At 55.5% G+C, this 57671-nt stretch carries 51 protein-coding genes and 1 riboswitch (1 of these 52 running past the window's edge); of the genes, 26 read left to right on the top strand and 25 right to left on the bottom strand.

What is annotated here, in order from left to right:
• A protein-coding gene (rhaS, locus tag ACMWJS_RS19760) for an HTH-type transcriptional activator RhaS (RefSeq protein WP_262781258.1) crosses the window boundary here: on the top strand, nucleotides 1–368 show its final stretch. It extends 469 nt beyond the left edge of the window; 368 of the gene's 837 nt are visible here — the last part of the coding sequence; its start codon lies off the left edge, out of view; its stop codon occupies nucleotides 366–368.
• Nucleotides 369–441: 73 nt separating this feature from the next.
• Complete coding sequence (gene rhaR, locus ACMWJS_RS19755; protein ID WP_414747450.1) at nucleotides 442–1290, top strand: HTH-type transcriptional activator RhaR; 849 nt, start codon at nucleotides 442–444, stop codon at nucleotides 1288–1290.
• On the opposite strand, the gene rhaT is transcribed toward rhaR, so the two are convergent.
• Nucleotides 1291–2325 (bottom strand): L-rhamnose/proton symporter RhaT, encoded by a 1035-nt coding sequence (gene rhaT, locus ACMWJS_RS19750; RefSeq protein ID WP_414747449.1) that lies wholly within the window; start codon nucleotides 2323–2325, stop codon nucleotides 1291–1293.
• 288 nt (nucleotides 2326–2613) lie between these two features.
• Here rhaT and sodA point away from each other — a divergent pair, with 288 nt between their 5' ends.
• Nucleotides 2614–3234 (top strand): superoxide dismutase [Mn], encoded by a 621-nt coding sequence (sodA, locus tag ACMWJS_RS19745; RefSeq protein ID WP_003861999.1) that lies wholly within the window; start codon nucleotides 2614–2616, stop codon nucleotides 3232–3234.
• Between the two features lie 71 nt (nucleotides 3235–3305).
• Nucleotides 3306–3980: a 6-hydroxyaminopurine reductase gene (yiiM, locus tag ACMWJS_RS19740; protein WP_196347436.1), complete on the top strand. Its 675-nt coding sequence runs from the start codon at nucleotides 3306–3308 to the stop codon at nucleotides 3978–3980.
• Between the two features lie 53 nt (nucleotides 3981–4033).
• Here yiiM and cpxA read toward each other — a convergent pair whose 3' ends face one another.
• Both cpxA and cpxR read right to left on the bottom strand, forming a co-directional pair.
• Nucleotides 4034–5407 (bottom strand): envelope stress sensor histidine kinase CpxA, encoded by a 1374-nt coding sequence (cpxA, locus tag ACMWJS_RS19735; protein WP_014885717.1) that lies wholly within the window; start codon nucleotides 5405–5407, stop codon nucleotides 4034–4036.
• Nucleotides 5404–6102 carry an envelope stress response regulator transcription factor CpxR gene (cpxR, locus tag ACMWJS_RS19730; RefSeq protein WP_006179159.1) on the bottom strand — a complete coding sequence of 233 codons (699 nt, stop codon included), beginning with the start codon at nucleotides 6100–6102 and terminating at the stop codon, nucleotides 5404–5406. The genes cpxA and cpxR overlap by 4 nt, the downstream gene beginning before the upstream one ends.
• A 150-nt stretch (nucleotides 6103–6252) precedes the next feature.
• On the opposite strand from cpxR, the gene cpxP reads away from it, so the two are divergent.
• Nucleotides 6253–6759 (top strand): cell-envelope stress modulator CpxP, encoded by a 507-nt coding sequence (gene cpxP / locus ACMWJS_RS19725; RefSeq protein WP_045909112.1) that lies wholly within the window; start codon nucleotides 6253–6255, stop codon nucleotides 6757–6759.
• Between the two features lie 145 nt (nucleotides 6760–6904).
• Here cpxP and ACMWJS_RS19720 read toward each other — a convergent pair whose 3' ends face one another.
• Nucleotides 6905–8413, bottom strand: a complete 1509-nt coding sequence (locus ACMWJS_RS19720; protein WP_414747448.1) for a polysaccharide pyruvyl transferase family protein — start codon at nucleotides 8411–8413, stop codon at nucleotides 6905–6907.
• Nucleotides 8414–8893: 480 nt separating this feature from the next.
• On the opposite strand from ACMWJS_RS19720, the gene fieF reads away from it, so the two are divergent.
• The 5 genes from fieF (at nucleotide 8894) to ACMWJS_RS19695 (ending at nucleotide 14352) form a co-directional block, all read left to right on the top strand.
• Nucleotides 8894–9787 (top strand): CDF family cation-efflux transporter FieF, encoded by an 894-nt coding sequence (gene fieF, locus ACMWJS_RS19715; protein WP_045909114.1) that lies wholly within the window; start codon nucleotides 8894–8896, stop codon nucleotides 9785–9787.
• 174 nt (nucleotides 9788–9961) lie between these two features.
• A complete protein-coding gene (gene pfkA / locus ACMWJS_RS19710) occupies nucleotides 9962–10924 on the top strand; it encodes a 6-phosphofructokinase (RefSeq protein WP_008501816.1) in 963 nt (320 codons plus the stop codon).
• Between the two features lie 209 nt (nucleotides 10925–11133).
• A complete protein-coding gene (locus tag ACMWJS_RS19705) occupies nucleotides 11134–12123 on the top strand; it encodes a sulfate ABC transporter substrate-binding protein (RefSeq protein ID WP_024909198.1) in 990 nt (329 codons plus the stop codon).
• 107 nt (nucleotides 12124–12230) lie between these two features.
• Nucleotides 12231–12974 (top strand): CDP-diacylglycerol diphosphatase, encoded by a 744-nt coding sequence (locus ACMWJS_RS19700; protein ID WP_414747447.1) that lies wholly within the window; start codon nucleotides 12231–12233, stop codon nucleotides 12972–12974.
• Between the two features lie 73 nt (nucleotides 12975–13047).
• Nucleotides 13048–14352, top strand: coding sequence for an SLC13 family permease (locus tag ACMWJS_RS19695; RefSeq protein WP_262790787.1), 1305 nt, complete (start codon nucleotides 13048–13050; stop codon nucleotides 14350–14352).
• Between the two features lie 82 nt (nucleotides 14353–14434).
• On the opposite strand, the gene tpiA is transcribed toward ACMWJS_RS19695, so the two are convergent.
• Nucleotides 14435–15202 carry a triose-phosphate isomerase gene (gene tpiA, locus ACMWJS_RS19690; RefSeq protein ID WP_003862019.1) on the bottom strand — a complete coding sequence of 256 codons (768 nt, stop codon included), beginning with the start codon at nucleotides 15200–15202 and terminating at the stop codon, nucleotides 14435–14437.
• A 111-nt stretch (nucleotides 15203–15313) separates the two neighbouring features.
• Nucleotides 15314–15910 carry a DUF1454 family protein gene (locus tag ACMWJS_RS19685; protein WP_045909117.1) on the bottom strand — a complete coding sequence of 199 codons (597 nt, stop codon included), beginning with the start codon at nucleotides 15908–15910 and terminating at the stop codon, nucleotides 15314–15316.
• 112 nt (nucleotides 15911–16022) lie between these two features.
• On the opposite strand from ACMWJS_RS19685, the gene ACMWJS_RS19680 reads away from it, so the two are divergent.
• Nucleotides 16023–16442 (top strand): DUF805 domain-containing protein, encoded by a 420-nt coding sequence (locus tag ACMWJS_RS19680; protein WP_023293600.1) that lies wholly within the window; start codon nucleotides 16023–16025, stop codon nucleotides 16440–16442.
• Here ACMWJS_RS19680 and fpr read toward each other — a convergent pair whose 3' ends face one another.
• From fpr to ACMWJS_RS19660, 4 genes are all read right to left on the bottom strand, one after another.
• Nucleotides 16443–17189 (bottom strand): ferredoxin--NADP(+) reductase, encoded by a 747-nt coding sequence (gene fpr, locus ACMWJS_RS19675; protein WP_414747446.1) that lies wholly within the window; start codon nucleotides 17187–17189, stop codon nucleotides 16443–16445. It abuts the gene before it with no gap.
• Nucleotides 17190–17285: 96 nt separating this feature from the next.
• Nucleotides 17286–18296 (bottom strand): class II fructose-bisphosphatase, encoded by a 1011-nt coding sequence (glpX, locus tag ACMWJS_RS19670; protein WP_167215576.1) that lies wholly within the window; start codon nucleotides 18294–18296, stop codon nucleotides 17286–17288.
• Between the two features lie 102 nt (nucleotides 18297–18398).
• Complete coding sequence (gene glpK / locus ACMWJS_RS19665; protein WP_014885706.1) at nucleotides 18399–19907, bottom strand: glycerol kinase GlpK; 1509 nt, start codon at nucleotides 19905–19907, stop codon at nucleotides 18399–18401.
• Between the two features lie 21 nt (nucleotides 19908–19928).
• Nucleotides 19929–20774 carry an MIP/aquaporin family protein gene (locus ACMWJS_RS19660; protein ID WP_014885705.1) on the bottom strand — a complete coding sequence of 282 codons (846 nt, stop codon included), beginning with the start codon at nucleotides 20772–20774 and terminating at the stop codon, nucleotides 19929–19931.
• 410 nt (nucleotides 20775–21184) lie between these two features.
• Between ACMWJS_RS19660 and zapB the strand changes: the two genes are divergently transcribed.
• Nucleotides 21185–21424, top strand: a complete 240-nt coding sequence (zapB, locus tag ACMWJS_RS19655) for a septal ring assembly protein ZapB (protein WP_010436935.1) — start codon at nucleotides 21185–21187, stop codon at nucleotides 21422–21424.
• 568 nt (nucleotides 21425–21992) lie between these two features.
• On the opposite strand, the gene rraA is transcribed toward zapB, so the two are convergent.
• The 7 genes from rraA to priA form a co-directional block, all read right to left on the bottom strand.
• Nucleotides 21993–22478: a ribonuclease E activity regulator RraA gene (rraA, locus tag ACMWJS_RS19650; protein ID WP_023309687.1), complete on the bottom strand. Its 486-nt coding sequence runs from the start codon at nucleotides 22476–22478 to the stop codon at nucleotides 21993–21995.
• 92 nt (nucleotides 22479–22570) lie between these two features.
• Nucleotides 22571–23491 carry a 1,4-dihydroxy-2-naphthoate polyprenyltransferase gene (gene menA, locus ACMWJS_RS19645; RefSeq protein ID WP_008501804.1) on the bottom strand — a complete coding sequence of 307 codons (921 nt, stop codon included), beginning with the start codon at nucleotides 23489–23491 and terminating at the stop codon, nucleotides 22571–22573.
• Between the two features lie 68 nt (nucleotides 23492–23559).
• Nucleotides 23560–24894: an HslU--HslV peptidase ATPase subunit gene (gene hslU, locus ACMWJS_RS19640; protein ID WP_008501803.1), complete on the bottom strand. Its 1335-nt coding sequence runs from the start codon at nucleotides 24892–24894 to the stop codon at nucleotides 23560–23562.
• A 9-nt stretch (nucleotides 24895–24903) separates the two neighbouring features.
• Complete coding sequence (gene hslV, locus ACMWJS_RS19635; protein ID WP_008501802.1) at nucleotides 24904–25434, bottom strand: ATP-dependent protease subunit HslV; 531 nt, start codon at nucleotides 25432–25434, stop codon at nucleotides 24904–24906.
• 94 nt (nucleotides 25435–25528) lie between these two features.
• Nucleotides 25529–26515: a cell division protein FtsN gene (ftsN, locus tag ACMWJS_RS19630; RefSeq protein ID WP_414747445.1), complete on the bottom strand. Its 987-nt coding sequence runs from the start codon at nucleotides 26513–26515 to the stop codon at nucleotides 25529–25531.
• A 93-nt stretch (nucleotides 26516–26608) separates the two neighbouring features.
• Nucleotides 26609–27634, bottom strand: a complete 1026-nt coding sequence (gene cytR, locus ACMWJS_RS19625; protein ID WP_021242811.1) for a DNA-binding transcriptional regulator CytR — start codon at nucleotides 27632–27634, stop codon at nucleotides 26609–26611.
• 119 nt (nucleotides 27635–27753) lie between these two features.
• Entirely contained in the window at nucleotides 27754–29949 is a 2196-nt protein-coding gene (gene priA / locus ACMWJS_RS19620) for a primosomal protein N' (protein WP_414747444.1), read from the bottom strand.
• Nucleotides 29950–30149: 200 nt separating this feature from the next.
• Here priA and rpmE point away from each other — a divergent pair, with 200 nt between their 5' ends.
• Both rpmE and ACMWJS_RS19610 read left to right on the top strand, forming a co-directional pair.
• Nucleotides 30150–30362, top strand: coding sequence for a 50S ribosomal protein L31 (gene rpmE, locus ACMWJS_RS19615; protein WP_003862040.1), 213 nt, complete (start codon nucleotides 30150–30152; stop codon nucleotides 30360–30362).
• 312 nt (nucleotides 30363–30674) lie between these two features.
• Nucleotides 30675–31355: an oligogalacturonate-specific porin KdgM family protein gene (locus tag ACMWJS_RS19610; RefSeq protein WP_028015662.1), complete on the top strand. Its 681-nt coding sequence runs from the start codon at nucleotides 30675–30677 to the stop codon at nucleotides 31353–31355.
• Nucleotides 31356–31396: 41 nt separating this feature from the next.
• Here ACMWJS_RS19610 and metJ read toward each other — a convergent pair whose 3' ends face one another.
• Nucleotides 31397–31714 (bottom strand): met regulon transcriptional regulator MetJ, encoded by a 318-nt coding sequence (metJ, locus tag ACMWJS_RS19605; RefSeq protein ID WP_003862042.1) that lies wholly within the window; start codon nucleotides 31712–31714, stop codon nucleotides 31397–31399.
• Between the two features lie 276 nt (nucleotides 31715–31990).
• Between metJ and metB the strand changes: the two genes are divergently transcribed.
• From metB to katG, 4 genes are all read left to right on the top strand, one after another.
• Nucleotides 31991–33151 (top strand): cystathionine gamma-synthase, encoded by a 1161-nt coding sequence (gene metB, locus ACMWJS_RS19600; RefSeq protein ID WP_045909121.1) that lies wholly within the window; start codon nucleotides 31991–31993, stop codon nucleotides 33149–33151.
• A gap of 2 nt (nucleotides 33152–33153) precedes the next feature.
• Complete coding sequence (locus tag ACMWJS_RS19595) at nucleotides 33154–35586, top strand: bifunctional aspartate kinase/homoserine dehydrogenase II (protein WP_008501797.1); 2433 nt, start codon at nucleotides 33154–33156, stop codon at nucleotides 35584–35586.
• Between the two features lie 226 nt (nucleotides 35587–35812).
• Complete coding sequence (gene metF / locus ACMWJS_RS19590; RefSeq protein WP_024909186.1) at nucleotides 35813–36703, top strand: methylenetetrahydrofolate reductase; 891 nt, start codon at nucleotides 35813–35815, stop codon at nucleotides 36701–36703.
• Between the two features lie 209 nt (nucleotides 36704–36912).
• On the top strand, nucleotides 36913–39093 hold the full coding sequence (katG, locus tag ACMWJS_RS19585; protein ID WP_414747443.1) for a catalase/peroxidase HPI: 2181 nt from the start codon (nucleotides 36913–36915) through the stop codon (nucleotides 39091–39093).
• 91 nt (nucleotides 39094–39184) lie between these two features.
• Here katG and gldA read toward each other — a convergent pair whose 3' ends face one another.
• The 5 genes from gldA to argE all read right to left on the bottom strand — a co-directional run bounded on the left by gldA (nucleotide 39185) and on the right by argE (nucleotide 46061).
• Complete coding sequence (gene gldA / locus ACMWJS_RS19580; RefSeq protein ID WP_045909123.1) at nucleotides 39185–40288, bottom strand: bifunctional L-1,2-propanediol dehydrogenase/glycerol dehydrogenase; 1104 nt, start codon at nucleotides 40286–40288, stop codon at nucleotides 39185–39187.
• A 12-nt stretch (nucleotides 40289–40300) separates the two neighbouring features.
• Nucleotides 40301–40963, bottom strand: coding sequence for a fructose-6-phosphate aldolase (fsa, locus tag ACMWJS_RS19575; RefSeq protein WP_063622931.1), 663 nt, complete (start codon nucleotides 40961–40963; stop codon nucleotides 40301–40303).
• A 128-nt stretch (nucleotides 40964–41091) separates the two neighbouring features.
• Nucleotides 41092–41856: a helix-turn-helix transcriptional regulator gene (locus ACMWJS_RS19570; protein ID WP_048028407.1), complete on the bottom strand. Its 765-nt coding sequence runs from the start codon at nucleotides 41854–41856 to the stop codon at nucleotides 41092–41094.
• 94 nt (nucleotides 41857–41950) lie between these two features.
• Nucleotides 41951–44602 carry a phosphoenolpyruvate carboxylase gene (gene ppc, locus ACMWJS_RS19565; RefSeq protein ID WP_008501791.1) on the bottom strand — a complete coding sequence of 884 codons (2652 nt, stop codon included), beginning with the start codon at nucleotides 44600–44602 and terminating at the stop codon, nucleotides 41951–41953.
• 307 nt (nucleotides 44603–44909) lie between these two features.
• Nucleotides 44910–46061 carry an acetylornithine deacetylase gene (gene argE, locus ACMWJS_RS19560; RefSeq protein WP_008501790.1) on the bottom strand — a complete coding sequence of 384 codons (1152 nt, stop codon included), beginning with the start codon at nucleotides 46059–46061 and terminating at the stop codon, nucleotides 44910–44912.
• Between the two features lie 88 nt (nucleotides 46062–46149).
• Between argE and argC the strand changes: the two genes are divergently transcribed.
• From argC to oxyR, 4 genes are all read left to right on the top strand, one after another.
• The gene (gene argC, locus ACMWJS_RS19555; protein ID WP_024909174.1) at nucleotides 46150–47154 is read left to right on the top strand and encodes an N-acetyl-gamma-glutamyl-phosphate reductase; all 1005 of its coding nucleotides are present in this window, start codon (nucleotides 46150–46152) and stop codon (nucleotides 47152–47154) included.
• A gap of 6 nt (nucleotides 47155–47160) precedes the next feature.
• On the top strand, nucleotides 47161–47937 hold the full coding sequence (argB, locus tag ACMWJS_RS19550; RefSeq protein WP_086374972.1) for an acetylglutamate kinase: 777 nt from the start codon (nucleotides 47161–47163) through the stop codon (nucleotides 47935–47937).
• A gap of 77 nt (nucleotides 47938–48014) precedes the next feature.
• Nucleotides 48015–49388 carry an argininosuccinate lyase gene (gene argH, locus ACMWJS_RS19545; RefSeq protein WP_414747442.1) on the top strand — a complete coding sequence of 458 codons (1374 nt, stop codon included), beginning with the start codon at nucleotides 48015–48017 and terminating at the stop codon, nucleotides 49386–49388.
• A gap of 295 nt (nucleotides 49389–49683) precedes the next feature.
• Nucleotides 49684–50610, top strand: coding sequence for a DNA-binding transcriptional regulator OxyR (oxyR, locus tag ACMWJS_RS19540; protein ID WP_044597477.1), 927 nt, complete (start codon nucleotides 49684–49686; stop codon nucleotides 50608–50610).
• Here oxyR and sthA read toward each other — a convergent pair.
• Nucleotides 50584–51984 carry a Si-specific NAD(P)(+) transhydrogenase gene (gene sthA, locus ACMWJS_RS19535; RefSeq protein WP_008501785.1) on the bottom strand — a complete coding sequence of 467 codons (1401 nt, stop codon included), beginning with the start codon at nucleotides 51982–51984 and terminating at the stop codon, nucleotides 50584–50586. The genes oxyR and sthA overlap by 27 nt on opposite strands.
• A gap of 196 nt (nucleotides 51985–52180) precedes the next feature.
• On the opposite strand from sthA, the gene fabR reads away from it, so the two are divergent.
• Nucleotides 52181–52819 (top strand): HTH-type transcriptional repressor FabR, encoded by a 639-nt coding sequence (gene fabR / locus ACMWJS_RS19530; protein ID WP_008501784.1) that lies wholly within the window; start codon nucleotides 52181–52183, stop codon nucleotides 52817–52819.
• Between the two features lie 9 nt (nucleotides 52820–52828).
• Complete coding sequence (locus ACMWJS_RS19525; protein ID WP_008501783.1) at nucleotides 52829–53188, top strand: YijD family membrane protein; 360 nt, start codon at nucleotides 52829–52831, stop codon at nucleotides 53186–53188.
• 89 nt (nucleotides 53189–53277) lie between these two features.
• On the opposite strand, the gene trmA is transcribed toward ACMWJS_RS19525, so the two are convergent.
• The gene (gene trmA, locus ACMWJS_RS19520; protein WP_167215600.1) at nucleotides 53278–54378 is read right to left on the bottom strand and encodes a tRNA (uridine(54)-C5)-methyltransferase TrmA; all 1101 of its coding nucleotides are present in this window, start codon (nucleotides 54376–54378) and stop codon (nucleotides 53278–53280) included.
• 104 nt (nucleotides 54379–54482) lie between these two features.
• A riboswitch (cobalamin riboswitch) is annotated at nucleotides 54483–54659 on the top strand.
• A gap of 65 nt (nucleotides 54660–54724) precedes the next feature.
• Between trmA and btuB the strand changes: the two genes are divergently transcribed.
• The gene (gene btuB, locus ACMWJS_RS19515; protein WP_334755877.1) at nucleotides 54725–56572 is read left to right on the top strand and encodes a TonB-dependent vitamin B12 receptor BtuB; all 1848 of its coding nucleotides are present in this window, start codon (nucleotides 54725–54727) and stop codon (nucleotides 56570–56572) included.
• Nucleotides 56517–57368, top strand: coding sequence for a glutamate racemase (gene murI, locus ACMWJS_RS19510; RefSeq protein WP_414747441.1), 852 nt, complete (start codon nucleotides 56517–56519; stop codon nucleotides 57366–57368). The genes btuB and murI overlap by 56 nt, the downstream gene beginning before the upstream one ends.
• The last annotated feature ends 303 nt before the right edge of the window (nucleotides 57369–57671 follow it).

Here is a 57671-nt window from a genome sequence, read left to right as displayed (position 1 = left end):
TGCGCCGCAGCAGCCTGGTGGAAGGGCTGGAAGATAACAACGCGCGCCTGAACCATCTGATGGCCTGGCTGGAAGATCATTTCGCTGAGGATGTCTGCTGGGAAACGCTTGCGGATGATTTTTCACTGTCGCTGCGCACCCTGCACCGCCAGCTTAAGCAGCATACCGGTATGACGCCGCAGCGATATCTCAACCGTCTGCGCCTGATCAAAGCGCGTCATCTTTTACGTCATACCGACGAAAGCGTCACGGATATCGCCTATTGCTGCGGTTTTGGTGACAGCAATCACTTTTCAACGCTGTTTCGCCGGGAATTTAACTGGTCGCCGCGTGATATTCGTCAGGGGAAAGACGCGATGCTTCAGTAACGCGAGTGCAGTCACCGTTTTATTTCCGCAAAAAAGCTAATAGTGTCAGGTTATTCGGTGTAGAGGTCGTGGTGTGGCTGCTCAGTTAATCCTTCGCAAAGATGATTTTTATGCCTCCGCGAGCCAGGCCGTGACGGTGGCCGACCGCTACCCGCAAGACGTCTTTGCCGAACATACCCACGAGTTTTGCGAACTGGTGCTGGTATGGCGCGGTAACGGCCTGCACATCCTCAACGACCGTCCCTACCGCATCACGCGCGGAGATCTGTTCTACATTCGCGCGGAGGATAAACACTCCTACGCCTCGGTTAATGACCTGGTACTGCAGAACGTTATTTACTGTCCGGACAGGCTCAGGCTTAACGTAGACTGGTCCGCAAGCATTCCGGGTTTTCTTGATGCTAAGGGTTCTCCGCACTGGCGCTTAAGCAGTAACGGCATGGCTCAGGTACGGCAGGTTATTTCTCAACTGGAGCAGGAGAGCCAGAAGAACGACCCCGTTTCTAACCAGCTAGCGGAGTTGCTTTTCGCCCAGCTGGTGGTGACGTTAAAGCGCCATCGTTACGCCACTGATAACCCCTCTGCCACGACGCAGGAAGCGCTGCTGGATAAGCTCATCACCACGCTTGCGGGCAGCCTGAATAAAAACTTTATACTGGAGAAATTCTGCGAGCAGGAGCAGTGCAGCGAGCGCGCGTTGCGCCAGCAGTTCCGCACCCTGACCGGGATGACGGTCAACCACTATCTGCGCCAGCTACGCATCTGCCATGCACAATATCTCCTGCAGCATACGGAGTGGATGGTCAGTGATGTGGCGATGTGCTGCGGCTTTGAAGACAGTAACTACTTTTCAGTGGTGTTTAATCGTGAGGTGGGGATGACGCCGGTACAGTGGCGTCATCGCAGTCGAAAGGGGTCGTGATCAGTTTGCCATGCCGAGGCCGACGATATTGGCAGCGATAATGATCACCACGCAGCCGAGGCTCAGTACGCCAACCGGACGATGTCCGGCGTTCTTCCACTCTTTCAGCACCAGACCGACCAGCCCGCCACACAGTACGTAGAAACTCATGTGCAGCATCCAGCTTACGTAGTCGTATTGCACCGGAATGCTGGCATGGCCCCAGGCGTAGAAGAAAAACTGTAAATACCACATCAGCCCACCGAGCGCGGAGAGTAACACGTTGGTGATGATAAGCGATGTTGCCAGCGAGAAGTCGGTTTTTACCGACAGGTTTTTCACTTTTGCGAGACGAATGAAGCAGAAGCCCAGGTTAACCATCGCGCCACCACCCATAATCACGACATAGCTTGGCAGCGCAACGTACAGCGGGTCGACGCCCAGCGCGGCGGCGGCGTCATGCATAGGCCTGGCAGCATTCATCGCGAACGACATACCGGCCGAGAAGATGCCGCACATCACCGCCAGCAGCAGACCTTTCTTCAGGTTAAAATCTTCAGCTTTAATGCCCATCTTGCGCTCTTTCAGCTGCCCCGCGCGAGTCACGATTCCTACGCCAACGACCGCCACCAGCACGCCCAGGAGCGTCATCCGCCCACCCTGAGTATTAATAAGCACCTCGACGTTGCCGTTGAGAACTGGCGTCATCAGGGTTCCGACGATCAGCGTAATGCCAATCGCGATACCAATGCCCATCGACATGCCGAGATAGCGCATGGTGAGGCCATAGTTGATGTTACCGACGCCCCACATCGCGCCGAACAGGAACACCGGCAGCAGGGTGGAGGCGCTTAAGGAGGAGAAGTAGCCCCAGAAATCGGGCAGCAGCATGGCGCTAATGGTCCAGGGCAAAATCAGCCAGGACACGACCCCGCCAACGGACCACATGGTTTCCCATGACCAGCCTCTCACCTTTTTAAACGGAGCATAGAAACAGGCTGCACTGGCAGCGCCTATCAAATGCCAGAAGATACCCATCGTAATCGCATGATTCATTTTTACACCCTCATCGTTTTTATCGTCAGTGGCTTCTCTTCGACTTGAGGAGTGTAAAAATTAGGCAGTCCGGGAACCTTCAGAAGGTTGCCGCACAGGTGTTCTGGATGGCAATCAGCACGTTAACCGCGTGAGCAGACTCACATTTCCGCTATTAATCGAAAACTGAATAACCTTATAAAAACTACGGCATTGATAATCATTTTCAATATCATTTAATTAACTATAATGAACCAACTGCTTACGCGGCATTAACAGCTGTGCCGCCCGACAATAATGGAGAGGATTATGAGTTATACACTGCCATCCCTGCCGTATGCCTACGACGCACTGGAACCGCATTTCGACAAGCAGACAATGGAAATCCATCACACTAAACACCACCAGACCTACGTGAACAACGCGAACGCCGCGCTGGAAAGCCTGCCAGAGTTCGCTAACCTGCCTGTTGAAGAGCTGATCACCAAGCTGGACCAGCTGCCAGCGGACAAGAAAACCGTGCTGCGTAACAACGCGGGCGGCCACGCAAACCACAGCCTGTTCTGGAAAGGCCTGAAGACCGGTACCACCCTGCAGGGCGACCTGAAAGCGGCTATCGAGCGCGACTTCGGTTCTGTTGACAACTTCAAAGCGGAATTCGAAAAAGCCGCTGCAACCCGCTTCGGCTCCGGCTGGGCGTGGCTGGTGCTGAAAGGTGACAAACTGGCGGTGGTTTCTACCGCGAACCAGGACTCCCCGCTGATGGGTGAAGCGATCTCTGGCGCATCCGGCTTCCCAATCCTGGGTCTGGACGTGTGGGAACACGCTTACTACCTGAAATTCCAGAACCGTCGCCCGGACTACATCAAAGCGTTCTGGGACGTGGTGAACTGGGACGAAGCAGCAGCGCGTTTCGCCGCTAAAAAATAAGGTTGCATTGACGCCTGTGAGAAGCGAGTCTGATGGCTCGCTTTTTTTGTATCTGCGTAATGGAGGCAGCGATGCATTACCCGGTGAATGTATTTACAGGCAAGGTAAGGGAGTACGACGGCAGCCGCCCGAGCGCCATCGCCAAAATTCAGGTCGACGGTGAGCTGACGTTAACCGACCTTGGGCTTGCGGGCGACGAGCAGGCCGAAAAGAAGATCCACGGTGGGCCCGAGCGCGCGCTGTGCCACTACCCGCGCGAGCACTATCAGCACTGGAAAACCGAGTTCCCCGAGCAGGCGGACCTCTTCGTCGCCCCCGCGTTTGGCGAGAATCTCTCCACCGAAGGGCTCACCGAAAAGAACGTGTTTATAGGTGATATCTACCGCTGGGGCGATGCCCTGATTCAGGTGACGCAGCCGCGCTCGCCGTGCTTCAAGCTCAACTTCCATTTCGGTATTCATGACATGTCGGCTCAGATGCAAAACGCGGGTAAAACCGGCTGGCTGTACCGTGTGGTGCTGGCTGGGCAGGTGTCAGCGGATGCGCCGCTTGAGCTGGCATCACGCCTGAGTGAAGTGTCTGTTTACGACGCCTGCGCCATTGCCTGGCATATGCCGTTTGATGACGAGCAGTATCATCGCCTGCTGTCGGCGGCGGGGCTATCGACCAGCTGGACAAGAACGATGCAGAAGCGGCGTTTAAGCAGCAAGATCGAGGATAATTCGCGGAGGTTGTGGGGTAAATAGAACTCCGTAAAGAGTAGGCCGGGTAAGGCGAAGCCGCCGCCCGGCACTAACAGCTACGAACGCTTATACAACGGTAGCCACAGCGTTAACCGCAGCCCACCCAGCGGGCTGTCGTCGGCTTTCACCCAGCCGCGGTGCTGCTGCATGGCGGTTTCCACAATCGCCAGACCCAGTCCCGTACCGCCCGATTCCCGGTCACGCGCTTCGTCGGTACGGTAGAACGGACGGAAAATCTGCTCGCGGTCTTCCGGGCTGACGCCAGGACCGTCGTCGTCGACAATGACGGTGATCCCGTCTTTATCCACCGAGAACGCCACCTCAATCTTCGTGTGCGAGTAGCGCAGGGCGTTACGCACGATATTCTCCAGCGCGCTTTCCAGCGTGTTGGGGTTACCGTACAGCGGCCATGGACCCGGCGGGAAGTTGACGGTGAAGGATTTGCCCATCTGCTCCGCTTCGAACGCCGCGTTATCCAGCACTTCATGCCACAGATGATTGGCTTTCACCGTTTCGCTCACCAGCGCGTTTTTCTGCTGATTGCGCGACATGACCAGCAGATCGTTGATCATGCTGTCCAGACGATGCGCTTCGGTTTCGATACGCTCCAGCTCTTTGCTCTCCCCGCTGCGGCGGCGCAGCAGCGCGGTGCCAAGCTGTAAGCGCGTAAGCGGGGTGCGCAGTTCGTGCGAGATATCCGACAGCAGACGCTGTTGTGCCGTCATCATGCGATCGAGAGCGCTCACCATCTGGTTAAAACTGGTCCCGGCAGCAAGGAACTCCTGCGGTCCGGCTTCCAGTTCAGGGTGTTGTCGCAGGTTACCCTGTGCCACTTCATCAGCCGCATTTTTCAGCTTACGCGCCGGTTTTGCCAGGCTCCACGCCAGCCATAACAGCAGCGGCGAGCTGACCAGCATAGTAACAATCAGCAGCAGGAGAGGGCGGTCAAACAGCAGGTTGATAAAGTCGGACTGGGAGCTGCTCGCGGGGCGAATCAGGTAGAGCTGATAGTTATCCTCGCCATCTCTGACGGAGAACGGCCCCACCATTTCTACGCGGCCATATTTTTTCTTCTGGGGGTGATCGGCGTTATCTGCCTGGCCAATGAAGTTGCGGATGATCTGCATTTCATTGCGATCGGCGCCAATGACGCGGCCTTCGCTGGTCACCAGCAGCAGGCGTTGTCCGGGCGGCGCCCACTTGTCGATAGCGCGAAACAGCCTGCGCCACCACATTAAATCGTTTGGCGGATCGTTTGCCAGCTCGGCTTCCACGTGCTGCTCGATCATCACGCCCTGACGTTGCTCGCTGTCGAGAAGCTCCGTCATCTGGCGTGAGTCGAGTTTTGGCAACATCAGTACGAGCATTAAAACCAGTGCCAGCGTCAGCCAGAAGATGGCGAAGATGCGGGCGGTTAAGCTTCCTATCATGAAGCGGAAACCATCAGATAACCGCGACCACGCAGGGTTTTAAACCATGGGTGACCGTCTTTACGCTCCGGCAGCTTACGACGCAGGTTAGAGATGTGCATGTCGATGGCGCGGTCAAACGGGGTCAGACGTTTGCCCAGCACTTCCTGACTTAAATGTTCACGCGAAACCACCTGGCCGAGGTGCTGCGCCAGCAGATACAGCAGGGTGAACTCCGTGCCGGTCAGTTCCAGCGTCTGGCCATCAAAGCTCGCTTCCTGACGGCCCGGGTTCAGGCTCAGGGAGTCGACTTCAAGGGTAGGCGAGCTGTTGTCGGTATTCTGCTGCTGCTCGCTCCAGTGGGAACGACGCAGGATCGCGCGAATACGGGCGACCAGTTCGCGGTCGTTAAACGGCTTCGGTAAATAGTCATCCGCGCCCAGCTCAAGGCCGAGTACGCGATCGAGTTCGCTGCCGCGAGCGGTCAGCATGATAACGGGAGTCTGGTGTGTCTGGCGAAGCTCTTTCAACGTATCAATACCGTTTTTCTTCGGCATCATCACGTCGAGCAAAAGTAAATCGATGCTGTCGTCAAGGAGACTCAGCGCCTGCTCGCCATCATGGGCAACCAGGACGTTGAAACCTTCCATGTCGAGCAACTCCTTTAAAAGGGATGTGAGCTCTCGGTCATCATCAACTAACAGGATTTTATTCATTGTTTAAATACCTCCGAGGCAGAAATTACGACATCAAGGCTGTCTAATCCATGACTTTACGTTGTTTTACACCCCCTGACGCATGTTTGCAGCCTGAATCGTAGACTGTCTCTCGTTGAATCGCGACACGAAAGATTTTGGGAGCAAGTGATGCGCAAAGTTACCGCTGCCGTCATGGCCTCAACGCTGGCGTTTAGTGCGTTTAGCCAGGCTGCTGTAGCTATCATCAGCGATAACGGTTCCTCACAAGAGGACACAACGCAGCACAGTAGCCAAAGCCATATGTTTGACGGCATAAGTTTAACCGAACATCAGCGTCAACAGATGCGAGATCTGATGCAGAGGGCGAGACACGACCAGCCCCCTGTTAATGTTAGCGAAATGGAGACAATGCATCGCCTTGTCACCGCAGAAAATTTTGACGAAAGCGCTGTTCGCGCTCAGGCCGAAAAAATGGCACAGGAACAGGTTGCTCGCCAGGTTGAAATGGCGAAGGTCCGCAACCAGATGTTCCACCTGCTAACGCCCGAGCAGCAAGCGGTTTTGAACACCAGACATCAGCAGCGTATGGATCAGCTGCGTGAGGTTGCACGGATGCAGCGAAGCTCAGAAACGACGTTTTTCAGTAGCAATAGCAGTACCCGTAGTAACCAGTAAACCCTGTTTTCCTTGCCATAGACACCATCCCTGTCTTCCCCCACATGATGTGGGGGTTTTTTTTGCCTGTTGATTCTTCACATCATGAGAAAATGGTATTGAGCGTTCCTCGTTGCTATTACCAGGGAGTTTTCATGTCCCTGTATTATTTTATGAGTGCATCTTTGATTTTTAATTTTATGCTATTAATGGTTTTAATAAAATTATAGGTCCTTGATTTTTTCATTTCATCAATCCATTTTTCAGCATCGGTTTTTTGTTTAAATAATTCTTTGTTTTGCAGTTGAAGGGCGTTGAATGTATCCTGCAATTCATTGTTGGCGCTACTAAAGGTATTTATATTATCCTTCAGTTCAATATTCAGCTTACATAATTCGGCGTGTTTATACTGTAGCTCTACATACTTTATGTGGGTGTCTCTACTGAGATTATCCAGTTGACTGAACTCGGATTGTAATGCACTGAAAGATTTGTTTATATTGGATATGGTATTAGAAAAGTTAATAAGGAAATTATCACTTCCTTTTTCTCTCGTTTTAGTTGATACGAGTAATTCAATAATAGTGTCAAAGTGCTGATGCAGAGATGCTATTTTATCATCTAAAATAACTGGAGACATGTTTTTGTGACATTGTACTGTACGTTCGTATAGGGAATTAGAATCAGTTACGTAATAATCCTGAAGATCTAACATCTTAAAGAGATCTTTAGTTTTCCCGTTCAGCATATAATCAAAGGCCACAACTTTTTTCCCATGACAGGCTGCGGTAATTGCGCCATGGAAACTCACACCAATATAAGCGTGGCAACCTGCCAGCATGCCCATAATTTCGTACATATTGAGTTCTTTTTCATAAAGAGTATATCGGGAATCTGCATTTTGATTTATCTCTCTAAGAATGCTTTCATCATCATGAGTATACGCCAGTGGTAATAGTATGATTTCAAAGCCTAAATTGTAAAAATAGTCTAATGACTTTACAACATCAGGGATTGCACTTTTAGGTAGAAATCTATTCGCGTGATAAACAATGTATTCTTTATCGCTGTTTCTTAAATTTTTTAACGATTTTTCAATAATTTCATGAGGAATACATTCTGTCATCATAAATGCAGAATCAGGAAATACGTTAATTAATGTATCCTCTATCCCACTATCTGTCAGGATTTTTTTAGTATAGTTGTCCCGGACTGATATATAGTCAATTGGGTCGCATAAGGCCTGAGTAAGTTTCTGATAAAATGGTGAGAAATCATGGTAGCCGCCAAGTAGATTCCAGATTAGTTTTATGTTGTGTTTGTATGCAACTATCGAAGGAATAACCCATGTTTCAAACACCGGGTAGTCTACGAACTCGTCCGAGTCTCTTTTTATTTTTTGTTGCCCGCTTGCATAGTGGAATATTCCACCACCACCAACGATAATTGCATCGAAATTATGTTTTAGATGCAATGATTCCATCTCATTTAATGGGTAGACAATCTCATTTAATGAGAGGCTTTGTGTTCCCCCCACCGGTGAGAAAAGATAAAGCTTGATATTCAGACCTTTCATTTTCATGATTTTATCGAAAATAATCGGAAATAAATGATCTCCATAATTTGCGATATCATAAACGCCAGTAAACGCAATTTTTAGTGGTTCATTAGACATATATATTCTCTTAAGATAAATTTTTCCAGTACAACATGTATAGCATCAAGTGTACTATATCGCTGAAATTAAACAATATTAACTTATCCTATAAATCTAATAAAGAACAATGAGTTAGATGGTGTGGTGGTTTTTCAGAGTAGTGGTAGGTTTTTATTGTTTGACACAATGCAATAGCATCTGTTGAGCGATTGGATACGGAAACAACTTATCCATTCAGTATTTTCTAAGTCGCAGTGACAGTGTCGTCGATGGTGCATATCAACGTAACAATCAAACCGGATGTGTAGTCTGGATGTAACGGGTTGGTGAAATAAAATTCTTTTAATACAAGTGGTTATTGTTTTTCCTTCTTCTCTGTTCCTGTCTTTTCCCACATAAGGGGGGCTCTGCACCATATTCTGATTTGTTAACCGTTTATTCATCCTTCGACTCCACATGCTTCCGTTATACTAGCGGCATGACATGACAGGAGCGTTTATGAATCAATCCTATGGAAGACTGGTAAACCGGGCCGCCATGGCCGCGACCATCATGGCGTCGTGTTTGCTGGTCATTAAGGTTTTTGCGTGGTGGTATACCGGATCGGTCAGTATTCTGGCGGCGCTGGTGGACTCGCTGGTCGATATTGCCGCCTCGCTGACCAACCTGCTGGTGGTGCGTTACTCGCTGCAGCCAGCGGATGAAGAGCACACGTTTGGGCACGGCAAAGCGGAGTCGCTGGCCGCGCTGGCGCAGAGCATGTTTATATCCGGTTCTGCGCTGTTCCTGTTTCTCACCGGCATTCAGCATCTCGTCTCGCCGACACCGATGAACGATCCCGGCGTCGGCGTCGTTGTGACGATTGTCGCGCTTATATGCACACTTGTTCTGGTAACGTTCCAGCGCTGGGTCGTTCGCAAAACGCAAAGTCAGGCTGTACGGGCGGATATGCTTCATTATCAATCTGATGTTATGATGAATGGGGCTATTCTTATTGCGCTCGGTCTGGCCTGGTATGGCTGGCATCGGGCCGATGCGTTGTTTGCGTTAGGGATTGGTATCTATATTTTATATAGCGCCCTGCGGATGGGGTATGAAGCGGTGCAATCACTGCTTGACCGCGCCCTCCCGGACTCAGAACGCAATGAAATTTTTTCTATCGTGACCGCCTGGCCCGGCGTCAGCGGTGCGCACGATCTTCGAACGCGGCAGTCAGGGCCGACCCGCTTTATTCAGATTCATATTGAAATGGAAGACAACCTGCCACTGGTTCAGGCTCACGTGATTGCTGAGCAGGTTGAGCAGGCGATTTTGCAGCGTTTTCCTGGTTCAGACGTCATCATTCACCAGGATCCCTGCTCGGTTGTACCCGGACATGTTGGGCTTTCGTAATTCGTTGTAAAAAAGTGAGCCAGGCCAGCATTTTGTGTATAAATTACCGCCATTTGGTCTGACCTGAATCAATTCAGCTGGAAGGGATTGATATACTATTTGCAGTATTCGTTGGTCGATAAGTTTCTTCCGGCAACAGATTTCAATTTTGCATTCCTAAGTTCAGAGGTAGTCATGATTAAGAAAATCGGTGTGTTGACAAGCGGCGGTGATGCGCCGGGCATGAACGCGGCAATTCGTGGGGTTGTTCGCGCGGCGCTGACGGAAGGTCTGGAAGTTTTTGGTATCTATGATGGTTACCTGGGTCTGTATGAAGACCGTATGGTTCAGCTCGACCGTTACAGCGTGTCTGACATGATCAACCGTGGCGGTACCTTCCTTGGGTCTGCACGCTTCCCGGAATTCCGTGATGAACACGTTCGTGAAGTGGCTATCGAGAACATGAAAAAACGTGGCCTGGACGCCCTGGTGGTTATCGGTGGTGACGGCTCGTACATGGGTGCAAAACGTCTGACTGAAATGGGCTTCCCGTGCATCGGTCTGCCAGGCACTATCGACAACGATATCAAAGGCACCGACTACACCATCGGTTACTTCACCGCGCTGGGAACCGTTGTTGAAGCGATTGACCGCCTGCGTGACACCTCTTCTTCTCACCAGCGTATCTCAATCGTTGAAGTGATGGGACGTTACTGCGGTGACCTGACCCTGGCTGCGGCGATTGCGGGTGGTTGTGAGTTTGTCGTGGTTCCGGAAGTGGAATTCAGCCGTGAAGATCTGGTGGCTGAAATCAAAGCGGGCATCGCGAAAGGCAAGAAACACGCGATCGTGGCTATCACCGAGCACATCTGTGACGTTGACGAGCTGGCCAAGTACATCGAAACCGAAACCAAGCGTGAAACCCGTGCCACCGTACTGGGGCACATCCAGCGTGGCGGTTCCCCTGGTCCGTACGACCGTATTCTGGCGTCCCGTATGGGCGCGTACGCAATCGAACTGCTGCTGCAGGGCCACGGCGGCCGCTGCGTCGGTATTCAGAACGAAAAACTGGTTCACCATGACATCATCGACGCGATTGAAAACATGAAGCGTCCGTTCAAAGGTGACTGGCTGGACTGCGCGAAAAAACTGTACTGATTGGCTCTGTTGCCCGGTGGCGCTGCGCTTACCGGGCCTACAACTGCACGAATCGTAGGCCGGGTAAGGCGTAGCCGCCACCCGGCTTTTTTATGCGTGCACGCTTTTTTATTCCACTACGTTATAGCCAATCTTTTTTTATTCTTTAATCCTCGATTCGCTTTCTGGCACGCTGCATTCATCAAAACACTACACAAGAGAGCTGGGCGATGAATAAATGGGGCGTGGGTTTAACATTATTGCTGGCATCGACCAGCGTTCTGGCTAAGGACATCCAGTTACTGAACGTGTCATACGACCCGACGCGTGAACTGTACGAACAATACAACAAAGCGTTTGCGGCACACTGGAAACAGGAAACCGGCGACAATGTCGTGGTTCGCCAGTCTCACGGCGGTTCTGGCAAGCAGGCGACCTCCGTCATCAACGGTATCGAAGCCGACGTGGTGACCCTGGCGCTGGCCTACGATGTTGACGCGATCGCCGAGCGTGGCCGTATCGACAAAAACTGGATCAAACGCCTGCCGGATAACTCCGCGCCATACACCTCGACCATCGTTTTCCTGGTCCGTAAAGGCAACCCGAAACAGATCCATGACTGGAATGACCTGATTAAGCCAGGCGTGTCCGTCATCACCCCTAACCCGAAAAGCTCTGGCGGCGCTCGCTGGAACTACCTGGGCGCGTGGGGCTACGCGCTGCACCACAACAATGGCGACCAGGCCAAAGCGCAGGAATTCGTGAAAGCACTGTATAAAAACGTTGAGGTGCTGGACTCCGGCGCGCGTGGTGCCACCAACACCTTCGTCGAGCGCGGGATCGGCGACGTGCTGATCGCATGGGAAAACGAAGCCCTGCTGGCCACTAACGAGCTGGGTAAAGACAAGTTCGAGATCGTGACCCCAAGCGAATCGATTCTGGCTGAGCCGACCGTCTCGGTTGTCGATAAAGTGGTTGAGAAGAAAGATACCAAAGCGGTGGCAGAAGCCTACCTGAAGTATCTCTACTCGCCAGAAGGCCAGGAAATTGCGGCGAAAAACTTCTATCGCCCACGCGATCCGGCGGTGGCGAAGAAATACGAAAGCGTCTTCCCTAAACTGAAACTCTTCACCATTGATGATGAGTTCGGTGGCTGGACGAAAGCGCAGAAAGAGCACTTCTCTAATGGCGGTACTTTCGACCAGATCAGCCAGCGTTAACCATTAGCCAATGACACGGTAACCCGGCGTGAGAAATCCGCCGGGTTTTTTATTTGGTCATCATTTTGCGTTACTCTTTTGCCTCTATTGAAAACAGGGAACGCGTTGTGAAAAAAATTATCTTATTGATCCTCATTGTCATCGCCCTTGCCGCTGGCGGCTGGTACTGGATGAAAGCGGGTAATCCGAATGCGTTGCGACATATCGTTCTCGACCAGTGCGTGCCGAATCAGATCCAGAATCGTAACCCGGCACCGTGTGCGCAGGTGAAAACGGATGCAGGCTATGTGGTCTTTAAAGACCGCAACGGGCCGCTGCAATATCTGCTGATGCCGACATATCGCATCAACGGCACCGAGAGCCCGCTATTGACCGAAGCGCACACGCCGAACTTTTTCTGGCTGGCCTGGCAGTCGCGCAGCTTTATGACCCTGAAGCGCGGATCCGAGGTGCCCGACAGCGCCATTTCGCTGACGATTAACTCGCCGACAGGGCGCACGCAGAACCATTTTCACATTCATATCTCCTGTCTGCGCCCGGACGTGCGCGAGAAACTCAACGCCGCGCAGGCAGAAATCAGCACCCAGTGGCTGCCGCTTCCCGGCGGGCTGGAAGGGCATGAGTATCTTGCTCGTCGGGTGACGGAGAATGAACTGGTGCAGCGCAGCCCGTTCATAATGCTGGCTGAAGAGCTGCCGGAAGCGCGCGACCATATGGGGCGCTTTGCCCTGGCGATGGCGCAGCAGTCCGATGGTTCGTTTGTGTTGCTGGCAACCGAACGTAACCTGCTGATGCTTAACCGCGCGTCCGCTGAGGAACTGCAGGATCATCAATGCGCTATTCTGAATTGACCCCACCATAAATAGCGTTTACTCGCCCCGCCTGTCGCCGTAGACTTGCTGAAAAATTCTACAGGAGACAGGTATGTCGCTCTGGTCAACGTATCCTCTGCTGGTACCCTCACTGATCGTTGGCGTCACTATCGTGCTATGGGCGACGTCCCTGTTGCCGGAATTCATCACTGCGCTGCTGTTCTTTACGGCGGCAATGACCGCGAAGATCGCCCCGCCGGAGGTGATTTTCGGCGGTTTTGCTTCGTCGGCCTTCTGGCTGGTCTTCAGCGGATTCGTGCTCGGCGTGGCGATCCGTAAAACCGGTCTGGCAGACCGGGCCGCCCGGGCGTTGTCAGCAAAGCTCACCGACTCGTGGGTATTAATGGTAGCGAGCGTGGTGCTGCTGAGCTATGCGCTGGCGTTTGTGATGCCGTCGAATATGGGACGTATTGCGCTGCTGATGCCGATTGTCGCCGCGATGGCGAAACGCGCCGGTATCGCCGACGGCTCCCGCGCCTGGTTTGGTCTGGCGCTGGCGGTAGGGTTTGGGACGTTCCAGCTTTCGGCGACGATTCTGCCCGCTAACGTGCCTAACCTGGTGATGAGCGGTGCGGCGGAAGGCTCGTACGGCATCCATCTGAACTATGTCCCGTATCTGCTGCTGCACACGCCGGTGCTGGGCATTCTCAAAGGCCTGATTCTGATTGGCCTGATCTGCTGGCTTTTTCCCGGCAGCCCAAAACCGCCGAAGGAACAGGCGCCGTCTGAGCCTATGGGGCGGGACGAAAAGCGTCTTGCCTGGCTGCTGGCGGTGGTGCTGGGGATGTGGGTGACGGAGAGCTGGCACGGCGTTGGGCCCGCCTGGACCGGGCTGGCGGCGTCGGTCATCGTTATGCTGCCCCGCATCGGTTTTATCACCGGGGAGGAGTTTTCTGCGGGGGTGAATATGCGTACCTGCATTTACGTCGCGGGCATTCTTGGGCTGGCGATCGTCGTGACGCAAACCGGTATCGGAACGGCGGTGGGCGAGGCGTTGCTCCGCATTATGCCGCTGGATGCAGATAGACCGTTCACCAGTTTCCTGGCGTTGACCGGGATCACCACCGCACTCAACTTCATTATGACCGCCAACGGCGTTCCTGCGCTGTATACCACCCTGGCGCAAAGCTTCTCGGATGCGACCGGCTTCCCGCTGCTGTCGGTGATCATGATTCAGGTGCTCGGCTATTCCACGCCGCTGCTGCCGTATCAGGCGTCGCCGATCGTGGTGGCGATGGGGCTAGGAAAGGTGCCTGCCAGGGCGGGGATGGTGCTCTGTCTGGCGCTGGCGATAGCGACGTATCTGGTGCTGCTGCCGCTGGATTATCTGTGGTTTAGCCTGCTGGGACGGCTGTAAAAAAGCCCGGTGGCGCTGACGCTTACCGGGCCTACAGAACTGTAGGACGGGTTAGCGCAAGCGCCACCCGCCACAAAGGCAATTACGCCTGTTTAGCCGCTTCTGCCGCTTTAACGATCACCGCGAAAGCGTCCGCTTTCAGGGATGCACCGCCAACCAGCGCGCCATCGATGTCTGGCTGGGTGAACAGCTCAGCAGCGTTAGACGCGTTAACGGAACCGCCGTACTGGATGATCACTTGCTCAGCCACTTTGGCGTCAGCTTTCGCAATGTGGTCACGGATGAATTTGTGAACCGCCTGAGCCTGCGCAGGGGTTGCTGATTTGCCGGTACCGATCGCCCAGACTGGCTCGTAAGCGATTACCGCGCCTTCGAACGCTGCTGCGCCCTGCGTTTTCAGCACAGCGTCGATCTGACGTGCGCACACTTCTTCGGTTTTACCCGCTTCGTTTTCTGCTTCAGTTTCACCGATGCACAGAACCGGGATCAGACCCTGCTCTTTCAGCACGGCGAATTTCTTCGCGATGAACTCGTCGGATTCTTTGTGGTAGGTGCGACGCTCGGAGTGGCCGATGATGATGTATTTCGCGCCGATATCTTTCAGCATTTCAGCGGAGGTTTCACCGGTGAACGCGCCAGACAGGTTAACGTCAACGTTCTGCGCGCCCAGAATGATGTGGCTGCCGTCAGCGGCACGTTTAGCCAGATCCAGGTACATATCCGGCGGAGCGATAGCAACCGCGCAGCCGGTCACGCCAGCCAGCTCTTTACGCAGGTTCGCAACCAGTTCGTTTACCATGTGGCGGCTGCCGTTCAGTTTCCAGTTACCCATCACTAAAGGATGTCGCATTTCAATTCTCCACGCTCAATAAGCGAATTAAGGAATATGGCCACCCTGTCGGGCAGCATGGTCTGTGAATCAGTATAGAGATTTTCCCTCGAAAGGCTTTGCTTTTTGTCATTAATTCGCCCCGCCAAGGGTGTCAGATAGTGCCAGCTTAATCGGTTCAACAGCGAAGGTCAGTCCTTTTTCGCCGTTGTCCGCCACAACATAGCGGATCGCGCCTTCGGTATCGGCGTAGTAACGCTTGTTTTTACCGGCGGTGAGGAGTTTTTGCAGCTTTTGCTGGCTTTGCTTTTTCGTCAGCGCAGGGGTAAACGCCTGCAAGACCGCGCTCATGTACTCCAGGGCTTTTGCCTTCGCGGCTTTCTGCTCTGGCCCCTGTATTGGCAGCCAGGTGATTTGCATGCTTTTGATTTTTAACGTCCCGCGCTCCAGCGCCGTGGAGGCATACAAATTCTCGTTAATCTTGCTTGCCGCACGGGTCAGGGTAGGCGTGTCGCGGGGGCCATCAATGGCACGAAACTCATCCAGTGGCAGCGTGGGGTTGGCCTGATTGAAGGCTTCACGAAACTGGCTGATGGACTGATCGAACGACGGTGCGCCCGCCAGCAGATACGGTGCGGTGGTCGGGGCTGTGGTTTCGGCGGCGTGCAGGGTAAAGCCCGCGCTGAGCAGCGCTAAACACAGGAAAAGAGAATGTGTCGAACTTTTCATCAACATTGCCCCTGGCCGTAAGTGCTCATGATTAAAACGATATCTGGTCGGCTTGTCAAAAGGTCACAACTCCAGGGTAAAATGCGCGCGATATGATAATAAGGAACCTTACATGACCATACAGCAGTGGCTGTTTTCATTCAAAGGGCGTATTGGACGCCGTGATTTCTGGATCTGGATGGTGACGTGGGTTGTCGCCATGCTGCTTCTGTTTTTCGTTGCCTATAACGCATGGCTAAGCACGCAAACGGCGGCCTTCGCGCTGGTCTGCCTGCTCTGGCCAACGGCGGCTGTCGTCGTGAAACGCCTGCACGATCGCGGACGTTCCGGCGCGTGGGCATTTCTGATTATTCTGGCGTGGATGCTGGTGGCGGGAAACTGGGCGATGCTGCCCTCCATCCTGCCGTGGGTTGTGGGCAGGCTGCTACCGTCGGTCATCTTCGTGATGATGATTGTCGATCTGGGCGCGTTTATTGGCACCCAGAGCGAAAACAAATACGGTAAAGACACCGTTGAGGTGAAATACCGCTGATCACCAGTAGTGTTCGGCGGTCATATGGCCTGGCCGGCGGCGAAGATGTTTCGTCATCTGCCGGGTATCCTTCAGAAGCTGCTGCGTGTCCCGTACCATCTGCGGGTTGCCACACAGCATGACGTGGCTGGTTTCAGCGTTCAGCGGCAAACCCACCGCCTCTTCCAGGGCACCACTCTCAATAAGCGCCGGCACGCGGCCGGTCAGCGTTCCTGCAACGGTTTCACGGCTGACCACCGTCTGAATCTTTAACTTTCCGCCGTACTGCTGCTCCAGCACCTGCATCTGCGGCAGGTAGCTCAGGTCTGCAGCGTAGCGCGCGGCGTGCACCAGCACGATGTTTTTAAAGCGCTCGAGGTCTTTGCCGTACTGCAAAATAGAGAGATAAGGACCGATGGCCGTGCCGGTTGCCAGCATCCAGAGCGTGTCACAATCCGGGATCTCTTCGAGCACAAAGAAGCCTGCTGCTTCACTTACGATCTGCACCTCGTCGCCGGGCTTAAGGGCGGCAAGGCGCGGGCTGAGTTTACCGTCAGGAACGGTGACCAGATAGAACTCGAGATCCGGGTTATCAGGCGCGTTAACGTAAGAGTAGGCGCGCTGCACGCGCTCGCCGTCGACATCCAGCCCCAGCTTCGCAAATTGCCCGGCTTTAAACGGGTGGACGGGAGCATGCACGGTGAGACTAAATAGCGCATCGGTCCAGAACTGTACCTTTGTGACTTTACCTGTTACCCAGTCCGCCATGATCTTCTCCTGTGCTGTTTCTCTGTTCTATCTTCCGTACTTAACGGGGAGATTTCCAGCCCATTTGGGCCGGAAAGCTCTATCGATCAAACGGTTTTACAGAATGTGCGTCTGTACGTCCGGGTCTTTGCGGTCGAGATAGTGGATAGACTGGATGCGGCGAATGGTGCGCGATTTGCCGCGGATCAGCAGCGTTTCGGTGGTCGCCATATTGCCCTTGCGGGTGATGCCGTCCAGTAGATCGCCTTTGGTGATACCGGTCGCCGAGAAGACCACGTTATCGCTTCGGGCCATATCATGTAGCGCCAGCACTTTGTTGGCCTCGATACCCATCGCTTCGCAGCGTGCCAGCTCGTTTTCCCCGATACGGCGGTTCTCTTCGCTGTCGCCTTTCACCTCGTGGCGGGGCAGCAGACGAGCCTGCATATCGCCGTCCAGCGCGCGGATCACTGCCGCAGAGACTACGCCTTCCGGTGCGCCGCCGATGCCGTACAGCACGTCCACTTCGCTGTCCGGCATGCAGGTCAGGATCGAGGCGGCAACGTCACCATCCGGAATGGCAAACACGCGCACGCCGAGCTTTTGCATCTGCGCGATGGCGGCGTCGTGGCGCGGTTTGGCCAGAATGGTGACGGTGAGTTCGCTCAGCGGTTTGTTCAGCGCGCTGGCGACGTTACGCAGGTTCTCTTCCAGCGGCAGGCTGAGGTCGATTGCGCCTTTTGCGCCAGGACCGACAATCAGCTTTTCCATGTACATATCCGGCGCGTTAAGGAAGCAGCCCTTATCGCCTACGGCCAGCACCGCCAGGGCGTTGGCCTGACCCATCGCCGTCATGCGCGTACCTTCGATCGGGTCGACGGCGATATCCACAGCATCACCTTTGCCGGTACCGACTTTTTCACCGATATAGAGCATTGGCGCTTCGTCGATCTCGCCTTCGCCGATCACGATAGTGCCGTCGATGTTGACCTGGTTAAGCACAATGCGCATGGCATGGACGGCTGCGCCGTCGGCGGTATTTTTGTCACCACGACCCAGCCATTTATAGCCTGCAAGGGCGGCCGCTTCGGTGACGCGGGAAAACTCGATAGCAAGTTCACGTTTCATGAGGTACTCGTGCAATCAAAAGGAATTGCACGAAGTTTATCACAGAGTGGGGAGGGGGGTTTTAAGTCCCCTCTCCCCAAAGGGGAGAGGGATAAGTTTGTCTTACTCGTCGTGCTCTTCCCACGCCAGGGCGCGTTTGACCGCTTTCTTCCAGCCGCTGTAGCGGAAGTTACGCTCGGTGGTTTCGATGCCCGGGCGGAATTCGCGTTCGATCACCGCTTTTTCCTGCAGCTCGTCCAGGTTCTGCCAGAAGCCTACCGCCAGACCGGCAAGGTACGCCGCGCCCAGCGCCGTCACTTCACGCACTTCAGGACGCTCAACGCGGGTGCCCAGAATGTCGGACTGGAACTGCATCAGGAAGTTATTCGCGACCGCACCGCCGTCCACGCGCAGGGCGTGCAGACGAATGCCAGAGTCCGCCTGCATCGCTTCCAGCACGTCGCGCGTCTGGTAGGCGATGGATTCCAGGGTGGCGCGAATAATGTGGTTAGAATTCACGCCACGCGTCAGACCGAAAATCGCGCCGCGTGCATACGGGTCCCAGTACGGTGCGCCCAGACCGGTGAACGCAGGTACCACGTACACGCCGTTGGTGTCTTTCACTTTGGTCGCGAAGTACTCGGAGTCGAACGCATCGCTGATCAGCTTCATCTCGTCACGCAGCCACTGGATAGACGCGCCGGCCATGAACACCGCACCTTCCAGGGCATAGTTCACTTCGCCGCGCGGGCCGCAGGCGATGGTAGTCAGCAGACCGTTTTCTGATTTCACCGCTTTCTCGCCGGTGTTCATCAGCATAAAGCAGCCGGTGCCGTAGGTGTTCTTCGCCATCCCTTCCTTGACGCACAGCTGGCCGAACAGCGCCGCCTGCTGGTCACCGGCGATACCGGCGATAGGAATACGGGTGCCGCCTTTACCGCCGATGTTGGTCTGGCCATATACCTCAGAAGACTTGCGCACTTCAGGCAGCATCGCGCGTGGGATATCCAGCGCGTCCAGCATCTTGTCATCCCACTCCAGGGTGTTGATATTGAACAGCATGGTACGCGAGGCGTTGGTGTAGTCGGTGACGTGAACGCGTCCCTGGGTCATCTTCCAGATAAGCCAGGTGTCAACGGTACCGAACAGCAGCTCGCCGCGCTTTGCACGCTCACGTGAACCTTCCACATGGTCGAGGATCCATTTCACTTTGGTGCCGGAGAAATACGGGTCAACCACCAGGCCGGTGGCGCTGCGCACGTACTCTTCCATGCCGTCGCGCTTCAGCTGTTCGCAAATCTCAGAGGTACGGCGGCACTGCCAGACGATGGCGTTGTAAATAGGCTTACCGGTTTCACGTTCCCAGACAATCGTCGTTTCACGCTGGTTAGTGATACCAATCGCGGCAATCTCGTCGGAACTGATATCGGCTTTCGCCAGCACTTCGACCAGCGTGGAGCTTTGTGACGCCCAGATCTCCATTGGGTCGTGTTCGACCCAGCCTGGACGAGGGTAAATTTGCTCAAATTCGCGCTGTGACACGCTGACGATGTTCGCGTCATGATCCATTACGACAGCGCGGGAGCTGGTAGTGCCCTGGTCGAGCGCAACGATATATTTTTTTTCGGTCATGGTATGTGTCCCGTAGTCAGATTACAGCGAAGCTTTTTGTTGTGCGGTAGAAGTCGTTTCCTTCTCCTCTTCCACACAGGTGTCGCACGGTAAATGGCGACCAATTAATTTGCGGTAGCTGAACGCACCCAGCGCAGCCCCGACAACTGGCGCAAACAGCGGTACCAGGAAGTAAGGAATGTCTTTGCCGCCGGTGAAGGCGACGTCGCCCCAGCCTGCGATAAAGGCGAACGCTTTAGGTCCGATATCACGTGCCGGGTTCATCGCGAAGCCGGTCAGCGGGCCCATGGAAGCGCCAATCACCGCAATCAGCAGGCCAATCAGCAGAGGGGCCAGCGGGCCGCGCGGAATGCCGTTTCCGTCGTCGGTCAGCGCCAGGATAACGCCCATCAGAATAGCGGTAATCACCATTTCAACTGCGAACGCCTGCACAAAATTGATATGCGGGTTTGGATAGGTTGAGAAGATGCCTGCCAGATCCAGACTTTCGACACTGCCGCGCACCATATGATGCGTCTGTTCGAAGTCGATGAAAAGATTGTAATAAAGCCCGTAAACTAACGCCGCTGCGCAAAACGCGCCGGCAAACTGAGAAAGAATGAAAGGAACTACTTTGCGTCCGTCGAAGCACGCGAACAGCCACAGTGCGATAGTCACCGCCGGGTTAAGATGTGCACCAGAAACCCCTGCAGTCAGGTAGATGGCCATCGCCACGCCCAGACCCCAGATGATACTGATTTCCCACTGACCAAAACTGGCACCCGCCACTTTCAGTGCAGCGACACAGCCCACTCCGAAGAATATCAACAACCCGGTACCAAGGAACTCGGCAATGCACTGGCCTTTTAAGGTTGATGTCTGACTCATAATCGGAATCCTGAAGAAATTGATGTTTATTGTTAGCATGGCCGCCCGTGACAGCCACGATGCCCTGTAGACATAGTGTTAATTTATCGTTAACGAGCAAAAACGAGAAATATCGAAATCAAAATGTGTGGTCTGTGTCAATAAAATGAGCGTTTTCGCGCCATAAAGCACATTTTTACAGCAGTACAGGATCGGTACAGGAATGAGAGCTGAATCATTTCATTAACGAATGAGTTAACAATTTAGGGGGATATGACGCGAACGCACCAGGACCAGACCTAAAAGTGTTGCAAACCGCGATCTGCGCGGTGTGTCGCTGGACACAGAGCGCCGCGCTCCATACAATCGACGGTATATGTCGTGCGCGTTTATGTTAAAGCGTCGCCTTGCAATTCAGGAGAGGTAGCATCATGTCTTTAGAAGTGTTTGAGAAACTGGAATCGAAAGTACAGCAGGCGATTGACACCATCACCCTGCTGCAGATGGAAATTGAAGAGCTGAAAGAGAAGAACAACAGCCTGGCGCAGGAAGTACAGAACGCGCAGCACGGCCGCGAAGAACTGGAGCGCGAAAACAACCAGCTGCGCGAACAGCAGAACGGCTGGCAGGATCGCCTGCAGGCGCTGCTGGGACGTATGGAAGAAGTCTGATTCCCATTGGGATGAACTGAACAGGCCGGGTAAGGCGATGCCGCTACCCGGCTTTTTTTATGCCAGTTATAAAAAAGGCCGCCCGAGGCGGCCTTAACGCTACTTGTCCTGCGCTGTCATAGCAAAAGCAACGAACACATTCGGTTCATCACTCTTTACAACGAGTACGCTGGCGACAATGAACGCGATACATAAATAGCGTTTCATTATGCGGTCCCTGCAGCTAACCGCTCCACCGTTCACCACCGGTGATAAGTCGGTGGACACAAGCCCTGGTGTGGGCTGTTTTACGGTTGTGAATACACCTTTCCCTGGACCGATGCCCATTTGCGAGATGGCGGAAAGGGACGCAGCATCATAGTTAACATCAGCCTCGCCGTTAAGATGTGCAAATAAAATTAGGATTTTATAAAGGGTTTAAGGGATTGCCTGCCATTTATTGAGAGGTATGATAAAAGTCCCTGGTGTGGAGCTGTAAATCCTCCCAACGGACCGCGAATCCCGAGGGACAAAAAAACCGCCACATTGCTGTTGGCGGTTTTTTTTATGGTCCACGCTTACGGTTTTATTACTCGATATCCAGCGGATCTTCGGAAAGGATAATGCCGGTATTATCGGCGTAGAGATGGTCGCCGGAGAAGAAGGTCACGCCGCCGAAGTTAACGCGCACGTCGCTTTCGCCGATACCGTCACCCGCCGCCCCTACCGGTATGGCCGCGATGGCCTGAATCCCGATATCGAGGTCTTCCAGATCGTCCACCTGACGCACGGAACCGTACACCACAAGGCCTTCCCACTCGTTCTGCACGGCAATACCAGCCAGCTCAGCATCAATCAATGCGCGCCGCACGGAACCGCCGCCATCGACCACCAGTACGCGGCCGCGGCCGTTCTGTTCGAGCAGATCGTACAACAACCCGTTATCCTCGAAACATTTCACCGTGACGATCTGTCCGCCAAACGACGACCGCCCACCAAAGTTGGAGAACAGCGGTTCAACGACGTTGACATCTTCCTGGTAGATGTCACAAAGCTCGGAGGTATCGTATTTCATAGGTTTAACGCTCAGTTGCTGCGAATGTGTTCAGTATATCGTGCGAAATGCGTTGTTGGCAAAATCATCAATTGTTAATTGATATTTGTCAGCTAACTGAGCGTCTGGCTTAAGACAATCCCGATGACGAACAACAGGTTAGTCAGCAGCGCGCCTTTTACGGTGCGCTCCAGCATCGGCGGCATGGCGGCCGGGCTACGTTCACGCATCACAAAACGGGCCTGCTTAATCAGCAGCGGCGCGGCAAGCACAAACAGCCAGCCCCACAGACTGTGCAGGGAAATCAGGTTAAACAACGCCAGGCAGACCAGGGCCCCCATCAGCAGACAGGCATGGTAACGACGCGCATTCACTGGCCCCAGACGGACCGCCAGGGTGTTTTTACCGTTCTCGCGATCGCTGTCGATGTCGCGCAGGTTGTTGATGTTGAGCACCGCTGTCGCCAGCAGACCGCAGGCGGTCGCAGGCAGGAACAGGGCAGGGATCACCGTATGCGCCTGTAAGTACCAGCTTCCCATGACGCTCAGCCAGCCGAAGAAAACCAGGACGGAGATATCACCGAGCCCAATATAACCGTAAGGTCGCGTACCGACGGTGTAGGTGATGGCCGCGATAATGGCCAATAAGCCCAGCACCAGAAAACCAATGAAATCGCTGGGAGTCTTAGACGCCACCGTCACCAGCGCCAGACCCGATAAACAGATCAGCACCACGGTGATGATCAGCGCGCGCTTCATCTGCGCCTGGGTAATCACCCCTTTTTGCATTCCACGCAGCGGCCCGATACGGTCAGGTTTGTCGCTGCCTTTCACCGCGTCGCCGTAGTCGTTGGCGAGGTTGGAGAGAATTTGCAGCAGGCCGGCGGTAATCAATGCCAGCGCGGCGACCAGCGGATCGAAATAACCCTGCCACCAGGCAAGCGCCGTACCGACGATAATCGCGGCGAAGGCCAGAGGGAGTGTTTTAGGGCGCAGACTTTCGAGCCACGCCTGCGTACGGCTGATGTCAGTCATAAGTATTTAGCCAATAAAAATGGGGGCATTAGCCCCCATTAAACGTGATGAGAATCCAGTAACCGCGATTATAGGATAAAACGGCTCAGATCTTCATCTGCCACTAACGCATCCAGATGTTTACTCACATATTCTGCGTCAATGGTAACGGTTTGACCGTTCAGGTCGCTCGCGTCGTAAGAGATATCTTCCACCAGGCGTTCCAGCACGGTATGCAGACGACGCGCACCGATGTTTTCGGTGGTTTCGTTCACCTGCCATGCAGCCTGGGCAATACGTTTGATACCGTCTTCGGTGAACTCGAGGTTCACGCCTTCGGTCGCCATCAGCGCTTTGTACTGTACGGTCGCAGAGGCGTTTGGCTCGGTCAGGATACGCTCGAAATCTTCGGTGGTCAGCGCCTGCAGCTCAACGCGGATAGGCAGACGGCCCTGCAGTTCCGGGATCAGATCCGACGGGCTGGCAACCTGGAAGGCACCTGATGCGATAAACAGGATGTGGTCCGTTTTCACCATGCCGTGCTTGGTGGAGACGGTGCAGCCTTCAACCAGCGGCAGCAGGTCGCGCTGAACGCCTTCGCGGGACACGTCCGGGCCGGAGCTGTTGCCGCCGCGCTTACAAATTTTGTCGATTTCGTCGATAAACACGATGCCGTGCTGCTCAACCGCGTCGATAGCGTCCTGCTTCAGCTCTTCCGGATTCACCAGCTTCGCCGCTTCTTCTTCAATCAGCAGCTTCATCGCGTCTTTGATTTTCAGCTTACGCGTTTTTTGCTTCTGACCGCCCAGGTTCTGGAACATGGACTGCAGCTGGCTGGTCATCTCTTCCATGCCCGGAGGCGCCATGATTTCCACACCCATTGGCGCGGCAGCGAGATCGATCTCAATCTCTTTGTCATCCAGCTGGCCTTCGCGCAGTTTTTTGCGGAACGCCTGACGTGCAGCAGACGGTTCCGCCTGCTGTTCAGCCTGACCCCAGTTGTTTTTTGCCGGCGGGATCAGCACGTCGAGAATGCGCTCTTCGGCCATCTCTTCCGCGCGATAGCGGTTTTTCTCAATCGCCTGGACGCGCACCATTTTGATCGCCGAGTCGGTCAGATCGCGGATGATGGAGTCCACTTCTTTACCCACATAGCCCACTTCGGTGAACTTGGTGGCTTCAACTTTGATGAACGGCGCGTTAGCCAGCTTCGCCAGACGACGGGCGATTTCGGTTTTACCGACGCCGGTCGGGCCGATCATCAGAATGTTTTTCGGCGTAACTTCGTGGCGCAGCTCTTCGTCAAGCTGCATACGACGCCAGCGGTTACGCAGGGCGATAGCCACGGAGCGCTTGGCGTTATCCTGGCCGATAATGTGTTTGTTCAGTTCGCTGACAATTTCGCGTGGGGTCATTTCAGACATGGGAGATCCTTACGCTTTGGAGGTCAATTCTTCGATGGTGTGGTTGTGGTTGGTATAGATGCAGATATCACCTGCAATATCCAACGCCTTCACCGCGATATCACGCGCGTTCATGTCGGTATTTTCCAACAGCGCGCGGGCAGCAGCCTGGGCATAAGGGCCGCCAGAGCCGATGGCAATCAGGTCATTTTCCGGCTGAATCACGTCACCGTTACCGGTGATGATAAGCGATGCGGTCTCATCGGCGACCGCCAGCAGCGCTTCGAGCTTGCGCAGCATGCGGTCGGTACGCCAGTCTTTCGCCAGCTCAACGGCGGCTTTCACCAGATGACCCTGGTGCATTTCCAGTTTACGTTCAAACAGTTCAAACAGCGTGAAGGCATCCGCCGTGCCGCCTGCAAAGCCGGCGATCACTTTGTCGTTGTAGAGACGACGCACTTTCTTCACGTTGCCTTTCATGACGGTATTACCCAGCGTGGCCTGGCCATCACCGGCGATTACCACATGGCCGTTACGGCGTACACTTACTATTGTTGTCACGAGCAGACCCCCTGGTTACAGAATCGGGAAACAGAAGCCCTGAGCCTGTGCTCAGGGCTGAATTAAATGATAGATGGGGGGGAATTTGGGGGTTTCAACCCCCGGAGGCGAGTCGAATGCAGTTTGTGTGACCGGCGATTTTCAAACGAGAAAGGGTGCCATCGGCATTTTCTTTGCCTTTGACCGGACCAATCACCACGCGATTCCAGCCGTTATTGGTGGTAATACGCGAATCAAACCCTTCAAAGGCCAGCTGCGCGCGCACCGTTTCCGCCTGCTCCGCACCTTTGAACGAACCGCACTGTACCATCCAGCGACGTTCGTCTTTTTTCTCCGCCGTCTGCTTCGGCGCTTCGGTCTCTTTCGTTACCGGCGCGGCCTGCTGCGTTTTCGGCTGCTGGGCGGTGGTATGCGCTGGCGTCTGGAGCAGATCCTGATACGGCTGAGCCGCCTGCTTCTGCGGCTGCGTTTTAGGCTGCTGGACAGGTTGAGACTGCACCGTACGCGTCGGCTGCTGATACGGTTGTTCCGTGACCCGCGGCTGTGCCTTAGGCTGCTGTACCGGCTGAGTTTGCGCCCACTGCTGTTGCTGCTGAATCTGCTGTTGTGCCTGGCGACGCTGCAGCGTTTGCTGACGCTGTTCCGGCGTCTGCTCATTCCACGGCACTTCGTTCAGCTGCGTAGGCTGCTGGCGCATATCGGCCTGCATTTGTGCCAGCAGCTGACGCTGTTCATCCGTCAGCTGATTCGCATTCTGCACTTCACCACCCGCAGAAGGTTCGGTTGGCGCACGCACCCCAGGCTGACGGCTCTCCAGCTCTTTGATATAGCGCCAGCGCTCTTCAGGCTTCGGAGGGAGGCCATTTCCGGCGACTTTACTGGCCTGAAGCGCCTCGGACTCTTCTTTTTTATGGTGCGTGATAAAGTACAGGCCACCAATAAAGGCGACGACTACAGCCGCAGCAATAGCGACCATTGCTGGCGAGACAGCAGGCAGGTTACGTTGCTTTTTTCTTGAGCTACTCTTTTTGCGTCGCGAAGGTGCCGGCTGGCCGCGACGTACATAATCTCGTTGTGCCACTATCGTTTCGCTGTATTTATTCGTTCGTCAGTCCGCCATGTTACTTAAGCGGCGGGGCTTTGACCAGATAAGGGTATCCGAAAGACGTTTACTTTAAGTCAATGCCTGGGTCGTGCCGCGGACGATCAGTTCGCAGTCCAGTAACCGTGATCCGCTGCTAACTGTTTGACCGTGAAGCTGATCCAGCAGAAGCAGCATCGCTTCGCGGCCGATTTGGTAGCGCGGCTGAGCGACCGTTGAGAGCGGCGGATCGCAAAATTCCGAAAGCGAAATATTATCGAATCCGATGATGGATAAATCTTTCGGTATGCGAAGACCGCGGCGTTTGGCATACGATAATGCGCCCAGCGCCATCACGTCGCTGTGACAAAATACGGCGGTTGGCGGCTCAGGCAGATCCAGAAGTTTCTCCAGCGCCTGTCCACCGGCTGCGAAGGTAAAATCACCGCGCGCAATGTAGTGCGGATCGACGGTAACGCCGGTCCGGCGCAGCGCCTGAACGTAGCCCTGCAAACGGTAGTGACACAGCGGCATCTCTTCCGGCCCGGCGATGCAGCCAATACGCTTATGCCCCAGCTCCTGGAGATAGTTTACGGCGTTGAACGCGGCGGTAAGGTTATCGATATGGACCGTCGGCAGCTCCAGCTCTGGCGCAAACTCGTTGGCCATGACCATCGGCGGTAAATTACGCTGCTCTTCGATGCTGGCATCAAACGGCAGGCGAGAGCCAAGCAGCAGCATGCCGTCGATCTGCTTGGTGATGATGAGGTCGATGAAGGTTTTTTCCTGCTGGTTCTGGTGGGCGCAGTCGCCAATCAGCACCAGATACCCCTGTTCCGCCGCGGTGACTTCAATACCGCGGATAATCTCGCTAAAGAAAGGGTCACAGATGTCCGGCACAATCACCAGGATGGTGCGCGACTCGTTGCGTTTGACGTTACGCCCCATTGCCTGCGGAAAATAGCCCACTTCAAGCGCAGCCTGCTCCACCCGGTTACGGGTCGCCTGGGAGACTTTATCCGGGTTCATTAATGCGCGGGATACTGTTGCCGTAGAGACCTGTGCTTTCTGGGCAACGTCTTTCATGGTCGCAGTCGCAACCTCTTTCCTGGACTTCAACGTCTTCTCCTCGCCTGAACACCGAACTTCTGACATCACCATTTTTACAGATAGTTAATGGAATCGGTTACAGAATTTTCATAAAAAGTGTGAGGAGCGTTAAATTTTTCGATCCAGCTTCAGCCTTCGATAGGGTCGACGTCCAGAACCCACTTCACTTTTCGCGCTTCGGGCAAGGTGTTTATCAGTACCAGCGCACCGCTGACGATGTGCTGAAGACGAATACGCGAGGGGTGCTGGAGCAAGATCTGCCAGCGGAAACGGCCGCCGCGTTTTGGCGCGAGGGCAGGCACCGGGCCCAAAATCCACAGCTGGTTATCCACCAGCGGGCTGGCCTGCAGGAGGTTTCTCAACTGCTGCAGGAAAAGTGGCGCCTGCTGGTTGTTATGATCTTCCGCGCGGATGATGACGTGGCTGGTCCACGGCGGCAGTTGCATGGTCTGGCGTTCCGCCAGCGCCTGCTCTGCAAAGGCGTCATAGCCTCTGTGCAGCAGGGTTTGCAGCAGCGGGTGCTCCGGGTGGTGTGTTTGCAGCACCACTTCGCCCTGTTTACCGGCGCGTCCTGCACGTCCGGCAACCTGGGTGTAAAGCTGTGCGAAGCGCTCGGCGGAACGAAAATCTGCCGAGAACAGCGCGCCGTCCACGTCCAGCAGGGCGACCAGCGTCACGTCCGGGAAGTGGTGGCCCTTGGCCAGCATCTGGGTGCCAATCAGGATGCGCGCGCCGCCGCGATGCACTTCCGCCAGCTGTTGTTCCAGCGCGCCTTTGCGGCTGGTGGTGTCCCGGTCGATACGCGAAATCGGCACGTCCGGGAAGAAGGGCCCAAGCGCCTGTTCCAGCTGTTCCGTCCCCAGACCGACCGGCACAATATGCGTTGAACCACATGACGGGCACTGGCGCGGCACCGGGCGCTGGCTGTCGCAGTGGTGGCAGCGCAAATGCCGCTGGGCCTGATGGAAGGTGTAGTAGTGATCACAGCGCGGGCACTCGGCAATCCAGCCGCAGTCGTGGCACAGCAGGGCGGGGGCAAATCCACGACGGTTGAGGAACAGAATGACCTGATTCCCCGCCTGCAAATGCTGGCGCATGCGGGTAATCAGCGCAGGCGCTAGCCCCGCCTGAACCTGCTGACCTTTCAGATCCAGCACGTGCTGAATGGCCGGGCGGGCATTCCCTGCCCGGCGCGTCAGGCGCAGCATGTGGTATTTACGCTGGCGCACGTTGTGCAGCGTTTCGAGCGCAGGCGTGGCGGATCCCAAAACAATAGGAATTTGCTCGCTGTGCGCGCGGTAGACGGCCAGATCGCGGGCGTGATAGCGCCAGCCTTCCTGCTGTTTATAGGAGCTGTCGTGCTCTTCGTCGATCACGATTACGCCAAGATTTTTAAACGGCGTGAACAGCGACGAACGGGTGCCAATCACAATCGCCGCTTCGCCGTTTTTCGCTTTCAACCAGGCACTGAGGCGCTCGCTGTCGTTCAGGCCGGAGTGCAGAACCTCAACCGGCGCGTTAAAGCGCTCGCGGAATCGGGCGATGGTTTGCGGCGTCAGGCCAATTTCCGGCACCATCACCAGCGCCTGTTTACCCTGCGCCAGCACGTTTTCCAGCACGCTCAGGTAAACTTCGGTCTTGCCGGAACCGGTGACCCCCGCCAGCAGCCAGGCAGAGAAATGATCGGAGGCGCTATGAATCGCGCCTACCGCGGTGGCCTGCTCGGTATTCAGACGCAGGCGATCCCCTGACACGGAGAAATTTTCCCGCCAGTCGTAAAGGGCAGGTGCTTCGCTTGCCAGGTCGCTCAGCCCTTTCTTTCTCAATGCCTGTAGCGCCGTTTCGCTGACCTCAAGCTCGTCGACCTGATGTCGCCAGATTTTCCCCTGACGCAGCGCCGCCAGCGCCTGCTGCTGTTTCTGCGAACGCTTCAGGCTGTTGATGTCGACGGCCTGGCCTTCCTCTGTGGCAAACCAGTACCACATCGGCGCGTGGCTGGCGCTTTTGCCCTGACGCAGCATCATTGGCAGGGCGTGGAACAGGACGTCGCCAATCGGGTGATGATAATAATCTGCCGCCCACAGCAGCAGTCGCCAGGTGCTGGTGGAGTAAACAGGCTCGCTGTCCAGCGCCTCAACGACCGATTTCAGTTCGTTAAGCGGCAGTTCGCTTTTATCGCTGACGGAGACAACGATCCCCACGCGCTGCTGTTTGCCAAACGGCACGGTCACGCGGCAGCCCGCTTTGGCGTTCATACTGTCGGGCAGCAGATAGTCAAAGGTGCGGGGAAGCGGAACGGGCAGGGCAACGTGAGCGACGGGCATCGAATCTTCCTGACTTGAAAAGTGGCGCGTTAGTATACACATTAGTAAAAGCGGCGTGCGGATCAGTTTGCATACGTTGGTCAAATTCTGTATGATTCGCCGCCTTTGGTGTACTTTACGCCAAAGAACTTACAATCAACATCGCGTGGTGTCTGGCGTTAGGGCTGGAAGAGCGACGCGGCCTTAACTGAGGTTCTCCCATGAAAAAAGATATTCACCCGAAATACGAAATGATTACTGCAAACTGTTCTTGCGGTAACTCTATCCAGATCCGCTCTACCGTGGGTCACGATCTGAACCTGGACGTGTGCGGCAAATGCCACCCGTTCTACACTGGTAAGCAGCGTGATGTTGCAACCGGTGGCCGTGTTGACCGCTTCAACAAGCGTTTCAGCATCCCGGGCGCTAAATAAGCATCCAGAAAAAACCGCCTACGGGCGGTTTTTTTGTGCCTGTTATATCCCTTCTGAATAAATCACACCTGGATATTTTTATCTAAAATAATTAATTACGCATCATTGTATTAAAATATTTGTCTGATGTATTCTTTAACGGATAGTGAACTGCATCTCTCATTTCTTTAATTCTTTGCCACCTTTTAATGAGTGTGTCAAAAATTAAAAGGTTTCTCTCGTTTCGTAAAATTACACTTCGCCCGTCATACATTCTTATTCGCCATTACGACAAGGTGGCTTTCAGGGCGCATTTACTTCGAGGGAACTGTTATGAAATTGAAGCAAGTCTTATTTGTGCTTCCGTTAATATCGTGCGCGGCGCAGGCGGGATATGTGGATTACCGACACGAGTATTACGACGATGGGCGTAACTATGACCGTGTATACATGTCACACCGCTTTGGCACCGGCTTTGGCGTAGCGGTTGAGGCGGTATCGCGCTCCGATAACAAGCAGTCTAACGACGCGCTTAATAATATGGAAAGTAACAGCAACGAATATACCGCAAGCTATCAATTTACCTGGCAAGGTTTTATATGGCAGCCGGGCGTCGCCGTTGAAATGGGTGATGACATGGCCATCTATAAGCCTTATCTGCGCGTACAGTATAATATTAATGACAGCTGGTGGACGGCGTTTCGTTATCGTACGGAGTACACTCGCCGTAATGCTGACGGTAAAGATGACCGTATGGTTTATCGTCCGGAAGTGTGGTTAGGTTATAATATTGATAGCTGGATGTTCGAGTTAAACGGCATTTATAAATTCGCCGATAACGAAGACCTGTATAACAATAAAAAAGAAGATTACGAATATAACTTCCGCGTGGCGTATAACATCGACTCGTGGATCCCGTTTATCGAAGTGGGCAATGTCTCTTCCGGCTATAACACCGCGACCAGCGACGATCGCCAGACGCGTCTGCGCGTGGGTTTAGGCTACAACTTCTAAAAACTATCCCGCTGAGTCACCTCAGCGGGATCACACCGCAGTTAGTATTCCCACGTCTCCGGGTCAATACCCAGTTCACGCATGATTACTTTCGCCTCTTCCGGGATTTCGTCACTACGCTCTTTGCGCAGATCGTCATCGTTCGGCAACGGTTGACCGGTAAACGCATGCAGAAACGCTTCGCACAGCAGTTCGCTGTTGGTTGCGTGGCGCAGGTTATTCACCTGACGACGCGTACGTTCATCGGTGAGGATCTTCAACACCTTCAGAGGAATGGAAACCGTAATTTTCTTTACTTGCTCACTCTTCTTACCGTGCTCAGCGTATGGGCTGATATATTCGCCGCTCCATTCAGCCATGAGATACCTTTAATCCTCTCAGTCATTTATTTAAAGGTGCAAAACCGGTAACCACCCGTTTTGAACCGCAATCTTGCTTAGTTTACCGTAGAGACGATACCGTGGCACGGATATTGCCGCTGCAGCGTGCACTAAAGCATATAATTTTAACGGCTATTTGCGCATTGCTCAATCTATACGCAAAGAAGTTTAGATGTCCAGATGTATTGACGTCCATACTTTCAGTGTTTACTCTGGTGCCTGACTTTTCACCTCATTCGCCAGGAAGCCCTCACCATGACGCGTAAACAGGCCACTATCGCAGTGCGTAGCGGATTAAATGATGACGAGCAGTACGGCTGCGTTGTCCCGCCCATTCATCTTTCCAGTACTTACAACTTCACCGGATTTAATGAACCCCGCGCGCATGATTACTCGCGTCGTGGCAACCCTACGCGTGACGTGACCCAGCGCGCGCTGGCCGAACTGGAAGGTGGCGCAGGTGCTGTGTTAACCAACACGGGGATGTCCGCCATTCACCTGGTGACCACCGTGTTCCTGAAACCAGGCGACCTGCTGGTTGCGCCGCACGATTGCTACGGCGGCAGCTATCGCCTGTTTGATAGCCTGGCGAAACGCGGCTGCTATCGCGTATTGTTTGTCGATCAAAACGACGAACAGGCGCTGAAACAGGCGCTGGCAGAGAAACCGAAGCTAGTTCTGGTAGAAAGTCCAAGCAATCCATTGTTGCGCGTTGTCGATATTGCGAAAATTTGTCAGCTCGCAAGGGATGCGGGAGCGATAAGTGTAGTGGATAATACGTTCCTCAGTCCGGCCCTTCAGAACCCACTCGCACTGGGTGCCGATCTGGTATTGCATTCATGCACTAAATATCTGAACGGCCATTCTGACGTGGTAGCAGGCGTGGTGATTGCCAAAGATCCGGATGTTGTCACCGAACTGGCATGGTGGGCCAATAATATTGGCGTCACCGCAGGCGCCTTCGACAGCTACCTGCTGTTGCGCGGTATCCGCACGCTGTCGCCGCGCATGGACGTGGCGCAGCGCAATGCTCAGGCGATTGTCGACTTCCTGAAAACCCAGCCGCTGGTGAAGAAGCTGTATCACCCGTCGCTGCCGGAAAATCAGGGGCACGAGATTGCCGCGCGCCAGCAGAAAGGGTTTGGCGCGATGTTAAGTTTTGAACTGGACGGTGACGAGCAAACGCTGCGTCGCTTCCTGAGCGGGCTGTCATTGTTTACGCTGGCGGAATCTTTAGGTGGGGTTGAAAGCTTGATCTCCCACGCCGCGACCATGACGCACGCAGGAATGGCACCCGAAGCACGTGCCGCCGCCGGTATTTCTGAGACGCTGTTGCGGATCTCAACCGGTATTGAAGATTCTGAAGATTTAATTGCCGATCTGGAAAATGGCTTCCGGATCGCAGCCAAGGGGTAATCATGAGTGTGATAGCGCAGGCAGGGGCGAAGGGTCGTCAACTGCACAAGTTTGGTGGTAGTAGTCTTGCTGATGTGAAATGTTACCTGCGTGTCGCAGGGATCATGACGGAATATTCACAGCCGGGTGACATGATGGTTGTCTCGGCGGCGGGCAGTACCACCAACCAGTTGATTAGCTGGCTGAAACTGAGCCAGACCGATCGCCTTTCTGCGCATCAGGTGCAACAGTCCTTACGTCGTTACCAGAGCGAGCTGATTGCTGGCTTGCTGCCTGCGGACGTAGCGGACGGGCTGATCAGCGCCTTCACGCATGACCTTGAGCGTCTGGCCGCCCTGCTGGACAGCGGCATTACCGATGCGGTGTATGCCGAAGTGGTGGGGCACGGTGAAGTGTGGTCCGCGCGCCTGATGGCTGCGGTTCTGCAACACCTGGGTGTGGACGCCGCCTGGCTCGACGCGCGTGATTTCCTGCGCGCCGAACGCGCCGCGCAACCACAGGTGGATGAAGGCCTATCCTACCCGCTGCTGCAACAGCTGCTGGTGCAGCATCCGGGTAAACGCATTGTGGTTACCGGCTTTATCAGCCGCAGCAACGCGGGTGAAACCGTGCTGCTGGGCCGTAACGGCTCCGACTACTCGGCAACGCAAATCGGTGCGCTGGCGGGCGTGTCCCGCGTCACCATCTGGAGCGACGTGGCCGGTGTTTACAGCGCGGACCCGCGCAAAGTAAAAGATGCCTGCCTGCTGCCGCTGCTGCGCCTGGATGAAGCCAGCGAACTGGCGCGTCTGGCCGCACCAGTGCTGCACGCGCGCACCCTGCAGCCGGTTTCCGGCAGTGATATCGACCTCCAGCTGCGCTGCAGCTACACCCCGGATCAAGGCTCCACGCGCATTGAGCGCGTGCTGGCGTCCGGTACCGGGGCGCGTATTGTCACCAGCCACGACGACATCTGCCTGATTGAATTCCAGGTTCCTGCGGGCCAGGACTTCAGGCTGGCGCATAAAGAGATCGACACGATCCTGAAACGCGCCCAGGTGCGTCCGCTGGCCGTGGGTGTTCACAATGACCGCCAGCTGCTGCAGTTCTGCTATACCGCAGAAGTGGCGGACAGCGCCCTGAAAATTCTGGATGAAGCCGGCCTGCCGGGCGAGCTTCGCCTGCGTCAGGGGCTGGCGCTGGTGGCGATGGTGGGCGCGGGCGTCACCCGTAACCCGCTGCACTGCCACCGCTTCTGGCAGCAGCTGAAAGGCCAGCCGGTGGAATTTACCTGGCAATCGGAAGAGGGCATTAGCCTGGTGGCCGTTCTGCGCAAAGGGCCAACCGAAAGCCTGATTCAGGGTCTGCATACCTCGCTGTTCCGCGCGGAAAAACGCATCGGCCTGGTGCTGTTTGGTAAAGGCAACATCGGTTCCCGCTGGCTGGAGCTGTTTGCCCGCGAACAGGTCACGCTTTCGGCGCGTACCGGGTTCGAATTCATTCTCGCAGGCGTGGTGGACAGCCGCCGCAGCCTGCTGAACTACGAAGGGCTGGATGCCAGCCGCGCGCTTGCCTTCTTTAATGATGAAGCCGTCGAGCAGGATGAAGAGTCGCTGTTCCTGTGGATGCGTGCGCACCCGTATGACGATCTGGTGGTGCTGGACGTTACCGCCAGCGAACAGCTTGCCGATCAGTATCTTGATTTCGCCAGCCACGGTTTCCACGTCATCAGCGCCAACAAGCTGGCGGGGGCAAGCAGCACCGACAAATACCGCCAGATCCACGACGCGTTTGAAAAAACCGGTCGTCACTGGCTGTATAACGCCACCGTGGGTGCGGGCCTGCCGGTAAACCACACCGTGCGCGACCTGATTGAAAGCGGCGACAGCATTCTGGCGCTGAGCGGTATCTTCTCCGGTACGCTCTCCTGGCTGTTCCTGCAGTTTGACGGCACCGTACCGTTCACCGACCTGGTGGATCAGGCGTGGCAGCAGGGCTTAACGGAACCCGATCCGCGCGTTGACCTCTCCGGTAAAGACGTGATGCGCAAGCTGGTGATCCTGGCGCGTGAAGCGGGTTATGACATCGAACCGGATTCCGTCCGCGTCGAGTCGCTGGTGCCTGCCGGTTGTGAAGAAGGTTCTGTGGACCATTTCTTTGAAAATGGGGAAGAGCTTAACGAGCAGATGGTGCAGCGTCTGGAAGCCGCGAACGAGATGGGGCTGGTGCTGCGATACGTGGCGCGTTTCGAGGCCAACGGAAAAGCGCGAGTCGGTGTCGAGGCGGTGCGTCCTGAACATCCGCTGGCGGCGCTGCTGCCGTGCGATAACGTCTTCGCCATCGAAAGCCGCTGGTACCGTGATAACCCGCTGGTGATCCGCGGTCCGGGCGCCGGGCGCGACGTTACCGCCGGGGCCATCCAGTCCGACATCAACCGTCTGGCTAAGCTGCTGTAAAAACTCAATTTCCCTCTCCCTGTGGGAGAGGGTTAGGGTGAGTGCAGTCTAATGCACTCACCCCCATCATGAATTTCCCTCATCTTCCCTGAGCAAACCTCACCGTTATTGTTGATTATTTCTATTGACGTCCCTCCGCTTTTCCGTCATTTTTACATCTGGACGTCTAAACGTATAGAAGTTCACAACACAACAGATAATGACACGCGATTGATAGGGGTAGGGTATGAGCTTTTTTCACGCCAACCAGCGGGAAGCACTGAACCAGAGCCTGGCCGAAGTAAACGGCCAGATTAACGTCTCTTTTGAATTTTTCCCGCCGCGCACCAGTGAAATGGAGCAAACCCTGTGGAGCTCTATCGATCGTCTCAGCAGCCTGAAACCGAAGTTTGTCTCCGTGACCTACGGTGCGAACTCCGGCGAGCGTGACCGTACCCACAGCATCATTAAAGGCATCAAAGATCGTACCGGTCTGGAAGCGGCGCCGCATCTCACCTGTATCGACGCCACCCGCGACGAGCTGCGTGCCATCGCCCAGGATTACTGGAATAACGGCATTCGGCATATTGTTGCGCTGCGCGGCGATCTGCCGCCGGGCAGCGGTAAGCCGGACATGTATGCCGCCGATCTGGTTGGGCTGTTGAAGGGCGTGGCTGACTTTGATATCTCCGTTGCCGCCTATCCTGAGGTTCATCCGGAAGCGAAAAGCGCCCAGGCGGATCTGCTTAACCTCAAGCGTAAGGTGGATGCCGGCGCGAACCGCGCCATTACCCAGTTCTTCTTTGATGTAGAAAGCTATCTGCGCTTCCGTGACCGCTGCGTTTCCGCGGGCATCGACGTTGAAATTATCCCGGGTATTCTGCCGGTCTCTAACTTCAAACAGGCGAAGAAATTTGCTGATATGACCAATGTGCGTATTCCGCTTTGGATGTCTAAAATGTACGAGGGGCTGGACGATGACCCGGAAACACGCAAGCTGGTGGGCGCAAACATCGCGATGGACATGGTGAAGATCTTAAGTCGTGAAGGGGTGAAGGATTTCCACTTCTACACGCTGAACCGTGCTGAGATGAGTTACGCCATATGCCACACGCTCGGCGTTAGACCAGGCGTGTAACAAAAAAGAGCCCTCTTCGGAGGGTTTTTTGATTTATAAGGGTTTTATTTTCCTGCCATATCAGCAATGCTGCCTTTAACGTACAAAACTCATGTATTTTCCATGGGAAATTAAACGGATTTAACTATCGAATCTGTGGGTTATCTCAACTATACCTTATCAACAAGGGCGTATATCGTAACGGTAACACTGTAAAAGGGAGCATAGCGATGAGCACGTCAGACGAGACCAATAAAGCGGCACCAGTCGGCAAATGCCCGTTCCATCAGGGCGGCGTCGATCACAGCGCGGGCGCAGGTACAGGCAGCCGCGACTGGTGGCCAAAACAACTCCGCATCGATCTTCTTAACCAACATTCCAATCGTTCGAACCCGCTGGGTGAAGACTTCGACTACCGCAAAGAATTCAGCAAACTTGATTACTCTGCCCTTAAAGGCGACCTTAAAGCGCTCTTAACCGACTCTCAGCCGTGGTGGCCAGCCGACTGGGGCAGCTACGCGGGCCTGTTTATCCGCATGGCGTGGCACGGCGCGGGTACCTATCGCTCCGTTGACGGGCGCGGCGGGGCAGGACGCGGTCAACAGCGCTTTGCGCCGCTGAACTCCTGGCCGGATAACGTGAGCCTGGATAAAGCGCGCCGTCTGCTGTGGCCCATCAAGAAAAAATACGGACAAAAAATTTCCTGGGCTGACCTGTTTATCCTCGCGGGTAACGTGGCGCTGGAGAATTCGGGCTTCCGCACCTTTGGTTTCGGTGCCGGGCGTGAAGACGTCTGGGAACCGGATCTGGACGTGAACTGGGGTGATGAAAAAGCCTGGCTGACCCACCGCGATCCGGAAGCGCTGGCGAAGCGTCCTCTGGCCGCCACCGAAATGGGCCTGATCTACGTGAACCCGGAAGGGCCAAACGCCAGCGGTGAACCGCTGTCAGCGGCGGCAGCGATTCGCGCGACCTTCGGCAACATGGGCATGAACGATGAAGAGACCGTGGCGCTGATTGCAGGTGGTCACACCCTCGGCAAGACTCACGGCGCGGGTGAAGCCACCCACGTGGGTACCGACCCGGAAGCCTCACCAATTGAAGCGCAGGGCCTGGGCTGGGCCAGCACGCTCGGCACGGGCGTGGGCGCTGATGCCATTACCTCCGGTCTGGAAGTCATCTGGTCACAAACCCCGACGCAGTGGAGCAACTACTTCTTCGAGAACCTGTTCAAATACGAATGGGTGCAGACCCGCAGCCCGGCAGGGGCGATTCAGTTTGAAGCCGTTGATGCGCCGGAAATCATGCCCGATCCGTTCGACCCGTCGAAAAAACGCAAGCCGACCATGCTGGTCACCGACCTGACGCTGCGTTTTGACCCGGAATTCGAAAAGATTTCCCGCCGTTTCCTGAACGATCCGCAGGCCTTCAACGAAGCCTTCGCGCGCGCGTGGTTCAAACTGACCCACCGTGATATGGGGCCAAAATCGCGTTACCTTGGCCCGGAAGTGCCGAAAGAAGATCTGATTTGGCAGGACCCGCTGCCGCAGGCGGTGTTCAACCCGTCGAAAGAAGACATTGAAAGCCTGAAGGCGGAAATTGCGGCGTCCGGTCTGTCCGTCAGCGAGCTGGTTTCTGTGGCCTGGGCGTCGGCATCGACCTTCCGCGGCGGCGACAAACGTGGCGGCGCCAACGGTGCGCGTCTGGCGCTGGCGCCTCAGCGTGACTGGGATGTGAACGCCGCGGCGGTTCGCGCGTTACCGGCGCTCGAAGCTATCCAGCGCACCACCAACAAAGCCTCTCTGGCCGATATCATCGTGCTGGCGGGCGTGGTAGGCGTTGAGCAGGCCGCAAAAGCGGCGGGCGTGTACGTCACCGTGCCGTTCACGCCGGGCCGCGTGGATGCGCGTCAGGATCAGACGGATATCGAGATGTTTAACCTGCTCGAACCGATTGCCGATGGTTTCCGCAACTACCGTGCGCAGGTGGATGTGTCCACTACGGAGTCGCTGCTGGTTGATAAAGCCCAGCAGCTGACGCTGACCGCGCCGGAGCTGACGGTGCTGATTGGTGGCCTGCGCGTGCTGGGTGCCAACTTTGATGGCAGCAAGAACGGCGTGTTCACCAACCGTGAGGGCGTGCTGAGCACTGATTTCTTCGTGAATCTGCTGGATATGAACACCCAGTGGAAGGCGACCGACGAATCCAATGAGCTGTTTGCCGGAAGCGATCGCGCCAGCGGTGAAGTGAAATATACCGCCACCCGCGCCGATCTGGTCTTCGGTTCTAACGCCGTCCTGCGCGCGCTGGCAGAGGTTTATGCCAGCGATGATGCGCATGAGAAGTTCGTTCGCGACTTCGTTGCCGCATGGGCGAAGGTAATGGATTTGGATCGGTTTGACGTGAAGTAACCCTTGTGCCGGGTGGCGGCTACGCCTTACCCGGCCTGCAAATTAAAATGCCATGTAGGCCGGGTAAGCGCAGCGCCACCCGGCTTTTTTATTACTCCCACTCCTGCAGGAATCGCTGTCCATACTGGTCTGCCACCAGCAGTGCCGCATAGACCTGATCCGGCGTGACGCCGCCGGGCATGTTGTGGATGGTTTCTCCTTCCGCACAGGACGCTTCGGCGATCAGACGCATTTTGGCCGGAATATCCTCTTTGATGTTCAGCTGTGCCAGCGTGATTGGCAGCCCAACGCTGTGGCAAAGCGCCGCGACGGTTTCAATTTCTTCTACCGGCGCATTTTCCAGCACCAGCTGCGTCAGGGTACCAAACGCCACTTTCTCCCCATGATAGAAGTGATGCGCGTCCGGTACCGCCGTCATACCGTTATGAATAGCGTGTGCCGCCGCCAGCCCGCCGCTTTCAAAGCCGACGCCGCTGAGATAGGTGTTGGCTTCGATAATGCGTTCCAGCGCAGGCGTCACCACATGCTGTTCCGCCGCCAGCATCGCTTTTTCACCCTCTTCAACCAGCGTGTTGTAGCACAGCTCCGCGAGCGCCAGTGCCGCCTGGGTGCATTTACCCCCGGCCATGGTGGTCGCACCGCTGCGCGAGCAGGCGCGTGCTTCAAACCAGGTCGCCAGCGCGTCGCCAATCCCGGCGGCCAGCAGACGTGCAGGCGCACCTGCTACCACTTTCGTATCCACAATGACCATGTTCGGGTTGTGTGGCAGCATCAGGTAGCGATCGAACTCGCCGCTGTCGGTGTAAATAACGGAAAGGGCGCTGCACGGCGCGTCGGTGGAGGCAATAGTCGGCGCAATGGCGACCGGCACGTTCATAAAGTGGGCCAGCGCTTTGGCGGTATCCAGCGTTTTCCCGCCCCCAATACCCAGCACCGCCAGGCAGTCGGCGCTATCGGCCAGTCTTTTCAGCCGATCGATTTCATTTTGTGAACACTCGCCGCCAAACGGCGCGATTTCGGCATGCAGTTCAGCTTTTTTAAAACTTTGTCGTAGGGTTTCTTCGGCAAAACCCAGCACAAATTTATCGCCGACGACCAGCCAGCGGTTGGCCAGCGGTTTCAGATAGTCGCCGAGACGGGTCAGTACGTCAGCGCCCTGGATATATTTCCCCGGCGATTGAATGATACGGTCCATAACAGTTCTCCCTTAGAGGTTGAGGTTACCAAACGCGTTTTTCCAGTCCTGCTCGAACTTCTCTATGGCTGACTCTACCGCCGGTGTGCCGAGCATGTGTTGCGCTACGTCTAAGGGAAGCGTGATTGCTTCACATCCTGCCAACAGGCAGTCCAGCGCCTGACGCGGCGTTTTGAAGCTGGCGGCCAGCACCTTGCTTTCCGGCGCGTGCAGTTCCAGCAGGGACTGCAGTTCCTGAACCATGCGAATGCCGTCACCGCCCTGCGCGTCGACGCGGTTTACATACGGCGCGACATATTTCGCCCCTGCGAGTGCGGCGAGCAGGCCCTGCGCCGCGCTGTAAACGGCGGTGCCCAGTGTGGTTATCCCCTCTTTTTTCAACGCTTTAATTGCGATAAGCCCCTGAGCCGTCACCGGGATTTTCACCACAATGCCCGGAATGGCGTTACTCAGACGTTTGGCTTCTGCCACCATGCCTTCGGCATCGCGGCTCATGGTTTGAGCAAACAGCGTGCCTTCCGGCCCGATGGCTTGTTGCAGGCGCGGCAGCACGTCCCAGATGGATTCACGGCTGGCGGCAATGATGCTCGGGTTGGTGGTGACGCCCGCGATGGGAAAGATGCGCGCCAGGCGTTCTACTTCCGCCACGTTGGCGGTATCCAGGTACAGTTCCATTATTTTTCCTTAAGTCAGAAAGGTTGAATAAAGGATACGGCGCACCCAGGCGCGGCGAATACAGGTCAATTTTGCCAAATACTGGACAAATGTAATGTCCTTAGCGAAGTGAGAGAGCGATCACAATGCTACTTTTTGGCGATCAGCTGGCTGTGGTACTGGCGTCGATATTCGGAAGGGGAACGTTCGGTGTGCTTGCGAAAGAGACGGCAAAAGTAGTTGCTGTCCGTAAATCCGCAGCGTGTGGCGATATCTTTAATTTTGAGGTCGTAGCCTTTCAGCAGCTGACGCGCATGTTCCAGGCGCGTTTTTGTTAAATATTCATTGAATCCGACGCTGCCGACTTTCTGGAATAGATGGGAAAGGTAGTTTGGTGAGATGTAGAACGCCTGTGCCACGGATTCGCGAGTTAACAAAGAGGCATAATTTTCTTCGATATAGCTCCGAACGGCTTCGAACAGCGCCCTGCTGCGGCTGTCGGTGTGAATTTCGCTGCCAAGCAGATCCCGGCAGTGGCTGAGCAGGCTTAAAACTACCAGCTTTGCTGTGTCTTGTTCCTCAGGCTGCATCTGTAATTCGGTGAGCGTTTGCAGAAGAAAAGCCCCCGTTCGCGGGCCACGTCGGGCAACCTGGAGTTGTTGTAAGAGCACATTGTCACGCTGTAACTCGATTGTAAGCTGCTGCTTACCGAAATGTATGCTCAGGACGTGAGGCGCAGGATGCGTGATTTGTCCAAAAAAAGAAAAAAACGCCTCGCAGGGAGTGCCAAGGGTAATGCCGAGGCAGGGAGAGGTTCGGGGATGCTGTTCAGCCAGCGCTGAGAAACGAATCTGACCCAGCGGTAACGTGCGGTTCACCAGGTTAGTCAAAATCTGGGTGATATCGGAATGCATAAGGAGACTACCGAAATTTGCCGGGTGGCGCTAACGCTTACCCGGCCTACTTATCGTAGGCCCGTGCAAGCGCAGCGCCGCCGGGCGTAAAGCATTAGCCGGTGTTACGCATACCCGCCGCAACGCCCGCAATCGTCACCATCAGCGCCTGTTCAACGCGTGGATCCGGCTCTTTCCCTTCTTCTTCCGCCAGACGCGAACGGTGCAGCAGCTCTGCCTGCAGGACGTTCAGCGGGTCGGTGTAGATGTTACGCAGCTGGATAGACTCGGCAATCCACGGCAGGTCCGCCATCAGGTGTGAGTCGTTGGCGATATCCAGCACCACTTTGATGTCGCCTTCCAGCAGTTCGCGCAGCTCTTTACCCAGCGCCCACAGCTCTGGCTTCACCAGGCGCTGATCGTAGTATTCCGCCAGCCAGAGGTCAGCTTTCGAGAAGACCATCTCCAGCATTCCCAGACGGGTAGAGAAGAACGGCCAGTCGCGACACATGGTCTCCAGCTCGCTCTGTTTGCCGTCTTCCACCACTTTTTGCAGTGCGGCACCGGCACCCAGCCAGGCGGGCAGCATCAGACGGTTCTGCGTCCAGGCAAAGATCCACGGGATTGCACGCAGAGACTCTACGCCGCCGGTCGGTCGACGTTTTGCAGGACGTGAGCCCAGCGGCAGTTTACCCAGCTCCTGTTCAGGCGTGGCTGAACGGAAGTAAGGCACGAAATCTTTGTTTTCACGCACGTAGCCGCGGTACAGATCGCAGGAGATAGCCGACAGCTCGTCCATGATGTGGCACCAGGAGGCTTTCGGCTCCGGCGGTGGCAGCAGGTTCGCTTCCAGGATCGCGCTGGTATAAAGCGACAGGCTGCTGATGGTCACTTCCGGCAGGCCGTACTTGAAGCGGATCATCTCACCCTGCTCGGTCACGCGCAGGCCGCCTTTCAGGCTTCCCGGCGGCTGTGACAGCAGTGCCGCGTGTGCTGGCGCGCCGCCACGGCCAATTGAGCCACCGCGTCCGTGGAACAGGGTCAGCTCGATACCGGCTTTTTCGCAGGTTTTGATGAGTGCATCCTGCGCCTGATACTGCGCCCAGGATGCCGCCATCACGCCCGCATCTTTCGCGGAGTCGGAATAGCCGATCATTACCATCTGTTTGCCCTGAATAAAGCCGCGATACCAGTCGATGTTCAGCAGCTGGCTCATCACGTCGTTGGCGTTGTTCAGGTCGTCGAGAGTTTCAAACAGCGGGGCGACCGGCAGGGCGTAGTCGATTCCCGCTTCTTTCAGCAGGAGGTGGACGCCCAGCACGTCGGATGGGGTTTTCGCCATGGAGATCACATAGGCGGCGACCGATCCTTTCGGTGCGTCCACGATCGCTTTACAGGTGTTGAGCACTTCGCGGGTATCGTTGCTTGGCTCCCAGTTGCGCGGCAGCAGAGGGCGCTTGGAGTTCAGCTCGCGGATCAGGAACGCCTGCTTGTCAGCTTCGGACCAGCTTTCATAGTCACCGATGCCGAGATAGCGGGTCAGCTCGCCCAGCGCTTCGGTATGACGGGTACTTTCCTGACGCACGTCGATACGCACCAGCGGCACGCCAAAACACTTCACGCGACGCAGGGTGTCGAGCAGTTCGCCGTTGGCGATGATGCCCATCCCGCAGGCCTGCAGCGATTTATAACAGGCGTAAAGCGGCTCCCAGAGCTGTTCGTTCTGGCTGAGCAGGCCTTCTGGTTTTGGCAGGCGCTGGCCTTTCAGGCGCGCTTCCAGCCAGGCCTGAGTGGCCATCAGCTGACCACGCAGCTTTTTCATCAGGAAACGGTACGGCTCGCTGGCGCCTTCTTCGCCGGCCAGCGCGCGCAGTTCCGGCGTCGCTTCAACCATCGACAGCTCGGAGATCAGCACCTGAATGTCTTTCAGGAACAGGTCGGTCGCTTTCCAGCGGCTCAGCAGCAGGACGTGGCGGGTGATTTCTGCGGTAACGTTCGGGTTGCCGTCGCGGTCGCCGCCCATCCAGGAGGTGAAGCGAACCGGCACGAAATCGACCGGCAGACGGTAGCCCAGGTTCGCTTCCAGCTGTTCGTTCAGCTCGCGCAGGTAGTTTGGTACCCCTTCCCACAGGCTGTTTTCCACCACCGCAAAGCCCCATTTGGCTTCGTCGACCGGGCTTGGGCGATGCTTACGAATTTCATCGGTGTGCCAGGACTGGGCAATCAGCTGGCGCAGACGGCGCATCAGCTGGTTGCGTTCATAGTCGGCAATGTCTTTGTTATCCAGCTGCTTCAGGCAGTTGTTCACTTCCACCATTTTGTGGATCAGGGTGCGACGGGTAATCTCGGTTGGGTGAGCGGTCAGTACCAGCTCCAGCGAAAGCGACTCCACCGCTTTTTTGATGGTGGCTTCGTTGAGGTCGGGCTGGTCTTTCAGTTTACGAAGGGTGCGGGCAATGACTTCCGGGTTGCTGGCCGCTTCGCCGTTTGGCGAAATGCTGTGGTATTGCTCAGCGGTGTTGGCCAGGTTCAGGAACTGGCTGAAGGCGCGCGCAACGGGCAGCAGCTCATCGTTAGAGAGGTTCTGCAAGGTGGTGAGCAGCTCCTGACGACTGGCCTCGTTACCGGCACGGGAAGATTTAGACAGCTTGCGGATGGTTTCAACGCGGTCGAGGATGTTTTCCCCCAACGCATCTTTGATGGTATCTCCAAGCACTTTGCCGAGCATACTGACATTACTACGCAACGCGGAATATTGTTCGTTCATAAAAACCCAGTCACCCCATCATTTTTGTTTATGCCCATGTGAAAATCTTTTGGACATTATTTTGTCATCTCCCTTTATAAAGCCACGTAAAACCCCCGTCGTCAATTGCTGCGAAAACGGTTCAGCAAACGAATAAATGTGGGCAATTTACGAAATTTAATTCGCATTGCGTCAGATAAGAGATGCTTATGGAAATGTGACGAAGATCGCGGGATTTACTCCCCTCATCCTGCCCTCTCCCCAAAGGGGAGAGGGTGTTCAAATTCCCTCTCCCCTGTGGGGAGAGGGTTAGGGTGAGGGGCAGTTTTTAATGCCAGCAGAAGTGATGCACAACCTGGGTAATCAGTTCGCGGGTGGGTTTGATAAAGCGGGTTTCCAGATATTCATCCGGCTGGTGCGCCTGGTTGATGGAGCCAGGGCCAAGAACCAGCGTCGGGCACAGCGTCTGAATAAACGGCGCTTCGGTGCAGTAATTCACTACGTCAGTTTTTTCACCGAGCAGCTTTTCCACCACTTCGACCAGCTGATGGTCCGGCGGGCATTCATAACCCGGAATCGGCGGGTGCAGTTCCGAGACCGTCAGACGGCCCGGCCAGCGCTCACTCACCGGGGCCAGCGCTTCGTTCAGTAAACCATCCAGATCGCTCAGGGTCATGCCCGGCAGCGGTCGGATGTCCATGTGCAGCTCGCAGCAGGCGCAGATACGGTTCGAGGCATCACCGCCGTGCAGGCTGCCGAGATTGAGCGTTGGATACGGCACGGTGAACGCCTCATAGTGGTAACGCTCTTTCAGATCGTCGCGCAGGGTCATGATGCGGCCGATGGCGTCATGCATCAGCTCAATGGCGTTCACGCCGCGCGCCGGATCGCTGGAGTGGCCGGACTGGCCGAGCACGCGCACGGCGGTAGAGATATGGCCTTTATGCGCGCGAATCGGCTGCAGAGACGTCGGTTCGCCGATGATCGCGCAATCCGGGCGAATCGACGTGTTTTCAGAGAAGTAGCGCGCGCCCGCCATGCTGGTCTCTTCATCAGCGGTCGCCAGAATGTAGAGCGGTTTTTTCAGCTTCGTCACGTCCACGTCACGCAGCGCGTCGAGGATAAAGGCGAAGAAGCCTTTCATGTCGGCGGTGCCCAGGCCGTAGAGCTTGTTGTCGTGCTCGGTCAGGGTGAACGGATCGCGCGTCCAGCGGCCATCGTCGAACGGCACGGTGTCGGTATGACCGGCCAGCAGCAGGCCGCCAGCACCGGTTCCGGTACTGGCGAGCAGGTTAAATTTGTGGCGAGTGCCGGGGACGGGCTGAACCTCAACGTTAAACCCAAGATCGCTAAACCAACCCGCCAGCAGATTGATTAAAGACTCATTGCTCTGATCCAGCGCTTCTTCCGTTGCGCTGATAGACGGTGTGGCAATCAGGGCGCGGTAGATCTCGATAAATGGCGGTAAGTTCATTTTCATTGTTGACACACCTTAGGTCGTGATAGTATCAATATTCATGCAATAAATGTGAATAAAAATACATTAACGTTGAGCATAAAGGAACCCGATGTTGAATACGCTGATTGTAGGCGCTAGCGGTTATGCGGGCGCAGAGCTTGTAAGCTACGTGAATCGCCATCCACATATGACCATAACCGCTTTGACCGTGTCAGCGCAAAGCAATGATGCAGGAAAGTTAATTTCCGATTTGCATCCGCAGCTTAAGGGCCTGGTCGATCTGCCGCTGCAGCCCATGTCTGACATCAGCGAGTTTACTGACGGCGTCGACGTGGTGTTTTTAGCCACCGCACACGAGGTCAGCCACGACCTGGCGCCGCAGTTCCTGGCGGCTGGCTGCGTGGTCTTCGACCTCTCCGGCGCGTTCCGCGTTAACGACGGCGCGTTCTACGAAAAATATTACGGTTTCACCCATCAGCATCCGGATCTGCTTGAAAAAGCGGTGTACGGCCTGGCGGAGTGGAGCGCAGATAAACTGAAAGAAGCGGATCTGATTGCCGTTCCGGGCTGCTACCCGACGGCGGCGCAGCTTTCCCTGAAGCCGCTGATCGACGCGGGTCTGCTGGATCTGAACCAGTGGCCGGTGATCAACGCCACTAGCGGCGTGAGCGGTGCAGGACGCAAGGCGGCGATCTCTAACAGCTTCTGCGAAGTGAGCCTTCAGCCGTATGGCGTGTTTAATCACCGTCATCACCCTGAAATCACGACGCATCTGGGCGCGGACGTCATTTTCACCCCGCACCTGGGCAGCTTCCCGCGTGGGATCCTCGAAACCATTACCTGCCGCCTGAAGCCTGGCGTGACCAAAGAGCAGGTGAGCGAGGTCTTCACGCAGGCGTATGCGGACAAACCGCTGGTACGTCTGTACGACAAAGGCGTGCCGGCGCTGAAAAACGTGGTCGGTCTGCCGTTCTGCGATATCGGCTTTGCCGTTCAGGGTGAGCATCTCATCGTGGTGGCCGCAGAAGATAACTTACTGAAAGGCGCTGCCGCACAGGCAATGCAGTGTGCAAATATTCGTTTCGGTTTCCCTGAAACGCAGGCTCTTATTTAAGGTGTGATGATGAACCCATTAATTATCAAACTCGGTGGTGTACTGCTGGACAGCGAAGAAGCGCTGGAGCGTCTGTTTACCGCGCTGGTGAACTATCGCGAATCACACCAACGTCCACTGGTGATTGTGCACGGCGGCGGCTGCGTGGTGGATGAGCTGATGAAAGGGCTCAACCTGCCGGTGATCAAGAAAAACGGCCTGCGCGTGACGCCTGCGGATCAAATTGACATTATCACCGGTGCGCTGGCGGGTACGGCGAACAAAACCCTGCTGTCCTGGGCGAAGAAACACCACATTGCCTCCGTTGGCCTCTATCTGGGCGATGGCGACAGCGTAAAAGTGACCCAGCTCGACGAAGCGCTCGGTCATGTTGGACTGGCGCAGCCGGGTTCGCCTAAGCTGATTAACACGCTGCTGGAAGGCGGGTTCCTGCCAGTGGTGAGCTCTATCGGCGTGACCGAAGAGGGTGAGCTGATGAACGTTAACGCTGACCAGGCGGCAACCGCACTGGCGGCAACGCTGGGTGCGGACCTGATCCTGCTCTCCGACGTGAGCGGCATTCTGGACGGAAAAGGCCAGCGCATCGCAGAAATGACGGCAGAGAAAGCCGAGCAGCTGATTGCGCAGGGCATCATCACCGACGGCATGATCGTCAAAGTGAACGCCGCGCTGGATGCGGCACGCACGCTGGGTCGCCCGGTAGATATCGCCTCCTGGCGTCACGCGGAGCAGCTCCCGGCGCTGTTTAACGGCACGCCGATTGGCACGCGTATTTTAGCGTAATCGATTTAATGTTTTGTAGGCCCGGTAAGCGCAGCGCCACCGGGCAATGAAATTCAAAGATATTAAGGAAGCATGTTATGGCACTTTGGGGTGGGCGTTTTACACAGGCAGCGGATCAGCGGTTCAAACAGTTCAACGACTCTTTGCGCTTCGACTACCGCCTGGCCGAACAGGATATTGTCGGCTCTGTGGCCTGGTCCAAAGCGCTGGTGACGGTGGGCGTGCTGACCCCAGAGGAACAGCTGCAACTGGAAGAGGCGCTGAACAATCTGCTGGAAGAAGTGCGTCTGGATCCGCAGCAAATTCTGCAGAGCGATGCTGAAGATATTCACAGCTGGGTGGAAGGTAAACTGATCGACAAGGTCGGCCAGCTGGGTAAAAAGCTGCACACCGGCCGGAGCCGTAACGACCAGGTCGCCACCGATCTGAAGCTGTGGTGTAAGGATACCGTTGGCGAACTGCTGGCGGCTAACCGTCAGCTGCAGACCGCGCTGGTGGAGACCGCACAGAATAATCAGGACGCGGTGATGCCGGGTTATACCCACCTGCAGCGCGCGCAGCCGGTGACCTTTGCGCACTGGTGTCTGGCCTATGTAGAGATGCTGGCGCGTGACGAAAGCCGTCTGCAGGATACCCTGAAGCGTCTGGACGTCAGCCCGCTGGGCAGCGGCGCGCTGGCGGGTACCGCTTACGAAATCGACCGTGAACAGCTGGCAGGCTGGCTGGGCTTTGCCTCCGCTACCCGTAACAGCCTGGATAGCGTCTCCGATCGTGACCACGTGCTGGAACTGCTCTCTAACGCGTCTATCGGTATGGTGCACCTGTCGCGCTTTGCCGAAGACCTGATCTTCTTTAACTCTGGCGAAGCGGGCTTTGTTGAGCTGTCCGACCGCGTGACCTCAGGTTCATCCCTGATGCCGCAGAAGAAAAACCCGGACGCGCTGGAGCTGATCCGCGGGAAATGTGGCCGCGTGCAGGGCGCGCTGACCAGCATGATGATGACCCTGAAAGGGCTGCCGCTGGCGTACAACAAAGATATGCAGGAAGACAAAGAAGGGCTGTTCGACGCGCTCGACACCTGGCTGGACTGTCTGCATATGGGCGCGCTGGTGCTGGATGGCATTCAGGTGAAGCGTCCGCGCTGTCAGGAAGCGGCGCAGCAGGGCTATGCGAACTCGACCGAGCTGGCGGATTACCTGGTGGCGAAGGGCGTACCGTTCCGTGAAGCGCACCATATTGTCGGTGAAGCGGTGGTGGAAGCCATTCGTCAGGGTAAACCGCTGGAAGATCTGGCGCTGGCCGATCTGCAGAAATTCAGCGCGGTTATCGGGGATGATGTGTATCCAATACTGGCGCTGCAGTCCTGCCTGGATAAGCGTGCGGCGAAAGGCGGCGTGTCGCCTAAGCAGGTGGCGCAGGCGATTGCGGATGCGAAAAACCGACTGATTTGATGCCTGAAACGTCGGGTGGCGGCTTCGCCTTACCCGACCTACAAAACCGCAGCCCAACCCTGAGTTGGGCTTTTTTACGCAAAAAAAAAGCGGACCACGGGGTCCGCAAAAGTTCACGTTGGCTTTAGTTGTTCGAGTTTTGAGAGAAACTCGCTGACGGTGCGGGGACGTCAAGGGTCAAACACGTGCCGCCTCGTCTATGTGGTGTATTATTCAACAGAATGCTTGATAGGGATAATCGTTCGTTGCTATGCTATCTATCGCCATGAACTATCGTGGCGACGGAGGATGAATAATGAATATTCGTGATCTTGAATACCTGGTAGCGTTAGCCGAGCATCGTCACTTTCGCCGCGCGGCAGATTCCTGCCACGTCAGCCAGCCCACGCTGAGCGGCCAGATCCGCAAGCTGGAAGACGAACTGGGCGTGATGCTGCTGGAGCGCACCAGTCGTAAGGTTCTGTTCACACAGGCAGGTCTTCTGCTGGTGGATCAGGCGCGCACCGTGCTGCGCGAGGTCAAAGTGCTCAAGGAAATGGCAAGCCAGCAGGGGGAGGCCATGTCCGGCCCGCTGCATATTGGCCTGATCCCAACCGTTGGCCCGTACCTGTTACCGCACATCATTCCGATGCTGCACCAGACGTTCCCGAAACTCGAAATGTACCTGCACGAAGCGCAAACCCATCAGTTGCTGGCACAGCTGGACAGCGGCAAGCTCGACTGCGCCATTCTGGCACTGGTAAAAGAGAGTGAAGCCTTTATTGAAGTGCCGCTGTTCGATGAGCCGATGATGCTGGCGATCTATGAAGATCACCCGTGGGCGAACCGCGATCGCGTGCCGATGGCCGATCTGGCGGGTGAAAAGCTACTGATGCTGGAAGATGGCCACTGCCTGCGCGATCAGGCGATGGGCTTCTGCTTCGAAGCGGGTGCGGATGAGGATACCCATTTCCGCGCAACCAGCCTGGAAACGCTGCGTAATATGGTCGCGGCGGGAAGCGGTATTACGCTGCTGCCTGCGCTGGCGGTACCGCACGAGCGTAAACGTGATGGCGTGGTTTATTTGCCGTGCATTAAACCAGAGCCGCGTCGTACGATTGGCCTGGTCTATCGCCCTGGGTCACCGCTGCGCAGCCGCTATGAGCAGCTGGCAGAGGCCATCCGTGGTGCGATGGATGGCCATTTTGACAGCGCGTTAAAACAGGCGGTTCAGGCCGTTTAGTGCCGCGACCCGATAGGCTTCCGCCATGGTCGGGTAGTTAAAGGTGGTGTTAACGAAGTACTCAATGGTGTTACCACCACCTTTCTGCTCCATGATGGCCTGGCCGATATGAATGATTTCCGCGGCGCGTTCACCAAAGCAGTGAATCCCGAGGATCTCTTTCGTCTCGCGATGGAACAGAATTTTCAGTGTACCCACGCTCATCCCCACGATTTGCGCCCGCGCCAGATGTTTAAACTGCGCACGACCCACCTCGTAAGGTACCTTCATTGACGTCAGCTGCTGCTCGGTTTTACCTACGGAACTGATTTCCGGGATGGTGTAGATGCCCGTCGGGATATCTTCAATCAGATGCGCCGTCGCTTCGCCTTTCACCAGCGCCTGAGCCGCAATGCGTCCCTGGTCGTAAGCGGCTGAGGCCAGGCTTGGATAGCCAATGACGTCGCCGACCGCGTAAACGTGCGGCAGGGCGGTCTGATACATGCTGTTGACCTTCAGCTGACCGCGGCTGTCGGTTTCGAGCCCGATATTTTCCAGCTGCAGGGAATCGGTGTTGCCGGTACGGCCGTTGGCGTACAGGAGGCAGTCCGCTTTCAGCTTCTTGCCGGACTTGAGGTGCATGATCACCCCGTCGTCGCAGCCTTCGATCTTCTCGTACTCTTCGTTGTGGCGAATGACCACGCCGCTGTTCCAGAAGTGGTATGAGAGGGAGTCCGACATCTCCTGATCGAGGAAGGCCAGCAGGCGGTCGCGAGTGTTGATCAGGTCAACTTTGACGTCCATTCCGCGGAAGATCGACGCATATTCGCAACCGATGACCCCTGCGCCATAGATAATGACGTGGCGGGGTTCATGGTGCAGGCTCAGAATCGAGTCGCTGTCGTAGACGCGCGGGTGCGAGAAGTCCACGTCGGCCGGATGGTATGGGCGTGAACCGCAGGCAATCACAAATTTTTCAGCGGTGATGGTTTCAACCGACCCGTCGTGGCATTCGAGTGCCAGAGTGTGTTCATCCACAAAATGCGCGTTGCCCTGCAAAATTTCACAGTGGTTACGCTCATAAAACCCCTGACGCATGCGCGTCTGCTGGTTAATGACGGTATCCGCGTGGTTCAGGATGTCGGCAAAGGAGGAACGAAGAAGTCGGGAGTGGTCGCTGTAAAGAGGGTTCTGGTTAAATTCGATAATGCGGCTAACGGCGTGGCGGAGGGCTTTCGAAGGGATGGTGCCCCAGTGGGTGCAACCGCCGCCGACATTATGGTAGCGCTCAATGACCGCTACTCTGGCTCCCTGTTTCACCAGACCCATAGCAGCGCCTTCGCCGCCGGGGCCGGAACCAATAACTATTGCGTCGTAATCGTAGGAATGTGGCATGGCAAGGCTTACCTGTTCTTATACATAAAAGCAACAGAATCATAACATCATTGCCAGAGTAACCCAATTATCGTTGTGCTTTTTTCCGGCAGTGGAGCACAAACCGCACGTAAACAATCATTCACAAAGCCAGGCAAACAGATTAATTTTATTCTCTGGTATAGTGCCATCAGGCCTTTGGAAGGATTCAACTATCGTGATGGGCGTAAGAGCACAACAAAAAGAGAAAACCCGGCGTTCGCTGGTGGAAGCCGCATTCAGTCAACTGAGTGCTGAGCGAAGTTTTGCCAGTTTGAGCCTGCGCGAAGTCGCACGTGAGGCCGGGATTGCGCCAACGTCCTTCTATCGTCACTTCCGTGATGTGGATGAACTGGGCCTGACCATGGTCGACGAGAGCGGTTTGATGCTGCGCCAGCTGATGCGCCAGGCGCGTCAGCGTATCGCCAAAGGGGGCAGCGTGATCCGTACCTCCGTGTCGACCTTTATGGAATTTATCGGCAATAACCCCAACGCGTTTCGTCTGCTTCTGCGCGAGCGTTCGGGCACGTCGGCGGCGTTTCGTGCCGCCGTCGCGCGCGAAATTCAGCACTTCATCGCGGAACTTGCCGACTATCTTGAACTCGAAAACCATATGCCGCGTGCGTTTACCGAAGCACAGGCCGAGGCGATGGTGACGATTGTTTTCAGCGCAGGTGCCGAAGCGCTGGATGTCAGCATTGAACAACGCAAGCAGCTTGAAGAGCGACTGGTATTGCAGCTCAGGATGATCTCCAAAGGCGCGTACTACTGGTATCGCCGTGAACAAGAGAAACTGGCACATCAAACCGAAGAGTGAAGGTGAGTAATGAAACAGTCAGGTCAGGATAAAGGGACGCTGTTGCTGGCATTGATCGCTGGCTTATCCATTAATGGTACGTTCGCCGCTATTTTTAGCTCCATCGTGCCGTTTTCGATTTTCCCGCTGATTGCGCTGGTGCTGACGGTGTACTGCCTGCATCAACGCTACCTGAACCGCACCATGCCGGTGGGGTTACCGGGGCTTGCCGCCGCCTGCTTTATTCTGGGCGTATTGCTGTACAGCACGGTGGTGCGCGCGGAGTATCCGGATATCGGCTCTAACTTCTTCCCTGCGGTACTGTCTGTGGCGCTGGTGTTCTGGATTGGCTCGCGCATGCGTAGCCGTAAAAGCCAGTTACCGGAGTAAAGGTTTTTGTCATTGTAGGCCGGATAAGCGAAGCGGCATCCGGCTTTTTTGGCAGGTGGCGCTTCGCTTACCTGCCCTACGAGGCCACATTACTTCGCCGTGAGCAGTACACCGCACTCCATATGGTGCGTATACGGGAACTGATCGAACAGCGCCAGACGTTCAACCTTGTGCGTCTGGCCTAACGTTTCCAGGTTCTTGCACAGCGTCTCCGGATTACAGGATATGTACAAAATACGCGGGTACGCCTGCACCATCTTCTCGGTTTCGCTGTCCAGGCCACTGCGCGGCGGGTCGACAAAAATTGTCTCACACTGGTAGCTCTTCAGATCGATGCCTTCCAGACGGTTAAACTGGCGAACGCCGTTCATCGCCTGCGTGAACTCTTCTGCGGCCATACGAATGATCTGCACGTTGTCGATATGGTTGGCGGCAATGTTGTACTGCGCGGCGGCAACCGACGGTTTGGCGATTTCCGTTGCCAGGACGCGATCGAAGTTACGCGCCAGCGCCAGCGAGAAGTTGCCGTTACCGCAGTAGAGTTCAAGCAGATCGCCCGTTGATCCTTCCGTCGCCTTCAGTGCCCACTCCAGCATCTGCACGTTCATTGCAGCGTTCGGCTGGGTGAAGCTGTTCTCGACCTGACGATACACCATCTCTTTACCCGCCACCGGCAGACGCTCGTCGATGTAGTCCTGATCCAGCATGATTTTGGTTTTTGTCGCGCGGCCAATCAGGTGAACGTTGATGTTCTGCGCACGCAGCGCATCGCGCAGTGCTTCTGCCTGCTCGCGCCACTCGTCGTTCAGGGCTTTGTGGTACAGCAGGGAGACAATCGCCTGATTGCTTTGCGTGGTCAGGTAGTCAATCTGGAAAAGCTTGTTACGCAGTACCGGATTGTTACGCACGGCGTCCATTATCAGCGTCATCAGCTGGTTGATAAGCTCACTCGCCGCCGGGAAGCTGTCCACGCGGATACGGGACTTCGTCTGCTGATCGAAAATGATGTGGTACAGGTCGTCACCGTCGTGCCAGATGCGGAACTCGGCACGCATGCGGTAGTGGCTGACAGGAGAGCGGAACACCTCGGGAACGGGCGCGTTGAAAGGCGTCATCATACTTTGCAGGCGGACAACTTTCTCTGCCAGCTGCGCGTCGTACTGTTCTGTCGGGAGGTGTTCTGGGGTCATGATGCGTCCTGAGTGATAAAGAATTACGCGGCGATTGTAGGGATTGTTCAGGGGATGTCCAGATTTAATGGCCAATAGCTGTCTGGACATCCATACGTGTCTAATTGTAGCATTCTGTTTCCGGTCTCCTGAGAGTGAAAAGGGAATCCAGTGTAAATCTGGAGCTGACGCGCAGCGGTAAAGACTGGCGGGATGAGCGTTGTAGACACTGTGAAAATGGGAAGTCTTCATCCTTATATAGCCACCTAGCCCGAAGACCTGCCGGGATCACGTCGCATTTGGTTTCATCATCGCGTGCTATCGATGAGGCCTGCGGCATCCTTCTTATATTGTGGATGCTTTAACAATGATTAAAAAAGTATCGCTGTTGACGGCGTTGTCCGTCACGGCATTTTCGGGCTGGGCGCAGGATAGCGCAGACTCGTTGGTGGTGACGGCAAATCGTTTTGAACAACCTGAAAAAACTATTCTGGCTGCAAACACGGTTGTTACGCGTGCCGATATTGACCGTTGGCAGTCAACCTCGCTCCTGGATGTTATGCGTCGCCTGCCCGGCGTGGATACGGCGCAAAATGGCGGGATGGGGCAACTCTCTTCTCTCTTTATCCGTGGCACCAACTCCAGCCACGTCCTGATCCTTGTTGATGGGATCCGCCTTAACCAGGCGGGCGTCACGGGGTCGTCCGATCTCAGCCAGTTCCCAATCTCCCTGGTACAGCGAATCGAATATGTTCGTGGACCGCGTTCGGCGGTATACGGCTCAGACGCGATCGGTGGCGTCGTAAACATTATTACCACTCGCGCGAAGGACGGTACCACGCTGAATGCTGGCGTAGGCTCGCATGGCTACCAGAATTATGGTGGCAGTACTCAGCAAACACTGGGCGACAGCACACGCGTCACGCTTGCGGGTGATTACACCTATACCAAAGGGTTTGATGTGGTTGCGGACGGCAACAATGGTGGCCTTGCCCAGACCGATCGCGACGGCTTTATGAATAAAACGCTCTACGGCGCACTGGATCACGCATTCTCGGAGCAGTGGAGCGGTTTTGTTCGCGGCTTTGGCTACAGCAACCGTACTGCCTACGACGGTTACTACAGCTCATTTACCCCTGACGTACTGGTCGATACCCGCCAGCTTTATAGTCAGACCTGGGATGCAGGATTGCGCTTCAATGATGACATCTTCCATTCACAGCTGCTCACCAGCTATAGCCACAGCAAGGACTATAACTACGACCCGAATTTAGGCCGCTACGATTCGACAGCCACGCTGGATGAAATCAAGCAGTACAATGTCCAGTGGCTCAACTCCGTTGATGTTGGCCATGGGAACATTGGCGCGGGCGTTGACTGGCAGAAGCAGAGCACCGAGCCAGGTACAAACTACGTGACCAACGGCTACGACCTGCGTAACACCGGCGTCTACCTGACCGGGCTGCAGCAGTTTGGTGACTTCACCCTGGAAGGAGCGGTTCGCAGCGATGACAACTCTCAGTTCGGTCGTCATGGCACCTGGCAAAGCAGTGCGGCCTGGGAGTTCGTGGAGGGTTACCGTTTCGTTGCTTCTTATGGTACGGCCTATAAAGCACCGAATCTGGGTCAACTCTATGGTTTCTATGGCAATGACCATCTTGATCCAGAAGAGAGCAAACAGTGGGAAGGTGCGTTTGAAGGCCTGACGGCAGGCGTGAGCTGGCGCGTATCCGGCTACCGTAATGACGTTGATAATCTCATCGACTTCGATAATAACCTCCAGCAATATTACAACGTCGGTAAAGCACGCATTAAAGGTGTGGAAGCGACAGCATCGTTTGACACGGGGCCGTTGACGCATACTGTAGGCTACGACTACGTGGATGCCCGCAATGCTGCAACCAACGAACTTCTGGACCGCCGTGCTAAGCAGCAGGTGAAATATCAGCTCGACACGCAGATCTATGATTTCGACTGGAGCCTGACTTATCACTATCTTGGTACGCGTTACGACACTGACTTTGGTACTTACCCGTCTGAGAAAGTAAAAATGGGCGGTGTAAGCCTGTGGGATGTCGCAGTTTCGTATCCTGTCACCTCACACCTTACAGTTCGTGGTAAAATAGCCAACCTGTTCGATAAAGATTACGAGACAGTTTATGGCTACCAAACTGCAGGACGGGAATACACTTTGTCTGGCAGCTACACCTTCTAATCCGCGTCCCACCGTGCTGGTGTTTGATTCCGGCGTCGGTGGGCTTTCGGTCTATGATGAGATTCGGCATCTCCTGCCGGATCTCCATTACATCTACGCCTTCGATAACGTCGCTTTCCCGTACGGGGAAAAGAGCGAAGATTTTATTGTCGAGCGCGTGGTGGAAATCGTCACTGCGGTACAAAAGCGCTATCCCCTTGCGCTGGCCGTCATCGCGTGTAACACGGCGAGCACTGTTTCTCTTCCCGCCCTGCGTGAAAAATTCCAGTTCCCGGTTGTGGGCGTCGTCCCTGCAATAAAGCCTGCCGCGCGTCTGACAGCGAACGGCATTGTGGGCTTGCTGGCCACGCGAGGCACGGTAAAGCGTCCTTATACCCGCGAGCTGATCGACCGTTTCGCTAATGAATGCCAGATTGCGATGCTCGGTTCGGCTGAGCTGGTGGAGATGGCGGAAGCGAAGCTGCATGGCAAGTCGGTATCACTCGACGAGCTGCGTCGTATTCTTCGTCCGTGGCTTAGGATGCCCGAACCCCCGGATACCGTTGTGCTGGGCTGTACCCACTTCCCGCTACTCCAGGAAGAGCTATTAGAGGTACTGCCGGAGGGGACGCGCCTGGTGGATTCCGGAGCGGCTATTGCCCGTCGTACGGCATGGTTGCTGGAGCATGAAGCCCCGGATGCGAAATCTACCGATGCGAATATCGCGTTTTGTATGGCGTTAACAAAAGAAACTGAACAACTTTTACCCGTTTTACGCCGTTATGGCTTTGAAACGCTCGAAAAACTGGCGCTATAGCACGGTTTTGAGCAAAAAAGAGACGGTTGAAAGTTTTTTTTAAAAGAGGGGTTGTCAACGTCTGAGAACTCCCTATAATGCGCCTCCACTGACACGGAACAACGGCTTACAGGCCGCCGGGTTAGCGGGGTTCAGAGATGAACGCCAACAGAGAAAAGCGAAAATAATCACTTGACTCTGTATGAGGAAAACGTAATATACGGGACCTCGCAACGGTGAGCGAAAGCCGCGTTGCACTGCTCTTTAACAATTTATCAGACAATCTGTGTGGGCACTCAAAGTGACATGGATTCTTAATGTCTT

The organism is Enterobacter sp. HK-058-C-ECC, from assembly GCF_047531125.1.
GTDB classification, from domain to species: domain Bacteria; phylum Pseudomonadota; class Gammaproteobacteria; order Enterobacterales; family Enterobacteriaceae; genus Enterobacter; species Enterobacter quasiroggenkampii.
The sequence above is the reverse complement of the archived record's forward strand: the minus strand, read 5'-3'. Positions and strand labels throughout refer to the sequence as shown.

Bases quoted from the DNA above. Each gene is read 5' to 3' on its own strand.
- rhaT (WP_414747449.1), bottom strand. From the start codon at position 2,325: ATGAATCATGCGATTACGATGGGTATCTTCTGGCATTTGATAGGCGCT.
- argC (WP_024909174.1), top strand. From the start codon at position 46,150: ATGTTGAATACGCTGATTGTAGGCGCTAGCGGTTATGCGGGCGCAGAG.
- menA (WP_008501804.1), bottom strand. From the start codon at position 23,491: ATGACTGACATCAGCCGTACGCAGGCGTGGCTCGAAAGTCTGCGCCCT.
- zapB (WP_010436935.1), top strand. From the start codon at position 21,185: ATGTCTTTAGAAGTGTTTGAGAAACTGGAATCGAAAGTACAGCAGGCG.
- glpX (WP_167215576.1), bottom strand. From the start codon at position 18,296: ATGAAACGTGAACTTGCTATCGAGTTTTCCCGCGTCACCGAAGCGGCC.
- gldA (WP_045909123.1), bottom strand. From the start codon at position 40,288: ATGGACCGTATCATTCAATCGCCGGGGAAATATATCCAGGGCGCTGAC.
- rpmE (WP_003862040.1), top strand. From the start codon at position 30,150: ATGAAAAAAGATATTCACCCGAAATACGAAATGATTACTGCAAACTGT.
- metF (WP_024909186.1), top strand. From the start codon at position 35,813: ATGAGCTTTTTTCACGCCAACCAGCGGGAAGCACTGAACCAGAGCCTG.
- ACMWJS_RS19680 (WP_023293600.1), top strand. From the start codon at position 16,023: ATGACCATACAGCAGTGGCTGTTTTCATTCAAAGGGCGTATTGGACGC.
- ACMWJS_RS19595 (WP_008501797.1), top strand. From the start codon at position 33,154: ATGAGTGTGATAGCGCAGGCAGGGGCGAAGGGTCGTCAACTGCACAAG.
- ACMWJS_RS19610 (WP_028015662.1), top strand. From the start codon at position 30,675: ATGAAATTGAAGCAAGTCTTATTTGTGCTTCCGTTAATATCGTGCGCG.
- ACMWJS_RS19570 (WP_048028407.1), bottom strand. From the start codon at position 41,856: ATGCATTCCGATATCACCCAGATTTTGACTAACCTGGTGAACCGCACG.
- priA (WP_414747444.1), bottom strand. From the start codon at position 29,949: ATGCCCGTCGCTCACGTTGCCCTGCCCGTTCCGCTTCCCCGCACCTTT.
- murI (WP_414747441.1), top strand. From the start codon at position 56,517: ATGGCTACCAAACTGCAGGACGGGAATACACTTTGTCTGGCAGCTACA.
- ACMWJS_RS19525 (WP_008501783.1), top strand. From the start codon at position 52,829: ATGAAACAGTCAGGTCAGGATAAAGGGACGCTGTTGCTGGCATTGATC.
- ACMWJS_RS19660 (WP_014885705.1), bottom strand. From the start codon at position 20,774: ATGAGTCAGACATCAACCTTAAAAGGCCAGTGCATTGCCGAGTTCCTT.
- ACMWJS_RS19705 (WP_024909198.1), top strand. From the start codon at position 11,134: ATGAATAAATGGGGCGTGGGTTTAACATTATTGCTGGCATCGACCAGC.
- fieF (WP_045909114.1), top strand. From the start codon at position 8,894: ATGAATCAATCCTATGGAAGACTGGTAAACCGGGCCGCCATGGCCGCG.
- sodA (WP_003861999.1), top strand. From the start codon at position 2,614: ATGAGTTATACACTGCCATCCCTGCCGTATGCCTACGACGCACTGGAA.
- fpr (WP_414747446.1), bottom strand. From the start codon at position 17,189: ATGGCGGACTGGGTAACAGGTAAAGTCACAAAGGTACAGTTCTGGACC.
- yiiM (WP_196347436.1), top strand. From the start codon at position 3,306: ATGCATTACCCGGTGAATGTATTTACAGGCAAGGTAAGGGAGTACGAC.
- oxyR (WP_044597477.1), top strand. From the start codon at position 49,684: ATGAATATTCGTGATCTTGAATACCTGGTAGCGTTAGCCGAGCATCGT.
- argB (WP_086374972.1), top strand. From the start codon at position 47,161: ATGATGAACCCATTAATTATCAAACTCGGTGGTGTACTGCTGGACAGC.
- metB (WP_045909121.1), top strand. From the start codon at position 31,991: ATGACGCGTAAACAGGCCACTATCGCAGTGCGTAGCGGATTAAATGAT.
- btuB (WP_334755877.1), top strand. From the start codon at position 54,725: ATGATTAAAAAAGTATCGCTGTTGACGGCGTTGTCCGTCACGGCATTT.
- cpxR (WP_006179159.1), bottom strand. From the start codon at position 6,102: ATGAATAAAATCCTGTTAGTTGATGATGACCGAGAGCTCACATCCCTT.
- rraA (WP_023309687.1), bottom strand. From the start codon at position 22,478: ATGAAATACGATACCTCCGAGCTTTGTGACATCTACCAGGAAGATGTC.
- cpxP (WP_045909112.1), top strand. From the start codon at position 6,253: ATGCGCAAAGTTACCGCTGCCGTCATGGCCTCAACGCTGGCGTTTAGT.
- ACMWJS_RS19695 (WP_262790787.1), top strand. From the start codon at position 13,048: ATGTCGCTCTGGTCAACGTATCCTCTGCTGGTACCCTCACTGATCGTT.
- trmA (WP_167215600.1), bottom strand. From the start codon at position 54,378: ATGACCCCAGAACACCTCCCGACAGAACAGTACGACGCGCAGCTGGCA.
- ppc (WP_008501791.1), bottom strand. From the start codon at position 44,602: ATGAACGAACAATATTCCGCGTTGCGTAGTAATGTCAGTATGCTCGGC.
- ACMWJS_RS19685 (WP_045909117.1), bottom strand. From the start codon at position 15,910: ATGAAAAGTTCGACACATTCTCTTTTCCTGTGTTTAGCGCTGCTCAGC.
- glpK (WP_014885706.1), bottom strand. From the start codon at position 19,907: ATGACCGAAAAAAAATATATCGTTGCGCTCGACCAGGGCACTACCAGC.
- argH (WP_414747442.1), top strand. From the start codon at position 48,015: ATGGCACTTTGGGGTGGGCGTTTTACACAGGCAGCGGATCAGCGGTTC.
- sthA (WP_008501785.1), bottom strand. From the start codon at position 51,984: ATGCCACATTCCTACGATTACGACGCAATAGTTATTGGTTCCGGCCCC.
- hslU (WP_008501803.1), bottom strand. From the start codon at position 24,894: ATGTCTGAAATGACCCCACGCGAAATTGTCAGCGAACTGAACAAACAC.
- katG (WP_414747443.1), top strand. From the start codon at position 36,913: ATGAGCACGTCAGACGAGACCAATAAAGCGGCACCAGTCGGCAAATGC.
- argE (WP_008501790.1), bottom strand. From the start codon at position 46,061: ATGAAAATGAACTTACCGCCATTTATCGAGATCTACCGCGCCCTGATT.
- fsa (WP_063622931.1), bottom strand. From the start codon at position 40,963: ATGGAACTGTACCTGGATACCGCCAACGTGGCGGAAGTAGAACGCCTG.
- cpxA (WP_014885717.1), bottom strand. From the start codon at position 5,407: ATGATAGGAAGCTTAACCGCCCGCATCTTCGCCATCTTCTGGCTGACG.
- pfkA (WP_008501816.1), top strand. From the start codon at position 9,962: ATGATTAAGAAAATCGGTGTGTTGACAAGCGGCGGTGATGCGCCGGGC.
- ACMWJS_RS19720 (WP_414747448.1), bottom strand. From the start codon at position 8,413: ATGTCTAATGAACCACTAAAAATTGCGTTTACTGGCGTTTATGATATC.
- tpiA (WP_003862019.1), bottom strand. From the start codon at position 15,202: ATGCGACATCCTTTAGTGATGGGTAACTGGAAACTGAACGGCAGCCGC.
- metJ (WP_003862042.1), bottom strand. From the start codon at position 31,714: ATGGCTGAATGGAGCGGCGAATATATCAGCCCATACGCTGAGCACGGT.